Origin of the sequence: Xanthomonas sp. LMG 12461, assembly GCF_009192935.1 — a bacterium.
Taxonomy (GTDB): domain Bacteria; phylum Pseudomonadota; class Gammaproteobacteria; order Xanthomonadales; family Xanthomonadaceae; genus Xanthomonas_A; species Xanthomonas_A sontii.
The window spans coordinates 57,672-100,643 of sequence record NZ_NQYT01000049.1 but is presented as its reverse complement, the minus strand read 5'-3'; the positions used below and the strand labels follow the sequence as shown (position 1 = coordinate 100,643).

At 68.7% G+C, this 42,972-nt stretch carries 32 protein-coding genes (1 of these 32 cut by a window edge); 19 read left to right on the top strand and 13 right to left on the bottom strand.

Annotated elements, in window-relative coordinates; translation table 11 throughout:
- The first annotated feature begins 319 nt into the window (after positions 1–319).
- Positions 320–976: a rhomboid family intramembrane serine protease gene (locus CEK68_RS13625; RefSeq protein WP_152239696.1), complete on the top strand. Its 657-nt coding sequence runs from the start codon at positions 320–322 to the stop codon at positions 974–976.
- 138 nt (positions 977–1,114) lie between these two features.
- On the opposite strand, the gene CEK68_RS13620 is transcribed toward CEK68_RS13625, so the two are convergent.
- Together CEK68_RS13620 and CEK68_RS13615 are read right to left on the bottom strand one after the other, a co-directional pair.
- Positions 1,115–3,127 (bottom strand): M13 family metallopeptidase, encoded by a 2,013-nt coding sequence (locus CEK68_RS13620; RefSeq protein ID WP_152236101.1) that lies wholly within the window; start codon positions 3,125–3,127, stop codon positions 1,115–1,117.
- A gap of 237 nt (positions 3,128–3,364) precedes the next feature.
- The gene (locus CEK68_RS13615) at positions 3,365–5,464 is read right to left on the bottom strand and encodes a M13-type metalloendopeptidase (protein WP_193313877.1); all 2,100 of its coding nucleotides are present in this window, start codon (positions 5,462–5,464) and stop codon (positions 3,365–3,367) included.
- 201 nt (positions 5,465–5,665) lie between these two features.
- Here CEK68_RS13615 and CEK68_RS13610 point away from each other — a divergent pair, with 201 nt between their 5' ends.
- The gene (locus CEK68_RS13610; protein ID WP_152239694.1) at positions 5,666–7,258 is read left to right on the top strand and encodes an NAD(P)/FAD-dependent oxidoreductase; all 1,593 of its coding nucleotides are present in this window, start codon (positions 5,666–5,668) and stop codon (positions 7,256–7,258) included.
- Positions 7,259–7,693: 435 nt separating this feature from the next.
- Here the strand turns inward: CEK68_RS13610 and CEK68_RS13605 are convergent, their stop codons facing one another.
- Together CEK68_RS13605 and CEK68_RS13600 are read right to left on the bottom strand one after the other, a co-directional pair.
- Entirely contained in the window at positions 7,694–10,585 is a 2,892-nt protein-coding gene (locus CEK68_RS13605; RefSeq protein ID WP_152239693.1) for a TonB-dependent receptor, read from the bottom strand.
- 673 nt (positions 10,586–11,258) lie between these two features.
- Entirely contained in the window at positions 11,259–13,295 is a 2,037-nt protein-coding gene (locus CEK68_RS13600; protein ID WP_152239692.1) for a prolyl oligopeptidase family serine peptidase, read from the bottom strand.
- Between the two features lie 356 nt (positions 13,296–13,651).
- On the opposite strand from CEK68_RS13600, the gene apbC reads away from it, so the two are divergent.
- From apbC to CEK68_RS13585, 3 genes are all read left to right on the top strand, one after another.
- Positions 13,652–14,503 carry an iron-sulfur cluster carrier protein ApbC gene (apbC, locus tag CEK68_RS13595; protein ID WP_152239691.1) on the top strand — a complete coding sequence of 284 codons (852 nt, stop codon included), beginning with the start codon at positions 13,652–13,654 and terminating at the stop codon, positions 14,501–14,503.
- A 130-nt stretch (positions 14,504–14,633) separates the two neighbouring features.
- Positions 14,634–15,206: a dCTP deaminase gene (dcd, locus tag CEK68_RS13590; protein WP_010340509.1), complete on the top strand. Its 573-nt coding sequence runs from the start codon at positions 14,634–14,636 to the stop codon at positions 15,204–15,206.
- Positions 15,207–15,246: 40 nt separating this feature from the next.
- Positions 15,247–15,774, top strand: coding sequence for an RDD family protein (locus tag CEK68_RS13585; RefSeq protein WP_017915198.1), 528 nt, complete (start codon positions 15,247–15,249; stop codon positions 15,772–15,774).
- Positions 15,775–15,853: 79 nt separating this feature from the next.
- Here CEK68_RS13585 and CEK68_RS13580 read toward each other — a convergent pair whose 3' ends face one another.
- Genes CEK68_RS13580 through CEK68_RS13570 form a run of 3 tightly spaced genes read right to left on the bottom strand, consistent with a single transcriptional unit; the run spans position 15,854 to position 17,128 of the window.
- Complete coding sequence (locus tag CEK68_RS13580; protein ID WP_003467495.1) at positions 15,854–16,021, bottom strand: DUF5668 domain-containing protein; 168 nt, start codon at positions 16,019–16,021, stop codon at positions 15,854–15,856.
- 28 nt (positions 16,022–16,049) lie between these two features.
- Complete coding sequence (locus CEK68_RS13575; protein WP_152239690.1) at positions 16,050–16,457, bottom strand: HIT family protein; 408 nt, start codon at positions 16,455–16,457, stop codon at positions 16,050–16,052.
- A gap of 8 nt (positions 16,458–16,465) precedes the next feature.
- Positions 16,466–17,128 carry a dienelactone hydrolase family protein gene (locus tag CEK68_RS13570; protein ID WP_152239689.1) on the bottom strand — a complete coding sequence of 221 codons (663 nt, stop codon included), beginning with the start codon at positions 17,126–17,128 and terminating at the stop codon, positions 16,466–16,468.
- 155 nt (positions 17,129–17,283) lie between these two features.
- On the opposite strand from CEK68_RS13570, the gene rimO reads away from it, so the two are divergent.
- On the top strand, positions 17,284–18,675 hold the full coding sequence (gene rimO / locus CEK68_RS13565) for a 30S ribosomal protein S12 methylthiotransferase RimO (RefSeq protein WP_152239688.1): 1,392 nt from the start codon (positions 17,284–17,286) through the stop codon (positions 18,673–18,675).
- A 42-nt stretch (positions 18,676–18,717) separates the two neighbouring features.
- Here the strand turns inward: rimO and greB are convergent, their stop codons facing one another.
- On the bottom strand, positions 18,718–19,224 hold the full coding sequence (gene greB / locus CEK68_RS13560; RefSeq protein ID WP_152239687.1) for a transcription elongation factor GreB: 507 nt from the start codon (positions 19,222–19,224) through the stop codon (positions 18,718–18,720).
- Between the two features lie 108 nt (positions 19,225–19,332).
- Between greB and CEK68_RS13555 the strand changes: the two genes are divergently transcribed.
- On the top strand, positions 19,333–20,772 hold the full coding sequence (locus tag CEK68_RS13555; RefSeq protein WP_152239686.1) for a rhomboid family intramembrane serine protease: 1,440 nt from the start codon (positions 19,333–19,335) through the stop codon (positions 20,770–20,772).
- Between the two features lie 61 nt (positions 20,773–20,833).
- On the opposite strand, the gene CEK68_RS13550 is transcribed toward CEK68_RS13555, so the two are convergent.
- Positions 20,834–22,114: a hypothetical protein gene (locus CEK68_RS13550; protein WP_152239685.1), complete on the bottom strand. Its 1,281-nt coding sequence runs from the start codon at positions 22,112–22,114 to the stop codon at positions 20,834–20,836.
- 261 nt (positions 22,115–22,375) lie between these two features.
- On the opposite strand from CEK68_RS13550, the gene nudK reads away from it, so the two are divergent.
- Entirely contained in the window at positions 22,376–22,978 is a 603-nt protein-coding gene (nudK, locus tag CEK68_RS13545) for a GDP-mannose pyrophosphatase NudK (RefSeq protein ID WP_152239684.1), read from the top strand.
- A 129-nt stretch (positions 22,979–23,107) separates the two neighbouring features.
- Here the strand turns inward: nudK and CEK68_RS13540 are convergent, their stop codons facing one another.
- Entirely contained in the window at positions 23,108–23,560 is a 453-nt protein-coding gene (locus tag CEK68_RS13540) for a GFA family protein (protein WP_152239683.1), read from the bottom strand.
- Positions 23,561–23,618: 58 nt separating this feature from the next.
- A complete protein-coding gene (locus CEK68_RS13535; protein WP_152239682.1) occupies positions 23,619–25,124 on the bottom strand; it encodes a helicase HerA-like domain-containing protein in 1,506 nt (501 codons plus the stop codon).
- Positions 25,125–25,459: 335 nt separating this feature from the next.
- Here CEK68_RS13535 and CEK68_RS13530 point away from each other — a divergent pair, with 335 nt between their 5' ends.
- Positions 25,460–27,058, top strand: coding sequence for a transglycosylase SLT domain-containing protein (locus tag CEK68_RS13530; protein WP_017915164.1), 1,599 nt, complete (start codon positions 25,460–25,462; stop codon positions 27,056–27,058).
- Between the two features lie 431 nt (positions 27,059–27,489).
- Here the strand turns inward: CEK68_RS13530 and asd are convergent, their stop codons facing one another.
- Positions 27,490–28,335, bottom strand: a complete 846-nt coding sequence (asd, locus tag CEK68_RS13525) for an archaetidylserine decarboxylase (protein ID WP_152239681.1) — start codon at positions 28,333–28,335, stop codon at positions 27,490–27,492.
- The gene (locus tag CEK68_RS13520) at positions 28,332–28,982 is read right to left on the bottom strand and encodes an SCO family protein (RefSeq protein WP_152239680.1); all 651 of its coding nucleotides are present in this window, start codon (positions 28,980–28,982) and stop codon (positions 28,332–28,334) included. The genes asd and CEK68_RS13520 overlap by 4 nt, the downstream gene beginning before the upstream one ends.
- 79 nt (positions 28,983–29,061) lie before the next feature.
- Here CEK68_RS13520 and prmB point away from each other — a divergent pair, with 79 nt between their 5' ends.
- The 10 genes from prmB to CEK68_RS13470 form a co-directional block, all read left to right on the top strand.
- A complete protein-coding gene (gene prmB, locus CEK68_RS13515; RefSeq protein ID WP_148827806.1) occupies positions 29,062–29,988 on the top strand; it encodes a 50S ribosomal protein L3 N(5)-glutamine methyltransferase in 927 nt (308 codons plus the stop codon).
- A 10-nt stretch (positions 29,989–29,998) separates the two neighbouring features.
- Positions 29,999–31,102, top strand: coding sequence for a chorismate synthase (aroC, locus tag CEK68_RS13510; protein ID WP_017911319.1), 1,104 nt, complete (start codon positions 29,999–30,001; stop codon positions 31,100–31,102).
- Complete coding sequence (locus CEK68_RS13505; RefSeq protein WP_152239679.1) at positions 31,095–32,129, top strand: D-glycerate dehydrogenase; 1,035 nt, start codon at positions 31,095–31,097, stop codon at positions 32,127–32,129. The genes aroC and CEK68_RS13505 overlap by 8 nt, the downstream gene beginning before the upstream one ends.
- A 100-nt stretch (positions 32,130–32,229) precedes the next feature.
- Positions 32,230–33,255: an aspartate-semialdehyde dehydrogenase gene (locus CEK68_RS13500; RefSeq protein WP_152239678.1), complete on the top strand. Its 1,026-nt coding sequence runs from the start codon at positions 32,230–32,232 to the stop codon at positions 33,253–33,255.
- 579 nt (positions 33,256–33,834) lie between these two features.
- A complete protein-coding gene (locus CEK68_RS13495) occupies positions 33,835–35,838 on the top strand; it encodes a FimV/HubP family polar landmark protein (protein ID WP_226977877.1) in 2,004 nt (667 codons plus the stop codon).
- A gap of 217 nt (positions 35,839–36,055) precedes the next feature.
- Complete coding sequence (truA, locus tag CEK68_RS13490; RefSeq protein ID WP_152239676.1) at positions 36,056–36,829, top strand: tRNA pseudouridine(38-40) synthase TruA; 774 nt, start codon at positions 36,056–36,058, stop codon at positions 36,827–36,829.
- Positions 36,826–37,488: a phosphoribosylanthranilate isomerase gene (locus tag CEK68_RS13485; protein WP_010342993.1), complete on the top strand. Its 663-nt coding sequence runs from the start codon at positions 36,826–36,828 to the stop codon at positions 37,486–37,488. The genes truA and CEK68_RS13485 overlap by 4 nt, the downstream gene beginning before the upstream one ends.
- A 233-nt stretch (positions 37,489–37,721) precedes the next feature.
- Positions 37,722–38,402, top strand: coding sequence for a DUF1449 family protein (locus CEK68_RS13480; protein ID WP_017910723.1), 681 nt, complete (start codon positions 37,722–37,724; stop codon positions 38,400–38,402).
- Complete coding sequence (locus CEK68_RS13475) at positions 38,399–40,399, top strand: hypothetical protein (protein WP_026143208.1); 2,001 nt, start codon at positions 38,399–38,401, stop codon at positions 40,397–40,399. The genes CEK68_RS13480 and CEK68_RS13475 overlap by 4 nt, the downstream gene beginning before the upstream one ends.
- 122 nt (positions 40,400–40,521) lie before the next feature.
- Positions 40,522–42,972: the 5' portion of a DNA repair ATPase gene (locus CEK68_RS13470; protein WP_152239675.1), read on the top strand. It continues 2,898 nt past the right edge of the window; only the first 2,451 of its 5,349 coding nucleotides appear in the window; it begins with the start codon at positions 40,522–40,524; the stop codon falls past the right edge of the window.

The following is a 42,972-nucleotide window of genomic DNA, read 5'->3' as shown; positions in this document are numbered from 1 at the left end:
CGCTGACTGCGCGGTCTACCGGCGCAGTCGGCCTCCCCCCTTCCCCCCACCCCCCCCGGCGGGCCCCTTCTCCCGGGGGAGAAGGAGGTACAAGCCCCTCTCCCTGCGGGAGAGGGGTTGGGGGTGAGGGTACGGACGCGAAGCGCATGCTGCATGTTGACTGCGCGAGGCTTCGCCCGCGCCCTCGGCTGTCTCTTCGGCGCGCCGCGCTCGCAATACCTCTTGGAAGAGCGTCGTTGGTCATGGCATGCCGCTGCACTGGTTGGGGTGCATGCTCTGACGAGCGGCTATGATGGGGACAGTTGCCACGGACCCGACCATGTTCCCCAGACTTCCGCCCGTCACCCAAGCGCTGCTGATCGGCAACGTCGTGGTATTCCTGCTGCAGATGCTGTTCGGCATGGACACCTTCTCGCCCTTCATGTTGTGGCCGATCGGTGCCTTCGATGCGTTCTCGCCCGGGCAGAACTTCCAGCTCTGGCAGTTGCTGACCTACGGTTTCCTGCACGGCGACTTCATGCATCTGCTGTTCAACATGCTGGCGCTGTACATGTTCGGCGGGCCGCTGGAGCAGACCTGGGGCAACAAGCGCTTCCTGACCTACTACCTGGTCTGCGTGGTCGGTGCCGGCCTGTGCCAGTTGCTGGTCGGCTGGTGGATGCTCAGCAACGGCAACGAGCCGTATCCGACCCTGGGCGCCTCCGGTGGCATCTTCGGCCTGCTGCTGGCGTTCGGCATGCTGTTCCCGAACCAGCGGGTGATGCTGCTGTTCCCGCCGATCCCGATGAAGGCGCGCACCTTCGTGATCGTGTTCGGCGCGCTGGAACTGCTGATGGGCTTCACCGGCTGGCAGCCGGGCGTGGCGCATTTCGCGCATCTGGGCGGCATGTTGTTCGGCTGGCTGATGATCCGCTACTGGCGCGGCCAGCCGCCGTTCGGCAAGCGCAAGCCGCCGCGTCCGCGCATCGTGCGCTGAGCGAAAACGCCTGCCGTTGCTGCGCTCCGCAAGCGCCGGCGCGGCGGCACGTTTTCCCGACCCCTGAACGCAAGACGGCGCGGTTGCCCGCGCCGTCTTGCTGTGTGTGCCTGGCCGGCGGCTAGCGCCGGCACCGGCTCACGGCCACAGGTGGATCTGTTCGGCCTCGCTGCGCACCATCGGCTGGCCGGGCTTGCAGGTGAAGGTCGCGGCGAAGGCGGGCAGGTTGGCCAGCGCGCCGTTGGTGCGCCAGCGGCCGGGCGCGTGCACGTCGGCGGTGACCCGCTGCACGGCTTCGTTCGGCGACAGCTGCTGCGCCCACAGGCCGGCCCAGGCCTTGTAGAACGCCTGCTTGCTTGCCTCGTTGGCGGTCGGTTGCGCAGCGCTGTAGGCCTGCCAGGCCAGTTCGACGCTGCCGATGTCGGTCAGGTCCTCGTCCTGGGTCAGCGGGCCGTTGACCTTGGCGCCCTTCACCCCCGGGAAGTCGTAGGCGCCGTACTGCGCGGCGGTACGGGCGGCCAGCGCGTTCCAGGCGCTCTTGTCTTCCGGGGTCCACCAGTTGCGCAACTGGCCCTGCGCGTCGACCTGGCTGCCCTTGCTGTCGATGGCGCCGATCAGCTCGTGCGCGACCATCGCGCCGTAGGCGCCGTACAGCGTCGCGGCGTCGCCGCCGGCCGCGTACACCGGCGGCTGCAGCACCGCGGCGGTGACGATCAGGCGGTTCTGGGCGATGTCGTAGGTCAGCGCCGGCTGCTGCGGCAGCACGTCCCAGCGGCGGTCGGCGTTGCCCTTGCCGATGCGCTTCATCTCCTCGCGGTGACGCCAGGTGGAGGCGATCAGCATGTTGCCGCCGAAGCTGCCGCGGCCCATCGGCTGCAGGGTGTAGTCGAGGTCGCGGCGCGGCGCGCCGACCTCGATCTTCAGCGCGGCCAGCTTGGCCTGCGCCTCGGTGCGCGCCGGCTCGCTCAGCCAGGTGCTGCGCTTGACCGCGGCGATCTGCGCGTCGCGCACCTGGTCGGCGATGGTTTCGGCCTGGCGGCGGGTGTCGGCCGACAGGTAGCGGGCCACGTACTCGCGGCCCAGCATCGGGCCGGCGGCGACGTTGATCGCGTCCAGCACCTGCGCCCAGCGCGGCGGCGGCGCGACCTGGCCCTGCAGCACGCGGCCGCGGAACTCGAAGCTGGCGTCGCGGAAGCTCTTGGACAGGTACGGCGCCATCGCATCGCCCACGCGCCAGCGCAGGTAGGCCTTCCACTGCTCGGGCTTGATGCTGACGATCATGCCGTCGAGCTGCTTGAACATGTCCGGGTCGGCCATCGACACCAGGTCGTCGTTGACGCCCTGCGCCTTGAGGAAGGCGTCGAGCTGCAGGTTGCGGTACTGCTTGTTCAATTCCTTGGTCGAGATCGGCGCGTAGTTGTTGAACGGGTTGTTGATGCCGGCCAACGACTTGGCGCTGCGCGCCAGCGCGGTCTCGATCTGCAGCACCGACTGCGCGTCGGCCTCGAGGCGGTCGGCCGGGGTGCCGGTCAGGGTCAGAATCTGCTTGACGTAGGTGCGGTAGCGGCCCATCAGCGCCATGGTGTCGGCGTCGGTGCGGGTGTAGAACGCCGGGTCGGGCAGGCCCATGCCGCCCTGCATGAAGTAGCCGATGTGGCGGTCCAGCGCCTTCAGGTCGACGTCGGCGCCGAAGTTGAACGCGACCGGGATGCCGATCTGGTGCAGCGCGGCGATCGAGGCCGGCACGTCCTTGGCCTTCTTGATCGCATCGATGCGGCCGAGCAGCGGCGCGATCGGGTTGGAGCCGTCCTTCTCCACCGCGGCCTCGTCCAGGCCGCTGGCCCAGAAATCGCCCAGCGCCTTCTGCACCGCGTTCTGCGGCGACTGCATGGAGGCGTCGAGCAGGTCGCGCTGCTGTTGCTGGGTGCGCTCGGCCAGCTGGCCCAGCGCGGTGACCGCGCCGGTCTGCGGCACCGGGTTCTGCTTCAGCCAGTCGGCGTTGGCGTCGTCGTAGAAGTCGCTGCAGGCGGCGCTGATCGGCGGGGCCTTGGGCGCGGCGGCGCGCTTCTTCTTGGGCGCGGCATCGGCGGCGGAAGCGAGGGCGATCAGGCCGAGGGCGACGGCGAGGGCAAGCGGACGGGCATTGGGCATCGGGAACGCATCCGGTCAGGATTAAAGTCGGCGGAGTTTAACAAGCCGCGGTGTGCAACTGTGGCGATGATGCGCGTCCACGTCCCCATCGGATTCAGCGAGGGACGCCGGCAGGCACGGGCGCCGGTGGCCGGGCAGGGCGGTCGGCATCGCCACCGCCGTCGCAGGCCGACGCCCACGCAAAGAAAAGGCCCGGACAAGCCGGGCCTTTTCGCGGGACGGCGGTGACGCCGTCGCTTACCAGATCACCACGCGCTTGTCGCCGCTGCGCACCATCGGCGCGCCCGGCTTGCACTGGAACGCGGTGGCGAAGGCCTCCAGGTTCGACGGCGCGCCGATCGCGCGGAACTGCGCCGGGGCGTGCGGGTCGGTGGTCAGGCGCACCATCGCGTTCTGCGGGGTGTACTTGGTACGCCACACGGTGGCCCAGTTGATGAAGAAGTTCTGGTCGCGGCTCATGCCGCCGACCTTCGGGTCGTCCTTGCCCTCGGTGGCCTTCTTCATGGCGTCGTAGGCGGTGGTGATGCCGCCCAGGTCGGCGATGTTCTCGCCCAGGGTCAGCTTGCCGTTGACGTGCTTGCCGTCGACCTCGTAGCCGTCGAACTGCTGCACCAGCTTGCCGGTGAGCGCGGAGAACTTCTTGGCGTCGGCCGGGGTCCACCAGTTCTCGAAGTTGCCGGTCGGCCCGAAGCGCGCGCCCTGGTCGTCGTAACCGTGGGTCATCTCGTGGCCGATCACCGCGCCGATGCCGCCGTAGTTGAACGCGTCGTCGGCCTTGGGGTCGAAGAACGGCGGCTGCAGGATCGCCGCCGGGAACACGATCTCGTTCTGCAGCGGGTTGTAGTAGGCGTTGACCGTCTGCGGGGTCATGCCCCACTCGGTCTTGTCCACCGGCTTGCCGATCTTGCTGAGGTTGTACTTGTAGTTGAACGCGGTGGCGGCGCGCACGTTGTCCAGGTAGCTGTCGCGCTGGGTGCTCAGGCTGGCATAGTCGCGCCACTTGTCCGGGTAGCCGATCTTCGGGGTGAAGGTCTTCCACTTGTCCAGGGCCTTGGCCTTGGTCTCGTCGCTCATCCAGGTCAGCTTCTCCAGGCGCGCCTTCAGCGCCTGACTCAGGTTCTCGACCAGTTGCTGCATCTTGGCCTTGTCGTCCGCCGAGAAGGCGACCTTGACGTACATCTGGCCCATCGCCTCGCCGGCGCCTTCGTTGATGCTGCCGAGCACGCGCTTCCAGCGCGGCTTCATCTCGGCCTGGCCGTTGAGTTCCTTGCCGTAGAAGGCGAAGTTTTCCTGCGCGAAGGCGTCGCTCAGGTACGGCGAGGCGCTGTCCACGGTGTGGAAGCGCAGGTAGGCGCGCCACACCGACGGGTCGGTGTCGCCCAGCGCCTTGCTCACTTCCTGGTGGAAGGCCGGGATCGCCAGCGAGAACTTCTCCGGCACGGCCACGCCCTGCGACTCGAAGAACTTGGTCCAGGGGAAGTTCGGGGTCAGCTTGTCGGCGTCGGCCGGGGTGACCGGGTTGTAGGACAGCTCGGCGTCGCGCGAGAGCTGCTCGCTGGACTTGGACACCTTGGCCAGGCGCGTTTCCAGCGCCACCACGTCCTGCGCCTGCTTGGCCGCGTCGGCCGCCGGCACGCCGGCCAGCTCCAGCACCTTGGCCACGTGCGCCTGGTAGGCCTTGAGCTTGTCCTGCTTGTCGGCGTCGAAGTAGTAGCTGCGGTCGGGCAGGCCGAGGCCGCCCTGCATGGCGTAGGCCATGTTCATCGCCGAATTCTTGAAGTCCGCCTCGGCGCCGAAGCCGAACAGGCCGTTCTCGCCCTTGGCCGCGCTCTGGCGCAGGTACTCGGCCACTGCCGGGCCGTCCTTGAGGCCGTCGATCGCGGCCAGGTCGGCCTTCAGCGGCGCGATGCCCTGGGCGTTGATCTTGGCTTCGTCCATGCCCGAGGACCAGAAGTCGCCGACGATCTTCTCCACGCCCTGCGGGTTGGCCGCGGCGGCGGCCTGTTCGGCCAGCTGGTGCTGCGCCGCGACCGAGCGCTCGTCCAGGATCGAGAACGCGCCCCAGCTGCTGCGGTCCTTGGGGATCTCGTTGGCGGCCAGCCACTTGCCGTTGACGTAGCCGTTGAAGTCGTCGCAGGCGTTCTTGCTGGCGTCCAGGTCGTCGACGTTGAAGGCGTTGTAGGCCGGCAGCTTGCTGGTGTCGAGCTTGAGGTCGGTCGACGCCGCGGCCGGGGCGGCGGCCGGCGCGGACTTGGCGGCGTCGGCGGCGGGCGCGGCGCTCTCGGGCTTGTTGCAGCCGGTCAGCGCGGCGCTCACGGCCAGGGTCAACAGCAGCATCTTGGGATTGCGAAGGGTCACAGGCAGGCTCCAGGCCGACGTGGATAAAGGAATGGCCCGCACGGGCCGTGGCGAGACTCTACGCCGCCACTGCAGGTTTCAGGGGTGTCGAAGGTCATGGGTGGCCCTGGCCATTGGGCCGCAGGACGGCGTTGCCGCCTGCCATCGGCAGGCCCGCCGGCGCTGGCTTACCATGCGGTCATGACCCGCGAACCGCCATGCGATGCCCTGATCGTCGGCGCCGGCCACAACGGCCTGGTCTGCGCCGCCTACCTGGCGCGGGCCGGCTGGAAGGTGACGGTGCTGGAACGGCGCGGCGTGGTCGGCGGCGCCGCGGTGACCGAGGAGTTCCACCCCGGGTTCCGCAACTCGGTGGCGTCCTACACGGTGTCGCTGCTGCAGCCCAAGGTGATCGACGATCTCGACCTGGCCGGGCACGGCCTGCGCATCGTGCCGCGCCGGCGCAACAACTTCCTGCCGTTGCCGGATGGACGTTATCTGCTGACCGGCGCCGGCCACACCCAGGCCGAACTGGCCAAGTTCTCCGCGCGCGACGCCGCGCGCCTGCCGGCCTACGAGGCGCGGCTGGAGGGCATCGCCGACGTGCTGCGCGCGCTGGCGTTGCAGCCGGCCCCCAACGTCACCGATGGCGGCTGGCTGCAGGCACTGCCCGAGCTGCTGCGCGCCGGCCGCCTCGGGCGCCGCCTGCATGCGCTGGACGCGGAACTGCGCCAGGACCTGCTGGACCTGTTCACCATCTCCGCCGCCGAGTATCTGCAGCGCTGGTTCGAGAGCGACGCGGCGCAGGCGCTGTTCGGTTTCGACGGCATCGTCGGCAACTACGCCAGCCCGTACACGCCGGGATCGGCCTATGTGCTGCTGCACCACGTGTTCGGCGAGAGCAACGGGGTGAAAGGCGCCTGGGGCCATGCGCTGGGCGGCATGGGCGCGATCACCCAGGCCATGGCCCGCGCGGCCACTGCGGCCGGCGCGCGCATCCGCACCGATGCGGGCGTGCGCGAGATCCTGGTCGAGGGCGGACGTGCGGTCGGCGTGGTCACCGAGCAGGGCGAGCGCCTGCGGGCGCGGCACGTGGTCGCCAACGTCAATCCCAAGCTGCTGTACGAACGCCTGCTCGATCCGGCGCACGTGCCGGCCGCCACCCGCGAGCGCATGGCGCACTGGCGCTGCGGTTCCGGCACGTTCCGCATGAACGTGGCGCTGTCGCGGCTGCCCAGTTTCAGCGCGCTGCCGGGGCCGGGCGACCATCTCACCGCCGGCATCGTGCTGGCGCCTAGCCTGGACTACATGGACCGCGCCTACCACGACGCGCGCCGGCACGGCTGGTCGCGCGAACCGATCGTCGAACTGCTGATTCCCAGCACCCTGGACGATGGCCTGGCGCCGCCCGGCCAGCACGTGGCCAGCCTGTTCTGCCAGCACGTCGCGCCGCTGTTGCCGGACGGGCGCAGCTGGGACGCGCACCGCGAGGAGGTCGCCGACCTGATGATCGCCACCGTCGAGCGCTACGCGCCGGGCTTCGCCGCCTCGGTGCTGGGCCGGCAGGTGCTGAGCCCGCTGGACCTGGAGCGCACCTTCGGGCTGATCGGCGGCGACATCTTCCACGGCGCGCTGAGCCTCAACCAGTTGTTCAGTGCCCGGCCGATGCTTGGCCAGGCGGCGTATCGCGGTGCGATTCCCGGTCTGTTCCTGTGCGGCTCCGGCACCCACCCCGGCGGCGGCGTGACCGGCGCGCCCGGCCACAATGCGGCGATGGCGCTGTTGCGGCGTTAGGGTCGGTCGAGGCGCCAAGCTGGCTACTGGCGGATAGATATTCGTGCGGGGCGTAGGCCGGGCAGGGGGCAGCGGTGAGCCTGATGGCCGCTGATCGTTGGATCGGCAGGCGCCGCATGCGCGCACGGCCGGCGCGATGACCTGATCTGCCGACGCTTGCCGTGGTCCTGGTTTTCTTCACGAAGGCGGTCTATGCCACGGGAGTCGGTCGAGCACGTCGGCTACATCGTGATCTTTTTCGATCGCGGCTTGGCCGGCGCCTGAACAACAACCTGTTTCCGTCAGTGCTGGACGAAGCCTTCAGAACTACATCGTCCGTCGATTCACGACGACAACACCATGCGCGGATGCACTTTCCTGTCTCTTGACCACGCTGTTTCAAACAAAAAAGGGGCGGCCAATGGCCGCCCCTTCGATTGCTGCAAAAACGACTGTTTAGAACTTGTACTGCACGCGGGCGAAGACCGTGCGGCCGTACCAGTCGTACTGCGATGCGTACAGCGGCGTGTTGCCGTAGCGCGTGCCGGCGCCGGTGGAAATCAGGTCCGGCGCCTTGTCGAACAGGTTACGCACGCCGACCATGATGCCCCAGTCGCCCTGTTCGTATGCAACGGACGCATTGTGCAGGACCTGCCAGCCGGCCTCGATGTCGCGTGTTGCGTTCTGATACCCCTGATACGTGAAAGTGGGATCCAGGTCCCGATTGCGTGTGGTGCTGACGTAGCTGGCTTGATAGCTGAAGGTCCAGTCACCGCGCTTCAGATCCGCCGACATCAGGCCCACGGTCTTCGGGCGGCCGATGTAGCCGACCTGGTTGCTCGAGGTGAGTCCGCTTTCCGCAGCGCTGTCGAACAACTGCAGCACGTCTTCCATCGTGTACGTGACCTGTGCCTCCAGCGACAGCTTGCCGAAGGAGAAGTCGTTGTCGTAATTCATCTGCAAGTCGTAGCCGCGGGTACGCTCGCGGTTGATGTTGATGTACTTGTTGTAGATGGTGGTGATGGTGTTCGGCGAGGCGGGATCGGTCGGGCTGTTACGGACGAACTGATTGCAGAACGCGTTCGGATACACCGCCGACCCATAGCAGCCATTGATGATGTCGAACTCGTTGAGCTGCGAGATCTCGCCCCGGATGTCGTAGTCGAAATAGTCGACTGCCACGCTCAGATTGGCGAACTCGGGCGTCCATACCATGCCAAGCGTCTTGGCCTTTGACGTCTCCGGCTTCAGCGTGCCCTGACCACCACGGCCATACACGGTCGCCGATGCGCCGCCACCTGCGTAGTCGGAGGGGATGCCGGCCGCCGCGCAATTCTTCTGAATGAAAGTATTGTTGCTTTCACCCCACAGGATGCAGGGGTCGATTGTCGTCTGCGATTGATACCCCGTCTGATCGCCCAGGTACAACTCGTACAGGCCCGGCGCCCGATACGAAGTACCGATGCTGCCACGCACGCGCAGGGATGGAATGATCTGCCAATTAAGGCCGGCCTTCCAAACCTCATCCGAATCGGCGACGGAGTTGTACTTGAACGCCCGGCCGGATAGGTTGACTGAGAGCGATTCGATGCCCGGCTTGTTCTTGAGCAGTGGGACGTCGAATTCCACGAAGGCTTCACGGACATTGTCCGTGCCCTTGGTCTCCTTCGCTGAGCTGTAGCCCCAGATATCGCCCGATGTGGTTAGCGCATCGGGTTGGTCATCGATCTTGGTGTGCCGGTATTCGACACCGAACGCGGCGCCGACATCGCCCGCGGGAAGCGCAAACAGGTTGCCGGTGACAACTGCATTGACGATGGCTTGATCGTAGACGGTGTTGCCCTTGGTGTTGACGCCGATGGCGTTCTCCAGCTCACGCATGCGTTCGCCACTGAGAAAGCCAGGATCGAAGTAGTTCACCGGCGCGTCGCCATCCACATAGGCCAGATCGCCAGTGCGCGACGTCTGGATGTCGTTGTGCCGGTAGTCACCGTCCGACCGCGAGTAGCTCGCATTGACCTCCCAGCTCCAGCTATCGCTTCCCTTGAAGGCGCCATCGAACTTGGTGCTGCCGTAGAAGTAATCGACGGTGATCTTCTGATCATCGCGGTACGGCATGATCGGCTGGTAAAAGTTGCCATCCGTTTCGTTGGCGACGACGGGGAAGAACTGTCTGTAGCTGTGCGTCGTAGTCTCGCGACGGTTGTACAGCCATTGCGTCTTCCAGTTGAAGCTATCGAACCCGAAATCGCTGGCGCCATACAGGCTGATGCGTTCGCGCTGGTTGATGGCTTGCGTTGTGTTGTAGAACGGGAAGTTCAACACATCCTGATAGTAGGCCTGCGGCGAGTTGGCGTAGGTCCTAGAGGGGCGGGGACGTGGCCGGTAGCCGGGGAACGGCCCTACCGTGCTGCCGTCGGGTGACGGCACATAGCGAATGGCCGAGTTGAAGTAATTGATGATCGTGTTGGCGTAGAGGTTGCCCGACGAGCACCCACCCAGGTTGGTGCCGCCGATGATCGAACGGTCCTGACGGTCGATGCGCTTGCCGTCTGTGCCCCAGATGCGGTCTTGGGCGCAGCGCAGGAAGTCGCGATCACCGAACTCCAGCGCGTTCAGCCGATCCCATTGCACGGCACCGACGATGCTGCCGTCGCTGAAGCTTTTGCCGGCAGCGAACGAAGCGGAGAACTGCTCGCCTCCGCCATGCTGTGGCACGCTCATGGTGTAGTCCATGATCGGCTTGTCGATGCTCTTGCGGGTGATCAGATTGACCACGCCGGCGACTGCATCGGAGCCATAGATGGACGATGAGCCGTCCTTGACGATTTCGATGCGCTGAAGGATGACCTTGGGGATAACGTTCAGGTCGAATGAGCCGACCTGTCCTCGCGTTCCCGCCGGACCGGGGCGCTGACCATCGAGCAGGATCAGTGTGCGGTTCGCGCCGAGGCCGCGTAGCGACACGGTCTGCACGCCGGTGCCGCCTTCGACGACGAATCCGCCAAACTGGTTGTTGATCTGTGTGGAACTGGCAGCGGCAGCCGAGGTCTGCAGGAAGTCGGCAACGTCGAACTTGCCGGCTGAAATGCTCTTGTCGATCGAGATCACCTGGACCGGCGAAGCGGTTTCGTACTCGGGGCGCTTGAGCAGCGATCCTGTCACAGAAACAGCATCGAGATCCTTGGTCTTGGCTGCCTCCTTGGAAGTGGCCTTTGCCTGGTCGTCGGATCCAGCCTGACCATTGGCCAGAGTGTCCTGCGCAAAGGCGGGCGCGGCTTGCAGCGCCGCGATCACGGCAATTGCCAGCGGCAGCCGCCGCAACCCGTCGGACGAAGTTCTGAACATTCCTTTCTTACTCCCCTAGTTAAATAAGAAGTGAAGCAGTTGTTACGGTGTGGTTAACCGAATGTAATGCTCCCGAGGCGAATGTGCAACAACCGCTGAACAAGCAAATTTATGTCATATGGTCGTGACATCGTTGCTGTAGTGGCGAGCAATACGTTTCGTGTTTAAGTTATTGATTTTGATGATCTCCCGGCATGTTCGCTGCGGGCAAGGTTCCGCGTTGCACCTCGATCGGCAGGGGGACTAGCCCCACGCGCATGCGATCTTCTCCGAGTGCTGTGCTTGGAGTGCGCCATGCGCCCACGGGTGTGTGGCGCGAACCAGGGCATGTCTTTAAACGCATTCATGAAGTTGTCCGTTGGTCTGCAAGAGGCGCGAACAACGAGGGCTTGCATGTATGAGGCAAGGCCAAAGAAGGCTGACCGCTGGAGTCTTCCTCGTTCGGCGATCACAGGGTTCACGCGCGTACCTGGGCGAAGGTGGCGCGGCGCTGTCGGGTTTTGATGACGTCGCCGGTCAGGCGACGCGCAACGACGTTGCGCGGTGGTTTCATGTCACAGCAGGTCGGCTTCACCAGGGCTGTCTGGCGCACGACCCTCGGCGCATGCGCACTTGGGCTGGCCGTAGAGGCCGCTCAGGGCGCGATGTCCCTGGCGGCGTCGTACTTCATGGGTCAGAGACCGCCAGGGCCGCAGTCGCTCTTCAGGAAGTCCTGGATTAGGCCAAGGGTCTGTCGTTGTTGGCGTGGATACCAGGGCAGGCTGTGCGGCTGGTCCGGGATCAGCGCGAACTTGGCCGGAACGATGTCCTTGACCGCCTCGTAAAAGTCCTTGGCATGGAACGATGGCGTACGCACATCGCGGTCGCCGACGAACAACAGCACAGGGATCGTGGCGTTGGCGGTGTTCTGCATCGGGTCCATGCCCTTCAGGGTCTTGCCCTGCAGGATGCGTTGCAGGCGGTTATCGCTCCAGGAGGTGCTCAACTTCCCGAGGTTGGTGACCGGTGCGCCGGCGATGGCGCACTGGTAGGGCGATGGCTTGCGCACGGTGGCCGCAGCCGCGGCGAAACCGCCGTAGGAATAGCCGAAGATCGCGATTCGGTCCTTGGATGCATAACCTTCCGAGACCAGCCATGCGGCGCCGTCGTCGTTGTCGTCGGACATTTTCTGGCCCCACTCGCGGTCGCCGGCGACCCACAGGTCACGCCCCAGGCCCTGGCTGCCGCGGTACTGCGGACGCAGTACCGCGTAACCGCGCGAGGTCAGCAGCGGCACCCAGCCGGACATGTCCCAGCCCATGTAGTCGCGCGCCCACGGGCCGCCGTGCGGATTGATGACCGCCGGACCGGCCGGGTCGCCCTGCTTCCAGCCGGCCGGCAGGTCGAGGATGGCCGGGATCTTGCGGCCGTCGCGCGCGGTATAGGTCACCCAGCGTTCTTCCACGGAAAAGCCGTTTTTGCCGATCCAGGGTCTGGAGCTTCCCAGCGGCGTGACGGTCTGCTTGTCGGTCAGCAGGTAATAGCTGGGCGGCTGGTCGGCGCTCTGCGCGGTGAAGAACACCTTGGACAGGTCGTCGGTGTAGGAACCCAGCGTGATGCTTTGCCCCGGCAAGGCCTTCTTCAGGCTGTCCTGGATCGACTTCAACGCGGGGTCAACGTAAATAGACTCGCGGGAGGGGCCGTCCACGGTGAAGCCGACAACCTTGTTGAAGTTGCTAGGCTGCGTGCCAAAGATCAGGCCGGCGATGGAGAAGTTCTGGTCGGCGACTACCGGGTCGGGGTCATACTTGCGCAGCGCCGGATCGTAAAGGCGCACCTGGGCCTTGTCTGAGAACTGATCGGTCAGGATATAGTATTTGCCGGTCGCGTCATCGAGGCCCAGCACGTCCACCACGTTGCGTGCCGAGATCTTGGTAGTCAGCGGCGCATGCACGGAGAATTGCCCGGATTTCGGGTCTAGCAGCAGAACCTGCTGTTCATAGTCGCCGCCGGCCCCGTCGATTTGCTGTTTGGCCAGCACTTTGCCGTTGCGATGGTCGAACAGCGACGGCACCGCGCGCGAGTCGCCGCGGAACAGCAGTTCGGTCTGCCCGGTCTTCAGGTTGTACAGGTAATAGTTGGACGACAGGCTGACTTCGCTCAACTGCTGGATGACTACCCGATCAGGGTCAAGGGGAAGCATGTCCACGAGCGATGCGGTGCCGCTCAGTTCCAGGCACAGCTGCGTATCAGCGCTGACGCCGATCTTCCGCGCATTGTCCGCGAACGCCTCCTTGAAGTCCTTCTGGTCGTCGCCAGTCAGATAAGTCTTGGAGACGAAGGTACGGGTGGAACCAGAGGAGTTTCCTTCGCCGCAACCGCCGAGACGTCCGGTCCACTCTTGCCGGGCCACGGTCAGGATCTTGTCCGACTTCAGCGCGAACGCGGAAATGAACTTCATCTTGTCGCCGGATGGGGTGACCACGGTGGGTCCCTTGGACAGCGCCGACGTGTCCCATGTGGCCAGGGCGGTCTCATCCGGATTCTGCGGCGACGGAATGAGGCCCACGATATGTTTTCCGTCGGGGCTCATCGTGACTGACTGAAGCGCGGGCAGGCGTGCTAGGTCCTCGATCGGAATCGGTTGGATAGCGTGCGCCGCTGTACTCGCCAGCAACGCGGAAACCCCCAAGGCAAGGCTCCAATGCCACGTCGAGTGAATTCTTGTCATGCAACATTCCCCAGTAATGAGCGAACTAAACAACTGTCGCAGGTAAGTAAAAATGAATGATACGTGAATATAGCAGAACTTGACCCGCCCGCACTCTACGTGCGAGTGCAAGCGCACGTGGAGTGCCGTTCGTCCTGCCTTGCGGTCGACAATGCTGAGCACGCCGCTGTGGCGCGTCGATGTGACCCATAACCGGTCGGACTTCAGGAGGACGCACATTCCGGCAAAGCGGCGACCGGCCACTCGGCCCGCCCTTGTATAGTCGTAGGATAAAAAACCCCTGGGCATCGCGCTCTGCTTGCCGTCGTGCAATGCACTGCGCAGATGTTCGCCCATTCCCTTTGACAAGTTTTCCGATGACCGATCGCCCGCGTCTCCCCGCCCACGCCGTCCAGCCCAAGCTCGCCCCGCACCCGCGCATCCGCAACGTCGTCGCCGTCGGCTCCGGCAAGGGCGGGGTGGGCAAATCCACCACTGCCGTGAACCTGGCCCTGGCCCTGCAGCGCCAGGGCGCGCGCGTCGGCGTACTGGATGCCGACGTCTACGGCCCCAGTGTGCCGGCCATGCTCGGCCTGAGCGGACGCCCGGACAGCCCGGACGACAAGAGCATCGAGCCGATGCGCGCCTTCGGCATCGAGGCGATGTCGATCGGGCTGCTGGTGGACCAGGACACGCCGATGATCTGGCGCGGCCCGATGGCGACCTCGGCGCTGACCCAACTGTTCGCCGACACCCTGTGGGACGACCTGGACTACCTGCTGATCGACCTGCCGCCCGGCACCGGCGACATCCAGCTGACCCTGGCGCAGAAGATCCCGGTGGCCGGTGCGGTGATCGTCACCACCCCGCAGGACATCGCCACGCTGGACGCGAAGAAGGCGCTGAAGATGTTCGAGAAGGTCGAGGTGCCGGTGCTGGGCATCGTCGAGAACATGGCGGTGCACACCTGCAGCCAGTGCGGCCATGTCGAGCACCTGTTCGGCGAGGGCGGCGGCCAGCGCATGGCGCAGCAGTACGGCGTGCCGCTGCTGGGGTCGCTGCCGCTGGCGATCGCGATCCGCGAGCAGGGCGACGCCGGCACCCCGGTTGTGGCCGCGGCACCGGACTCGGCCGCGGCGCAGGCCTACCTGGCCACCGCGCAGCGCCTGACCGAGGAACTGCGCAAGCGCCCGCGCGCGGCCATCCCGATCTCCGCGGCGTTGGGCTGAGCGGCGCGCGGCGCCTGCCGCGAACGCCCCGCGACCGGCTAGAATCGCCGGTCATTGCGGCCGGCCCCATCGGTCGGCCGCGCTCCCGGCGCGCAGGCTGCGGCCGCCGCCACCGGCATCAGGAACCCCCATGAGCATCAAGAGCGACCGCTGGATCCGCCGCATGTCCGAACAGCACGGCATGATCGCGCCCTACGAGCCGGGCCAGGTCAAGCAGGTCGACGGCCAGCGCATCGTCAGCTACGGCACCTCCAGCTACGGCTACGACGTGCGCTGCTCGCGCGAGTTCAAGGTGTTCACCAACATCAACTCGACCATCGTCGACCCCAAGCACTTCGACCCCAAGAGCTTCGTCGACATCGAGGCCGACGAGTGCATCATCCCGCCCAACAGCTTCGCGCTGGCGCGCACGGTGGAATTCTTCCGCATCCCGCGCGACACCCTGGTGGTGTGCCTGGGCAAGAGCACTTATGCGCGCTGCGGCATCATCGTCAACGTCACCCCGCTGGAGCCGGAGTGGGAAGGCCACGTGACCCTGGAGTTCAGCAACACCACGCCGTTGCCGGCGCGCATCTACGCCAACGAAGGCGTGGCGCAGATGCTGTTCTTCCAGTCCGATGCCGACGACGTCTGCGAGACCAGCTACAAGGACCGCGGCGGCAAGTACCAGGGCCAGACCGGCGTGACCCTGCCCAAGACCTGATCTCCCACTCCCTTCTTTCCGACAGCACAAGGAGCGCGCAATGAACGACCCCAATCCCTACCAGGCCCCCGACGCGGCGTTGCCGCCCGCGCTGCCGGGCATCGCCGACGGTGAGACCCTGGCCGGACGCGGCGAGCGCCTCGGCGCGGCGCTGATCGACGGCGTGATCTCGCTGGCGACGTTCCTGCCGGTGGCGGCGCTGACCGGCTATTTCGGCAAGGTCATGGAGGCCGCGCGCAGCGGCGTGCAGGTGCCGTTCCTGACCACCCTCGGCTACGGCGTGCTGGGCATGGTGATCTTCCTGCTGGTGCAGGGCTACCCGCTGGCCAAGACCGGCCAGACCTGGGGCAAGAAGCTGCTGTGGATCCGCATCGCCGACCTGGACGGTGGGCAGCCGCCGTTCTGGCGCCTGATCGTGCTGCGCTATCTGTCGACCCAGGCGATCTCGCTGGTGCCGATCGTGGGCGGCATCTACGCCCTGGTGGACGCGCTGTTCATCTTCCGCCAGGACAAGCGCTGCCTGCACGACCTGATCGCCGGCACCCGCGTGGTCAACGTCCGCCGCTGAGCCAGCGGTCGCGACGCAGTAGCGGGGTGGGGATCGCCCAGGCGAATCCCCACTCCCAAATCCCCAATCCCGGCTCCACCTACTTGCCGCGGCCGAACAGCATGCCGACGCCGACCGCGACCAGGATCGCCGGCCACCAAGTGGCGATCAGCCTGCCCAGGCTCAAGTTGGTCCAGCCCAGGTTGTTGGCCAGGAACACCAGGCCGATCACGATCAGCACGATGGCGGCGATCACATTGGATTTCATGGAGGCGCGGCTTCCGTAAAAAGGGCGCCTATCGTAGCCGCTGGCGCCACGCCGCAACACGCGCCTGCAACTCCTCGGCCGGCAGCCGCTGTGCGGCGCCATTGCCCCACACCGGGCCGGGCCACGCGGCATCGCCCGGATGCCGGCCCAGCACGTGCACGTGCAGTTGCCGCACTACGTTGCCGAGTGCGCCGATGTTGAGCTTGTGCACGCCCGGCTCCTGCCGCAGCAGCTGCGATAGCTGGTTGATCTCGGCCAGCAGCAGGCGCTGCTGGCCACCGTCCAGGTCGATCCATTCGCTGGCCTCGGCCACCCGTGGCACCAGCAACAGCCACGGGAAGCGCGCGTCGTCCATCAGCCGCACCTGCGACAGCGGCCCGTCGGCGACGAACGCGCTGTCGGCCTGCAGCCGCGGGTCGAGGACGAAGTCGGCCACGCCGCGGCTCAGCCCAGGTGCTCGGCGAGGAACGCCAGGCTGCGTTCGCGGGCGAGCTCGGCGCTGTCGGCGTCGTAGTGGTTCGGGTCCACGTGGCGGTCGAAGCCGTGCCCGGCCGGGTACACGAAGGTCTGCATCTGCGGCAGCTTCTCGCGGTGCTGCTGGATCGACTCGGCCGGGATGCTGCCGTCCTGCGCGCCGAAGTGGAACAGCACCGGCGCCTTCGGCGTCTCGTCCAGGAACTGGGTGTTGCGGCCGCCGTAGTAGCTCACCGAGGGCAGGCCCAGGCGCAGCGCCGACAGCAGCGCGACGCTGCCGCCCCAGCAGTAGCCCAGGGTGCCGACCTTGCCGGCCGGCGCCAGCACCTGCGCGGCCGCCTGCACGATGTCCAGGGCGCGGTCGAAGCCCAGCGCACCGACCAGCTCCAGGCCCTTGCGCACGCCGTCCTGGTCGTAGGCCAGCTGCGCGTCCTTCTCGACCGGATCGAACAGTGCCGGCGCCAGCACCTCATAGCCGTGGGCGGCGTAGCGGTCGGCGACCTCGCGGATGTAGTCGGTCACCCCGAAGATTTCCTGGATGACGACCAGGCCGCCGCGCGGCGTGCCCTCGGGCAGGGCGTGCCAGGCGGAAACCTGGCCGTGAGCGGTGTCGAGCGTGGTCCAGTGGCCCATGCGGGGAATCCTGTGGAGTGGGGGAGCGGCGGATTATCCATGGCCCAGGCTAAGCCGGGGTGAGCGGGCGTACACCGGGCCGGGCCACGTCGGCGGCCCCGGCCCGGTATACTTCGCGCGCTGTTTTTCTCCCAGGCCCCCGGACCCCGGCCCCAATGTCTCTCGCGACCCCCAAAGTCGGCTTCGTCAGCCTCGGCTGCCCGAAGGCCCTTGTCGATTCCGAACGCATCCTCACCCAACTGCGCGTGGAGGGCTATGCGATCGTGCCCAGCTACGACGCCGCCGATGTGGTGGTGGTCAACACCTGCGGCTTCATCGATTCGGCGGTGGCCGAGTCGATGGAGGCGATCGGCGAGGCCATGGCCGAGAACGGCAAGGTCATCGTCACCGGCTGCCTGGGCAAGCGTTCGGAGCAGATCCGCGCGGCCTATCCGGACGTGCTGGCGGTGTCCGGCCCGCAGGACTACCAGAGCGTGATGGAAGCGGTGCATGCGGCGCTGCCGCCGCGCCACGATCCGTTCGTGGACCTGCTGCCGCGCGGTCGTGGCAGCAACGAGGACGACATCGGCGTCAAGCTGACCCCGCGCCACTACGCCTATCTGAAGATCTCCGAAGGCTGTAATCACCGCTGCAGCTTCTGCATCATTCCGTCGATGCGCGGCGACCTGGTGTCGCGGCCGGTCGACGAGGTGTTGCGCGAGGCCGAACGCCTGGTCAAGGGCGGGGTGCGCGAGTTGCTGGTGGTGTCGCAGGACACCTCGGCCTATGGCGTGGACCTGAAGTACGCCGAGCGCGAGTGGCGCGGCCGCAGCTACCAGACGCGGATGAAGGCGCTGTGCGAGGGCCTGTCGGAACTGGGCGTGTGGGCGCGCCTGCATTACGTGTATCCGTACCCGCACGTGGACGACGTGATCCCGCTGATGGCCGAGGGCAAGCTGCTGCCGTACCTGGACATCCCGTTCCAGCACGCCAGCCCGCGCATCCTCAAGCTGATGAAGCGGCCGGGCGCGGTGGAGCGCACCCTGGAGCGCGTGCAGCGCTGGCGCGCGCTGTGCCCGGAAATCACCCTGCGTTCGACCTTCATCGTCGGCTTCCCCGGCGAGACCGACGCCGAGTTCGAGCAGTTGCTGGAGTTTCTCGACGCCGCGCAGCTGGACCGCGTCGGTGCTTTCGCCTATTCGCCGGTGGACGGCGCCAGCGCCAATGCGCTGCCGGATCCGGTGCCGGAGGAACTCAAGCAGGAGCGGCTGGCGCGCTTCATGGAGCGGCAGGCGGCGATTTCCGCCGCGCGCCTGGAAGCCAAGATCGGCACGGTGCAGGAGTGCCTGGTCGATCTGCTGGAGGACGGCATCGCGGTGGCGCGCTCCAAGGCCGATGCGCCGGAGATCGACGGCCTGGTGCATATCCAGAACGGCGGCGAGCTTGGGCTGAAGCCGGGCGATCTGGTGCAGGTGGAGATCACCGACAGCGACGAGCATGACCTGTTCGGCGATGCGCTGCCGGCGCAGGCGTCGTCGGCAACGCCGCTGGATCTGCGGCTGCTCTGACGCTGCAGGCGGCGGCATGCGTGGCGCCACGGCGCCGCGCGCTCACGGCGCGGCGTAGTCCACCGCCACCACCACGAAGCTGTGGCGGCCGCCGGGCAGCTGCGCTTCCACTTCGTCGTCGACGCGCTTCTTCAGCAGCGCACGCGCCAGCGGCGAATCGATGCTGATCCAGCCGCGCGCCGCGTCGGTCTCGTCCGGGCCGACGATGCGGTAGCGGCGCAGTTCGCCGCTGTCGGCATCCTCCAGTTCGATGTGCGCGCCGAAGAACACCGCCTGCGGGTCGGACGGCGCCTCGGCGACCACGCGCAGCGCTTCCAGGCGCTTGCTCAGGTAGCGCACGCGGCGGTCGATCTCGCCCAGTTGCTTCTTGCGGTAGGTGTACTCGGCGTTCTCCGAGCGATCGCCCTCGGCCGCCGCCGCGGCCAGCGCCTTGACCACCTCAGGCCGGCGCACCCGCCACAGTTCCTCCAGCTCGGTCTTGAGCCGTGCATGGCCTTCCGGGGTGATCAGGGCGGTGCTTTTTTCAGCAGGGGGACGCCAGCGGCTCATCGGTGCGACTGCGGTGGAGCGGGGTGGCGATGCTAGCGCGTGCCTGCGGCTTGCGCAGCCGCAGGCGATGGCCGAAGCTGGCGCCGCCCCGCACATGGACGTTCTTCGATGTTGATCCTGCCGCTGCACAAGCCGCTGTCGCGGGCCAATTTTCCGTTGGTCACGCTGCTGCTGATCCTGCTCAACATCGCGGTGTACGCGGGCTGGCAGCGCCACGACGCGGCGCCGCTGCGGCAGGCGCAGCGCTACTACCTGGACTCCGGTCTCGGTGCGCTGGAAGCGCCGGCCTACGCGCGCCATCTGGAACGCAGCGGTCAGCGCGAGGCGTTGGCGCAACTGCAGCAGGTACCGGCGGCGGAGCGGCCGGCCTTCGTCGGCGCCGCCACCGTGCACGACGTGCGCTTCGTGCAGGCCATGCGCGACGGCAGCGCCTTCGCCGATGCCGATGCACAGCAGGCGTGGACGCCGCTGCGCGCGCGTTACGACGCGCTGCTGCAGCGCGTGTTCACCCTGCGCCATGTGCAGCGCAGCTCGGAATGGGCGCCGGCGCGCATGCTCAGCGCCGCGTTCCTGCACGCCGACGCCATGCATCTGATCGGCAACATGCTGTTCCTGCTGGCGCTGGGCACGCTGCTGGAAGGCGCGATCGGCGGCTGGCGGTTCCTGGCGGTGTACCTGCTCGGCGCGTTCGGCTCCAGCGCGGCCAGCCTGTGCTGGCGTTGGGGCGAGGCCGGGGCCGGTCTCGGCGCGTCCGGCGCCATCGCCGCGCTGATGGGCGCGTTCTGCGTGGTCTGGGGGCGGCGTCCGGTGCGCTTCTTCTACTGGGCGGCGGTGCTGTTCGACTATGTACGTGCGCCGGCCATCGTGCTGCTGCCGCTGTGGCTGGGCTGGGAGTTGTACAACCTGCTGCTCAACGGCGATGCCGGCATCGGCTTCGACGCGCATGCCGGCGGGCTGGTGGTCGGCGCGCTGCTCGGTGCCGTGCTGGTGGCAACCGGACAGACGCGCGAGGCCTTCCTGCGCGACGATGACGGGATGCCGGCCGACGACCGCTGGGAGCGTGCGCAGGCGCATCTGGGTCGGATGGAACACGTCCAGGCCGGCGCGCTGCTGGAGGCGCTGGCGGCGGAGGCGCCGCAGCGCTTCGATGTGGCGCTGGCGCGCTACCGCGTGGCCGCCAACGCCGGCCAAGCCGCGACGGCGCGGCTGCGTGCGTTGGATGTGCTGCGCCTGGTGGCGCCGACCGTGCAGGAGGCGCAGCAGCAGGCGGCAGTGCTTGCCGCGGCCGGCGATCTGGATGCACCGATGCGTGCGGCGTTGTTCGCGCGTTGGATGGCGCTGGGAATGCTGGCCGAGGCCGAGACGCTGCTGGCGCAGGATGCGGCCTCGCCGCGCGAGCAGCAGGCACAGGCCTGGTTCCGGCTCGCGCTGGGCCATGGCGAACGCCAGGCCACGGCGGAGTGGCGACGCGTGCTGCAGGCGCTGGTCGAGCGCTACCCGGACCTGCCGCAGGCGGACAAAGCGCGGTTCCTGCTCGCCAACGCGTGAGGGCGCGGCCCGGTACCGAAGCGGGGCATGTTGGCGCGCCCCGCACCGTGCGCGACGCGCGCTAGACCGGCGCGATCGTCACCGCGCGCAACGCCGCCTGCAGCTTGCCGCGCTGCACCTCGTCGTCGCAGCGGCTCAGCGCGTGTTCCAGCAGGCCGCGCGCCTGCGCGTCCTCGCCGAAGCGTTCGGCCAGCAGCAGGGCGGCCTGCAGCGACCAGATGCTGTGTTCCGGTGCCTTCGGCCAGGCACGCAGTGCGGCCTGCAGGCCGTCGGCGGCGAGCCGGAACTGGCCGGCCAGCTGCGCGCGTTCGGCCAGCAGCGTGGCCTGTTCCGGCAGCAGCGGCACGAAGTCGGGATCGGCATCCAGCGCCTCGCGCTGCAGGGCCAGTGCCCGCCGTTCCTGCTTCTCCTGCAGCAGCCGGTGGATGTACTGGCGGGTGTGCTCGCGGCGTTCGTCCTGGCGCGCACTGCCGCGCAGCAGGCGCTGGTACAGCTCGTGCACGCCCAGGCTCACCGCGCGGGTGCGCACTTCGCTGCGCAGCACCTGCAGCGCGTCGTCGGTATGGCCGTCGCGCACCAGCTGTTCTGCCTCGTCGAGTACGCGCTGGTCCGGGTCGTGGCGGGTGAAGCCGCTCGCGGCGTCGGCGGCAGGTTCGTAGCCCAGCACGGCGTGATACTGGTAGACCAGATAGCCCATCAGGTGGAAGGCGGCGAACAGGCCCCAGATCGTCACCACGGTGACCGCCAGGTCGGCGACCAGCGGCGGCAGGACGCGCTGCAGCCAGGCGGCGGCGCCCAGCGCGCTGGCCTGGATCACGAACAGCAGGCCGAACGCGGCCAGGTACGGCCAGCCGATGCGCAGCGCCAGGCCGATCGACACCGCCGGGTTCAGCGCGCGGCGCAGGCTGCCGTCCATCGCCAGGGAAATCAGGATGCCCGGCTGCAGCAGCACCACCGCCAGCAGCATCAGCAGGCCGCCGACCGGGCCGGTCAGCAGCAGCGCGGCGAACACCGCCACGCCGAGCAGGATCATCATCGCCAGCAGCCGCAGTACCACGCCGTCGCCGATGTCGAAGCCGCGTTCCGGCGCGTCCAGGTAGCCGTCGGCGGTGTGCCGCAGGATCTCGAAGGCGTATTTGTAGATGGCCAGGGTGGTGACGATGCCCAGGATCCAGCCGATGCCGGGCAGCATGCCCAGCAGGCTGCACAGGGTCAGCGCGATCAGCGCGTACAGCGCGCCGCCGCGCAGCGGATACAGCGCGATGGCGCGGGTGCGCGCCCAGAACGGTTCGGGTGTGCTGCGGTGTACGCGGCTCGCGCCCGCGCGACGACGGTCTTCCATGACGCCCCCTGTCTACGAAGTGTGACGATTGTGCGGGTCGGCTGCGGCGCACGCAATCGGGAGGCTGGCTGGGGCGGCGGCGCGATGCGGACGGCGGCACCGAGGGAGTGTGGTCGGTTGCGCAAAGCGCACCCCGTGCCGACGCGCAGGTGTGCGTGCTGGCTACACTGCCCGGTCGAACGGCGGCAGAGGTGTGGCGGGTGCCGCGCCTGCGGCCTGCCGTGCCCCTTGTCCCTTGTCCCTTGTCCCTTGGAGTTTCGCTTGGACTCTTCGTTCGTTTCCGCCAACCCGCGCGTGCGCGTCACCAACATCGAGGTGCTGTCGGACAACTGGTACGTGCTGCGCAAGGTCAGCTTCGATTTCCAGCGTCACGACGGCAGCTGGCAGGCGCTCACGCGCGAGGCCTACGACCGCGGCAACGGCGCGACCATCCTGCTATACAGCCGCGCCAAGCGCACGGTGATGCTGACCCGCCAGTTCCGTCTGCCGACCCTGCTCAACGGCAACCCCGACGGCATGCTGATCGAGGCCTGCGCCGGCCTGCTCGATCGCCACGATCCGGAGACCTGCATCCGCAAGGAGACCGAGGAGGAGACTGGCTACCGGATCGAGAACGTGCGCAAGGTGTTCGAGGCGTTCATGAGCCCCGGCTCGGTGACCGAGCGGCTGTACTTCTTCGTGGGCGAATACGTCGACCGCGACAAGGTCGGTGCCGGCGGTGGCGTGGCCGCCGAGGGCGAAGAGATCGAAGTGCTGGAGCTGGCGCTCGATGCGGCGCTGGCGATGATCGACACCGGCGAGATCGCCGACGCCAAGACCATCATGCTGCTGCAGTACGCCAAGCTGCACGGTTTGCTGGCCTAGCGTCGCTTTATCGGTTCTTGTCTCTGCGGGTGGTATCGCCAGGATCGAAGGCCGCGCCCAACCGCGCATCCAGCGTTCTGAACGCTGCGCCTGTCGATCGCCGGTGACGACGGTGTGCGGCAGGCATGCTCAGGTGTCAGCGATGACCCATTGCACGTCCGGCACCCACGCCTGCCGCCATCGGGCCATTTTTGCCTCGGCGTCCAGCCATTGCGGGGACACCGGTGCTGCGGCCCCCAACGCCGGCGTCTTGTTCAGACAGCCGGCATTGACGGCACCGTAAAGCCGCCCCTGATGCTCGAACGTGACCGCGACCAGCACCCCGCACTGGCGGCACAGCTGGAATTGCGCGGCCTCTGCACCCTGGCGATAACAATGCACGGCCTCGGCATGCGTGGCCGTCAGTCGCAGCGTGCCGGCGGGATCGGAAACGTATGCCGCACCATGCTTCTGGCAGAAGCTGCAGTCGCAGGCGCGCGGACGGAGGTCCTCGGATGGTTGATCCATCGAGAACGCGACGGTCAGGCAGCCGCAGTGGCAGCTTCCCTGGAGCGTTGTCGGCTTGTCTTGCCGCGACATCATCGAAAGGCGCTCATCGCGTTCCTGTGCATGCTGGAGCTTCCTTTGGCGTCGGGCGCGCTCAGCGCTTGCCGCCGAAGATACTGCCGAAGATGCCGCGCACGATCTGCTGGCCGATGCGGTTGCCGATGGTGCGCGAGGTCTGCTTGGCCATTGCCTCGAGCATGCCCTGGCGGCGCTTGGTGCCGAACACCGCGTCCTTGACCGCCTGGCCGAAGCCGCTGTCCTGCGCTTCGTCCTGTTCGCGGGTGCGTGCCGGCGGCGCGGCGCTGTGGTCGACGCTCTGCTCGACCCGGCGCGCCAGCAGTTCCGCCGCCGATTCGCGATTGACCGGCGTGTCGTAGCGGCCGCCGACCGGGCTGCCGGCGCGCACCTGCGCGCGCTCGGCGTCGGTGATCGCGCCCATGCGGCAGCGCGGCGGGGCGATCAGGGTCTGCTGCACCGGTGCCGGCACGCCCTTGTCCTGCAGCGTGGACACCAGCGCCTCGCCGGTGCCGAGCTGGGAGATGGCCTTGGCCACGTCCAGCTTGGGATTGGCCACGAAGGTTTCGGCGGCGGTGCGCACCGCCTTCTGGTCGCGCGGCGTGTAGGCGCGCAGCGCGTGCTGCACGCGGTTGCCGAGCTGGCCGAGGATGCTGTCGGGCACGTCGTCCGGGAACTGCGAGCAGAAGTACACGCCCACGCCCTTGGAGCGGATCAGCCGCACCACCTGCTCGATGCGCTGCACCAGCGCCGGCGGCGCATCGTCGAACAGCAGGTGCGCCTCGTCGAACACGAACACCAGTTTCGGCTTGTCCAGGTCGCCCACTTCCGGCAGCCGCTCGAACAGTTCCGACAGCAGCCACAGCAGGAAGGTCGAGTACAGGCGCGGCTTGAGCACCAGTTGCGCGGCGGCGAGGATGCCGATCACGCCGCGACCGTCGTGGTCGACCCGCATCAGCTCGGCCAGGTCCAGCGCCGGTTCGCCGAAGAAGCCTTCGCCGCCGTCCTGGGCCAGGCGCAGCAGCGCACGCTGGATCGCGGCGACCGACTGCGCGCTGACCAGGCCGTACTCGGTGGAGATGTCCTTGCGCTCTTCTACGACGAGCCCCAGCAGCGCACGCAGGTCGTCCAGGTCGAGCAGCAGCAGGCCGCGGTCGTCGGCCAGCTTGAACACGATGTCGAGCACGCCGGCCTGGGTGTCGTTGAGTTCCAGCACGCGCGCCAGCAGGGTGGGGCCCATCTCGCTGACGGTAGTGCGCACCGGATGGCCGAGCTGGCCGTACAGATCCCAGAACAGCACCGGGTTGGCCGCAGGGGCGTACTCGGCCACGCCGATCTCCCGGGCGCGCTGCAGCACCTTCTCGTTGCCGTCGCCGGGCATTGCCAGGCCGGCCACGTCGCCCTTGACGTCGGCCAGGAATACCGGCACGCCGATGCGCGAAAAGCCTTCGGCCAGCGTCATCAGGGTCACGGTCTTGCCGGTGCCGGTGGCGCCGGCGACCAGGCCGTGGCGGTTGCCCAGGCGCGGTTGCAGCAGCACTGCGATGTCGTCGGTCACGCCTTTGCCTAGCAGGATCGGGTCCATATCGGGGTCCGCAATGAGATGCCCGGATTCTAGAACGTACGCGGCGTGGCCGAACGCGTGCGAGCCACCTTGGGCGCGCTGTGCCGGCCTGCAACTGCCGGCACTCCCGGCCAGCCGCGGTCTTTGCGATGCGTGGTCGTTCGCGGGTGCGGCACCGGCATGGTGGACGACATCGGTGGCACGGGAGCCAGCGCGCGCGGTACTTGTGTTGCGGTGCGGGATGGCCGCCGGCGATGAACCCTGGCCCCGCCGCGGGCCGGACCCTGGCCGCCGCGACCTTGCCGCGATGCGACGGCGGGGGCTACCCTGCGGCCTTTCCGTCGCCGCGTCCCACCATGCCCCTTCCGTTCCGCTTCACCCACGCGTGGCCCGTCGCGGCTGCCGTGGCGCTGACCTGCACCGCTCCTGCCGCCCAAGCCCGCGTGTCCGCCCGCGACCAGGCCGCCATCGCCGTCCTCGACCAGCGCCTGGCCGCCGCCGAGAAGCGCTACAACGACGCCCTGGTGCTGGTCGGCAACAGTGACCCCAAGGGCACCCAGGAAAGCGACGCCGCGCTGGAGGACATCGAGGACGTGATCCAGGCCTGCATCAAGCAGCGCGGCTGCGAGGTGGGCACCTATCTTGGCGCGTACAAGCGCCTGCTGAAAGCCAAGGCCGACGCGCAGGGCCAGGCCAGCGACACCGATGCCGCCGACGACGACTCGGCGCCGCTGCAGGCCGACCCCGACCACATCAGCCCGCTCGCCGCCGACGTGCCGGAAGCCGCGCGCGCGGCGCGCCTGCTCAACGACAAGCGCCACGCCTTCGATTCGATGGTGGAGTACAACCCGGCGGTGCAGGCCGGCATCCGCCGCTGGCTCACCGACATGCGGCCGGCACTGATGAGCAGCTACGAGAACTACCAGAACCTGCGCGCGATCATGTGGCCGGAATGGGAGAAGCGCGGCCTGCCGGAAGCGCTGCTGTTCGGCATCATCGCCAAGGAGTCCAACGGCCGCGTGCACGCCAATTCGCGGGTGGGCGCGGCCGGGCTGATGCAGTTCATGCCGGCCACCGGTCGCCGCTTCGGCCTGGGCCCGGACGGTACCGGCTTCGACACCCGCTACGACGCGCGCAGCGCCGCCGAGGCCAGCGCGGTCTACATCAACGAGCGCATGGCCGAGCTCAATCGCAGCGTCGAACTGGCGCTGGCCGGCTACAACGGCGGCGAAGGCCGCGCCGCGCGCGTGTTCAACCAGATGCCCGGCCGCAGTTTCTGGGACGCGTCGGTGTACAACCAGTTCCCGGCCGAGACCAAGGACTACGTGCCGATGGTGATCGCCGCGGCGTGGATCTTCCTGCACCCGCAGCAGTACGGCGTGGCCTTCCCCAAGATCAATGCGCAGCCGGCCACGCTGCGCCTGGCCAAGTCCACCACCATCTACGAACTGACCATCTGCCTGGGCAGCGACGGTACCCGCGACGGCTACATGCGCGCGCTGCGCAACCTCAACCCGCGCTACGAGCCGGACGGCTGGATCCCGGCCGGGGTGACCATCAACGCCACCACCAAGATCGTCGGCCTGTACAACCGCTACTGCGTCAGCGGCCCGCGCGCCGACCTGGCGCGCGCGCTGATCACCGCCGACGTCACCTCCGCCGTGCGCAGCGGCAGCCCGGCGCCGGCCGCCGACCTCACCGGCAATGTCGCGGTGGGCGACGTCAGCCCGGTCGCCGGCGTGCCGACCACGGTGGCCACCGGCCGTCCCGCGCCGGCCAAGCCCAAGCAGAAGCAGGTGCGCAACTACCGCGTGGCCAAGGGCGACACCCTGGGCCGGATTTCCGATCGCCACGACTGCGACCTGAAGGAGCTGGCCAAGGCCAACGGCCTGCGCGCCCCGGGCTATGCGCTGAAGCCGGGCCAGTCGCTGAAGCTGGTGGGCTGCGAGAAGTAGGGCACTGTCGCTCCCTTCTCCCGCCGGGACCATGGCCCCTTTTTCGGGGGAAGGTGGCGCGCAGCGCCGGATGAGGGTGCGGCTGCCGCGGTGTTGGGTATGTGGGTTTCAGTCATCCATTGCGAGTTGGAGGTCTGTCACCGTCCATGCGTCGGGACTGAAGTCCCTCCCACAGTGGGGGCCGTTCTATCTCGCGGGTCGCTGGTTGAAGCTCGGACCGCGAGACCCAAGCGCGATCCCATCCCTTCTCCCCCCGGGAGAAGGTGGCGCGCAGCGCCGGATGATGGTGCGGCTGCCGCAGTGTCGGGCGCGTGGCTTTTCAGTCGTCCATTGCGAGCAGGCGGTCTTTCACCATCCAGGCATCGGGACTGAAATCCCTCCCACAAAGGCGCTCATCAAAAGAAAGGGCCGCAGCGCGGCCCTCTCACACCTCAGCGCCCCAGCCGCGCCAGCGCCTGTCCCAGCCGCACCGGCGATTCCGCCTTCAGCGCCGGATCGAACGCGGCCACGCCGGGCGGCAGCAGCACGATCACCGTGGAGCCGTAGTTGAAGCGCGCCATTTCCTCGAACCGCTGCAGGGTGATGCCCTTGCCACGCCAGTCCTTGCGGGTGATGCGGTCGGCGTAGCGCGGGATCTCCACGCCGCTCCACACCGTTTCCACGCCGGACACCAGCAGCGCGCCGACCATCACCGAGACCATCGGGCCGAAGTCGGTGTCGAAGTGGCAGACCAGGCGCTCGTTGCGCGCGAACAGGCGCGGCACGTTGCGCACCGCATCGGTGCCGACGCTGAACAGCCGCCCCGGCACGTGCACGGTTTCGCGCAGGGTGCCGGTCCAGGGCATGTGCACGCGGTGGTAGTCGCGCGGCGACAGGTACACGGTGGCATACAGGCCATTGGCGAACGGGGCCGCAGCCGCGTCGTCGCCGAGCAGTTCGGCGGCGGTGAAGGACTGCCCCTTGGCCTGGAAGATGCGCCCATCCTCGATCCGGCCGAGCTGGCTGATGCGGCCGTCGGCCGGCATCAGCAGCGCCTGCGGATCGGGATCGGCGACGCGCGCGCCCGGCTTCAGCGCACGGGTGAAGAAGGCATTGAAGGTCGGATAGGCGCGCGCATCCGGCTGCGCGGCCTCGCTCAGGTCCACGCCGAAGCGGCGCACCACCGTGTCGATCAGCCACTGCTTCAGCCCGGGCCGCGCCGAGTAGGCCAGGCGCCGCGCCAGCGAGGACAGCAGCCGGTGCGGCAGCACGTAGGTCAAACGGGTGGTCAGGCTCATGGGGCGGTGGCCTTGGTCAGGGCCTGCAGGTCGGCGGCGATCGCGGCGGCATCGAACGGCGGGCGGATCAGCCCGGCTTGTTGACCCTGCGGGTCGAGCACCGCGATCGCGGCGGAGTGGTCCATGCTGTAGTCGTTCGGGTTCTCGGCGTAGTGCTTGCCCGGCACCTTCTGGAACACGAAGCCCAGCGCGGTGGCGAAGCGCTCCAGCTCGGGCACGTCGGCGGTGGCGGCGATGGTGTCCTTGTGGAAGGCGTGGGCGTACTCGCCCAGCCGCGGCAGGGTGTCGCGCTGCGGGTCGACCGAGACGAACAGCACGCGCGGGCGCAGCGTGTCCGGCAAGGTCTCCCATTGCTTCTGCGCGCGCGCCAGGTCGGCCAGGGTGGTCGGGCACACGTCCGGGCAGGCGGTGAAGCCCAGGAACACCAGGGTCCAGTGGCCCTTGAGCTCGCCCGGCACCAGCGGCGTGCCGTCGGTCTGGCGCAGGTGGAAGTCGGGCAGGGGGCGCGGCTGCGGGTACATGCGCACCGTGCGGGTCTCCGGCCAGGCCGGGGTGGCGCTGCCGCCGAAGTACTTCTGGGCCAGCAGCAGCCCCAGGCCGGCGGCCAGGGCAACCACCAGGACGATGCCGAAGGTGCGGTTGAACATACTGATTTCCCATGCAACGAACGCTCATCATAGCGGCCGGGCCTCTATAATCGGGGGCCGAATTGCCTTGCCTGTTGCCATGACTGCCGACGCGGCCGCCGAACTCCACACGATCATCGACCTGATCCGCTACGGCACCAGCCGTTTCAACGCCGCCGGGCTGAGCTTCGGCCACAGCTACGACAACGCCCTGGACGAGGCCACGCAACTGGTGCTGCACGCGCTGCACCTGCCGCACGACCTCGGCCCGGCTTACGGCAGCGCGCGGGTCACCACGCCGGAGAAGGCGCAGGTGCTGGCGCTGTTCGAGCGCCGCATCGCCGAGCGCATCCCCGCCGCCTACCTCACCGGCGAGGCCTGGTTCGCCGGGCTCAGCTTCAAGAGCGATGCGCGCGCGCTAGTGCCGCGCTCGCCGATCGCCGAACTGATCGAGGCCGGCTTCGAGCCGTGGCTGGCCGGACGCCCGGTGGAGCGCGCGCTGGACCTGTGCACCGGCTCGGGCTGCATCGCCATCGCCATGGCCCACTACAACCCGAACTGGCAGGTGGACGCGGTCGACATCAGCGACGACGCGCTGAGCCTGGCCGCCGAGAACAAGGAGCGGCTGCTGGCCGACAACGTCGAACTGGTCAAGTCCGACCTGTTCGCCGGGCTGGGCGGGCGCCGCTACGAACTGATCGTCACCAATCCGCCCTACGTCACCCACGCCGAGACCGACGCGCTGCCGCCGGAATACGCGCACGAGCCGGAGCTGGGCCTGCGCGCGGGCGACGACGGGCTGGACCTGGCGCTGAAGATCCTGCGCGACGCGCCGGCGCACCTGAGCGAGGACGGGCTGCTGATCTGCGAAGTCGGCGAGTCCGAACGCGCGCTGGCGCAGTTGCTGCCGGAAGTGGACTTCGCCTGGGTCGAGTTCAAGGTCGGGCAGATGGGCATCTTCGCGGTGGAGCGCAGCGAATTGATCGCCCACCACGCGCGCATCGCCGCGCTGGCCGCGGACCGGTGACGCAAGCGACATGAGCGCGAACAGTTTCGGCAAGCTGCTGACCGTCACCACCTTCGGCGAATCGCACGGGCCGGCGATCGGCTGCGTGGTCGATGGCTGCCCCCCGGGGCTGGAACTGGACGCCAGCGAATTCGCCCACGACCTGCAGCGCCGCGCCACCGGCAAGAGCCGGCACACCTCGGCGCGACGCGAAGCCGATGCTATCGAGATCCTGTCCGGGGTCTACGAGGGCCGCACCACCGGCACTCCGATCGGCCTGCTGATCCGCAATACCGACCAGCGCAGCAAGGACTACACCGACATTGCCCGGCAGTTCCGTCCGGGCCATGCCGACTACAGCTACTGGCAGAAGTACGGCATCCGCGATCCGCGCGGCGGCGGCCGCTCCTCCGCGCGCGAGACCACCATGCGCGTGGCCGCCGGCGTGATCGCCAAGAAGTGGCTGGCGCAGCGCTACGGCGTGCGTGTGCGCGGCTACCTGTCGCAGCTCGGGCCGCTGCTGCCGCAGGGCTTCGCCTGGGACGCGGTGGAGGACAACGCGTTCTTCTGGCCGCATGCGCCGCAGGTGCCGGAGCTGGAGGCGTACATGGATGCGCTGCGCAAGTCCGGCGATTCGATCGGCGCGCGCGTCACCGTGGTCGCCGACGGCGTGCCGGCGGGCTGGGGCGAGCCGATCTACGGCAAGCTCGACGGCGAACTGGCCGCGGCGATGATGAGCATCAACGCGGTCAAGGGCGTGGAGGTCGGCGACGGCTTCGCCGCGGTGACCCAGAAGGGCACCGAGCACCGCGACCTGATCGCGCCGGACGGCTTCCAGTCCAACCACGCCGGCGGCGTGCTCGGCGGCATCGCCACCGGCCAGCCGGTCGTCGTCTCGGTGGCGTTCAAGCCCACCTCCAGCCTGCGCCTGCCCGGCGCCACGGTGGATGTGGACGGGCAGGCGGTGGACGTGATCACCACCGGCCGCCACGACCCCTGCGTCGGCATCCGCGCCACCCCGATCGCCGAGGCGATGATGGCGCTGGTGCTGATGGACCAGGCGCTGCGCCACCGCGCGCAATGCGGCGACGTCGGCACGGTGACCCCGCGCATCCCCGGCGGTGGCGATGGCTGAGTCGCGGCCGCGGGTGTGGGTCAGCCAGCCGCTGTTCGACGATGTCGTCGCACGGCTGGGCGAGTATTGCGCGCTGACCACCACCGCGGACGTGACCAGGTATTCGCCGCAGGACCTGGCGCAGGCGCTGGCGCCGCTGGACGGCGCCCTGGTCACCCTCAACGAACGCATCGGCGCCGCCGAAATCGCTGGCGCGCCGCGGCTGCGCGCCATCGCCAACGTCGGCGTCGGCTACAACAATCTGGACCTGGACGCGCTCAGCGCGGCCGGCATCGTCGCCACCAACACCCCCGACGTGCTCACCGAGACCACCGCCGATCTCGGCTTCGCGCTGCTGATGGCCGCCGCGCGCCGCGTCGGCGAGGCCGAGCGCTGGCTGCGTGCGGGGCAGTGGCAGCAGTGGTCGTTCCAGACCATGCTCGGCGCCGATGTCCACGGCAGCACCCTCGGCATCCTCGGCATGGGCCGCATCGGCCAGGCCATCGCGCGCCGCGCCGCCGGCTTCTCGATGCGTGTGCTGTACCACAACCGCAGCCGCCTGCCGGCCGAGGTGGAGCGCGCGCATCGCGCCGAGTACGTCGGCTTCGACGACCTGCTGGCGCGCGCCGACCACCTGTTGCTGGTGCTGCCGTACAGCGCGCAGTCGCACCACATCGTCGACGCCGCCGCACTGGCCAAGATGCGGCCGACCGCGACGCTGGTGAACATCGCTCGCGGCGGCCTGGTCGATGAAGTCGCACTGGCTGACGCGCTGGCCAACGGGCGTCTGGCCGCGGCCGGGCTCGACGTGTTCGAAGGCGAGCCGGCGATCCGTCCGGAGCTGCTGGCGCTGCGCAACGTGGTGCTGACCCCGCATATCGGCAGCGCCAGCGTGGCCACGCGCCGCGCGATGGTGTCGCTGGCGGTGGACAACCTGCTCGCCGCGCTGGGCACCGGCGCCGACGCCGGGCGCCCGCCCAACGCGCTGAACCTGGACGCGATTGCCGCGGCCGGCGGTGCGCGGGCGATCGCGGACAAAAAACGATAGGGAGCCTGCGGCGCCGCGCGCGACGCGCACGGCAGGTTCCCCGAATCCACCTGGCAGTGCGGCTGTTCCTCCCCTTCTTTTTCTGCGGATTGAATCTTCCATGAGCAATGCAACCCGTCGTTTCAACGTCGCCGTCGTCGGCGCCACCGGTGCCGTCGGCGAAACCATGCTGAGCATCCTCGCCGAGCGCGATTTCCCCGTCGCCACGCTGTACCCGCTGGCCTCAGAGCGCTCGGCTGGCGGCCAGGTCGAATTCAAGGGCCACAAGGTCACCGTGCTCGACCTGGCCACGTTCGACCCGAGCGGCGTGGACATCGCGCTGTTTTCGGCCGGCGGCGGCATCTCCAAGGAATACGCACCGAAGTTCGCCGCGGCCGGCGCGGTGGTGATCGACAACTCCTCGACCTTCCGCTACGACGACGACGTGCCGCTGGTGGTGTCGGAGGTCAATCCGCACGCGCTGAAGCACCGTCCGCGCGGCATCGTCGCCAACCCCAACTGCTCGACCATGCAGCTGATGCCGGTGCTGGCGCCGATCCACAAGGAATACGGCATCGAGCGCATCAACGTGGCCACCTACCAGTCGGTGTCCGGCGCCGGCCGCTCGGGCATGGAGGAGCTGGGCAAGCAGACCGCGCAGTTGCTGGCGTTCCAGGACATCGAGCCGCAGAAGTTCCAGGCGCAGATCGCCTTCAACCTGATCCCGCACATCGACGACTTCCAGCCCAACGGCTACACCAAGGAAGAGATGAAGCTGGTGTGGGAGACGCAGAAGATCCTCGAGGACAGCAGCATCCTGGTGAACCCCACCGCGGTGCGCGTGCCGGTGTTCTTCGGCCATTCCGAAGCGGTCAACATCGAGACCAAGCGCAAGATCACCGTCGAGCAGGCGCGCGCGCTGCTGGGTCAGGCGCCGGGCGTGGAAGTGGTCGACGAGCACAAGGCCGGCGGCTATCCGACCCCGGTGACCCATGCCTCCGGCAAGGACCCGGTGTTCGTCGGCCGCATCCGCGAGGACTTCTCGCACCCGCGCGGCCTCAACCTGTGGGTGGTGGCCGACAACATCCGCAAGGGCGCCGCGCTCAATGCGGTGCAGTTGGCCGAGCTGGTTGCCCTGGAGGGCTGAAAGCCGGGACCCGGGTCCCGCGGGTTCATGGCGTGGCGGCGTGGCTGGCCGCGCGGCCTGATCGTGTGGCGGAGTGGAGCGAAGGCCGGGGCGCGAGCCCTGGCTTTTTGTTTGGAAAATGGAAGTCGCAGGTATCCGCGCTCGCCACGTTGTGGGAGGGGCTTCAGTCCCGACGCGAGATCCCGCACACCGCGTTATGAAGCGCGGTCCCTGTCTCGGATTTCCGAGTCCCCAGCCTCCCCACGGGGGCTTTTCCGGGCCCGGATTTTTTGGGAACTTCGGTCCCGACAGCGGCCGCACCTCGCCTCGGGACTGAAGTCCCTCCCACAGTGGCGTGCCTGGGCTTTCCTGCTGCAGGGTGTTCTTGCGTCGTGGATTTCAGCGGTGCACCAGCAACGCGGTCCCTGTCTCGGCTTTTCCGGACCCCGGGTCCCCGGTCCCGGCTTCCTATATATTGCACGCATGATTCCAAGGGGCAGGGGCGGGATGCGCCTACAACCACGTTTGTTCCGTCGCCATCGCGGCGATGCGGTGTCCGCCGTGCGCGGGCTGCGCCATGTCTGTCGCGCTGCCACGGCGCTGTTGCTGCTGGCCTGCAGCCAGGCCGCGCTGGCCCTGGGCCTGGGCGATATCCGCGTGCTGTCCAAGCCGGGCGAGCCGTTCCTGGCCGAGATCCCGGTGATCTCCAACGAGCCGGGCGAACTGGAGCGGGCGCGGGTGGCGCTGGCCTCGCCGGCGACCTTCGCGCGGGTCGGGCTGGAGCGCCCGCAGGGCCTGGTCAGCGATCTGCAGTTCCGCTTCAGCCAGACCCGCAAGGGCCGCGCGGTGATCCAGGTCAGCAGCCGCATGCCGGTCGATGTGCCGTCGCTGAGCTTCCTGATCGAGGTCGATTGGGGCCAGGGGCGGCTGATCCGCGAATACTCCGCGCTGATCGATGCGCCCAACACCGCCGCCGCGATCGATGCACCGGCGATCGATGCGCCGGCCGCGGCGCAGCCGTCCGACCGCATCGCCCGCGAAACGTCCACCGCGGCGCCAGCGCCTGCAGCCGCCGCCACGCCGGCGACGCCAAGCGCCAGGCCGGGCGCCACGCCGCGTCCGGCGCCGGCCCCCGCGGCCGCGCCCGGCGATGCGCTGGCGCCGGTGCGCGCCGGGCAGACCCTGTCGCAGATCGCCGGGCAACTGGCGCGCGGCAACGGTCATTCGCTGGACCAGACCATGGTCGCGCTGCTGCGCGCCAATCCGGACGCCTTCATCCGCGGCAATCTCAACCTGCTCAAGCAGGGCGCGGTGTTGCGCACCCCGCGCGAGGAGGATCTGGCGAGCCTGGATGCCGCCGCCGCCGAGGCGGTGGTGCGCGAGCAGGCGGCGCAATGGCGCCAGGCGCGTGCGCCGGTGCCGCAGCCGGCACAGGCGCAGCAGGATGCGGCGACGGCGCAGACCGCGCCCAAGCCGGCCGCAGCGGCGCCGACCGCCGCCGCTGGCGCACGCCTGGAAATCGCGCCGGCGGTGCCGGCGACGCGCCGCGAGGCGGGAACCAAGTCCGGCACCGGTGCCGGCGACGAAGGAGACATGGTGGCAGCCCAACAATTGCAGCAGGCGCGCGAAGACCTGGCGGCACGCGATGCCGAGGTCCAGGAACTGCGTTCGCGGGTGGAGCAGCTCGAAAAGCTCAAGTCCCAGCAGCAGCAACTGATCGCGTTGAAGGACAGCGACCTGGCTGCGGCGCAGAAGCGCCTGGCCCAGGCCGGGCAGGCGGCGCCAGCGGCCGCGCCCGCGCAAGCGCCGGCCAATGACGGGTTCCCGCTGTGGCTGTGGGGCGGGCTGAGCCTGCTGGTGCTGGGCCTCGGTGCCTGGCTGCTGTCGCGCCGGCGCAAGCCCTCGCCGCTGCCGCCGTTGCCGCGCGACGACGATGCCGCGCTGGCGGCGAGCGCCGCGGTGCCGGTGGTCGCGCACCGCGATGTCGATGCGCCGGAACTGCCGCCGCTGGAACCGGCCGAGCCGCTGGCCGAGGAGGAGGCGGTCGCCCGCGACCACGAGGCGTTGGAAGAGTGGGAGCGCGCCGACCATCTCGACCACGCTGCCGCCGATCACTCAGATCACGCCGATCACCACACCGCACTCGACGACGACGCCTTCGAGCGGGTGCTGGCGCAGCAGTCGCTGCGGCAGGCGCCGGCCGATGCGCCGCTGTCCGCGGACAACGACGACGACCATTCCGCTGGCGTGTCCGATGCCCATCCGGAGGCCGCACCGGCCGCCGAGCCGGTTGCCGAGGCGCCGTGGCGGCAGCCGTCGCCGGTGGTCGCAGTGCCGGGCGGCGACGCCCATGCCGACAAGGACGCCGGCGGCGGCCGGCAGGAGCCGACCTGGCATCAGCCTGCCGCGCCGGCCCTGGCCCCGGCCCCGGCCGAAGCACCGTCGCCGTATCCACCGGCGGGCCGCGAGCGGCTGGAACTGGCGGTGGCGTACATGGATCTGGGCGACAACGAGACGGCACGTACCCTGCTGACCGAGGTCGCGGCCAGTGGCGATCCGGCCGCACGCGCCGAGGCGCTGCAATTGCTGGGACGGCTGGACTGATGGCAGCAGGCGGCGCGCGGCGCGCTCGCCGCGGCCGGCCGGCCTGGAGCGGGACGGCCCTGCGGCAGCGTGTCCCTGGGCGGCGGGCGCACGCCGAAGGCGCGTTCCGGGACTGGCAGATGCAGTGCTGCGGCGTTGCAGGCGCCCCGCGCTGGCCCATGCACGCGTCGGCCGCAGCGCGCGCCGGCGCCGATGCCGCACTGCAGTGGAGGTCGCCATGCGCTACGCGCTAGGCGTGGAGTACGACGGCAGCGAATTCCAGGGTTGGCAGCAACTCGGCGAGAGTGGCGGCCCCAGCGTGCAGGCGACGCTGCAGGCGGCGCTGTCGTCGGTGGCCGACGCCCCGGTGAGCGTGGTCTGCGCCGGCCGCACCGATGCCGGTGTGCACGGCGAGTGCCAGGTGGTGCATTTCGATTGCGGCGCGCCGCGCCCGCCGCGCGGCTGGATGCTGGGCGCCACCGCGCGGTTGCCGCCCTCGGTGTGCGTGCGCTGGTGCGTGCCGGTGGCCGACGACTTCCACGCGCGCTTCTCCGCCCGCGCGCGCCGCTATCGCTACCGCCTGCTCAACCGCCAGGTGCGCCCGGCGCTGTACCGGCAGACCCTGAGCTGGGAGCGGCGGCCGCTGCAGGCCGACGCCATGCACGCGGCGGCGCAGGCGCTGCTGGGCGAGCAGGACTTCAGTGCTTTCCGCAGCGTGCAGTGCCAGGCCCTGCACGCGCGCCGCGAGCTGCAGTCGATCGCGGTGAGCCGCAGCGGCGAGCTGGTCGAGATCCAGGTCCAGGCCAATGCATTCCTTCATCACATGGTGCGCAATATCGTTGGTTCCCTTGTCATGGTGGGAACGGGCGAAAAGCCGGTGTCCTGGATTGGCGAACTGCTCGCGGGACGCGACCGCCGCGTCGCTGGTCCGACGGCACCGCCGCAGGGCCTGGTGTTCGTCGGTCCCCTCTATCCCGCCCACTGGACGCTTCCGGACGAGGTCACGCTATGAATCGCACGCTGTATCGCACCCGCATCAAGTTCTGCGGCATGACCCGCGCCGGCGACATCCGCCTGGCAGGCGAGTTGGGCGTGGATTCGATCGGGTTCGTGTTCGCCCATGGCAGCCCGCGGCGAGTGGCGCCGGCCGAGGCGCGGGCCATGCGCCAGGCCGCCGCGCCGATGGTGGACGTGGTGGCGCTGTTCCGCGACAACCCCAAGGACGAGGTGCGCGAGGTGCTGCGTACGGTGCGTCCGACCCTGCTGCAGTTCCATGGCGACGAGGACGACGGCTTCTGTCGCAGCTTCAACCTGCCGTACCTGAAGGCGGTGCCGATGGGCGGCGGCGAGGTGAATGCGCGCACCCTGCAGCTGCAGTATCCGAACGCGGCCGGCTTCCTGTTCGACAGCCACGCGCCCGGCGAAAGCGGCGGTTCGGGCAAGACCTTCGACTGGTCGCGGCTGCCGACCGGCCTGCACCGGCCGTTCCTGCTCGCCGGCGGCATCAATGGCGACAACGTGTTCGACGCGATCATCGGCACCCTGCCGTGGGGCGTGGACGTGTCCAGCGGCATCGAGAGCCAGCCCGGGATCAAGGACGGCCACAAGATGCGCAAGTTCGTCGAGGAAGTGCGCCGCGCCGACTGCCACGAGTTGAACACCAACTGCTGAGCTCTGCCGGCTGGCACGCGCCGCCGGGAGCAGCCCGCTGCCGGGTCCGGGCCCGCGCCGGCCGCCGCAGGTGCCGCCGCATCGGCCCGCGCCGCGGGCCAACCGCCGCGACTTTCACGTATCATCCGGCTCTAGAACCTGCCGGCGGTCCGCCGCGCGCCGTGCGCGCAGGCCGGCGGGATGACGCGTGCCCATGATGGGGCGCGCCGTCACGGCACAGCAAGGATGAGGGGATGGCCGAGTTCCTGAACGTCGCACTGGGATTTCCCACGTTGCCGTACAGCATCCTGTTGGCATTTTCCGCGCTCTACTGGGCGCTGGCCGCCTTCGGCATCGGCGACCATGCCGCGCCCGACGGGCATCTGCATGTCGACGGCGCCGACCATGGCCTGCACGGCGTGTCCGCCGTCTTCGCGCGGCTGGGCCTGGGCGGTGCGCCGGTGATGCTGGTGGTGGCGCTGCTGTCGTTCTGGGGCTGGCTCGGCACCTATTTCGTCCATCTGTTCCTGCTGCAGTCCCTGCCGGCCGGCCTGCGCTGGGGCATCGGCAGCGGCGTGGCGCTGTTGGCCCTGCTGCCTGCGCTGCCGCTGACCTCCTGGATGCTGCGGCCGCTGCGCCGGCTGTTGCTGCGGCTGCGGCCGGTGGCGCAGACGTCGTTGCTCGGCAAGGTCGGCGTCGTCGCCTCGCCGCGTGCCGACGCGGACTCCGGCTACGCCGCCGTCGACGATGGCGGCGCCGGCCTGGTCCTGCAGGTGCGTGCCCAGGCCGGCCAGGTCTATCCGCGCGGCGAGCGCGTGGTGCTGGTCGACTACGTGCAGGCGCACAACCACTATCTGATCGCCCGCGAGCAGGATCTGCCGGGTTTGCCGTTTCCACACAGCCTGATTGCGGGCGATAAGGAGATCCACCGATGAGTTTTGCGACGATGGCGCCGTTTCTGATCGGCGTCGGCATCCTGCTGGTGCTGCTGCTGGGGCTGGCCGGCCTGTTCCGCGCGTTCTACCGCAAGGTGGATCAGGGCGTAGCGCTGATCGTCAACGACATGAGCGCCACGCCCAAGGTGCACTTCACCGGCGCGTTGATCGTGCCGGTGCTGTACCGCGCCGAGTTGATGCGGATCAGCCTGATCACCCTTCAGGTCGACCGCCGCGGCAAGGAAGGGCTGATCTGCCGCGACAACATGCGCGCCGACATCGCCGTGGCGTTCTACCTGCGGGTCAACGAGACCCAGGCCGACGTGCTGCGCGTGGCCAAGGCGATCGGCGCCGACCGCGCCTCGGACAAGGACGCGGTCGACGAACTGTTCAACGCCAAGTTCTCCGAGGCGCTCAAGACGGTGGGCAAGAAGTTCGAGTTCACCGAGCTGTTCGAGAAGCGTCAGGAGTTCCGCGACGAGATCATCGCGGTGATCGGCAACGACCTCAACGGCTACGTGCTCGAGGACGTGGCGATCGATTACCTGGAGCAGACGCCCAAGGCGCTGCTGGATCCGCACAACATCCTCGACGCCGAGGGCATCCGCAAGATCACCGAGCTCACCGGCACCCAGAACGTGGTCACCAACGAGCTGGAGCAGAACGCGAAGCTGGCGATCACCAAGAAGAACGTGGAGGCGCGCGAGGCGATGCTGGCGCTGGAGCGGCAGCAGGCCGAGGCCGAGGCGCGGCAGAAGCGCGAGGTCGACACGATCCGCGCGCGCGAGCAGGCCGAGACGCTGAAGGTGCAGGAGGAGCAGCGCCAGTTGGCGGAGAACGCGCGCATCGAGGCGCAGCAGCTGATCGACATCCGCGAGCAGAACCGCCTGCGCGAGGTCGAGGTGGCCGAACAGAACCGCCAGCGCGCGGTGGCCATCGAGGTCGAGCGGGTCGCGCGTGCGCGCCAGCTGGAGCAGGTCACCACCGATCGCGAGGTGCAGCTGCAGGGCGTGGAGCGCGACAAGGTGGTCGAGAACGGCAAGATGGACGTGGCCAACATCACCCGCGAGCGCATCGCCATCGACAAGACCGTGGCGCAGGAAGAGGAGCGGATCAAGGAAGTGCGTCAGGTCGCCGAGGCCGACCGGCTCAAGCAGGTCACGATCCTGGAAGCGGAGGCCAAGGCGCAGGAACTGCTGGTGCGCCAGGTCAAGGACGCGCAGGCGCGCGAGACCGCGGCCAAGCACCGCGCGGTCGAACTGACCACCCTGGCGCAGGCCGAACACGAGGCCGCCGGCAAGCAGGCCGAAGCCAAGAAGCTGCTCGCCGACGGCATCCGCGCCGAGAAGGCCGCGCCCGGTCTGGCCGACGCGCAGGTCAAGGAAGCCTCGGCGCTGGCGATCGAGAAGGTCGGTATCGCCGAGGCGCGGGTGATCGAGGCCAAGGCCGATGCCAGCCTCAAGCAGGGCAGCAACGAGGCGCGCGTGCTGGCCGAGACGCTGCAGGCCAAGGCGCAGGGCGAAGAGCAGATGGGCAAGGCCAAGGCCAGCGCCGCCGAGTCGATCGGCATGGCCGAGGCGGTGGTGGTGGAGAAGCGCCTGTTGGCCGAGGCCGACGGCCTGACCCGCAAGTTCGAGGCGATCGGCGCGCTCAGCGACAGCGCGCGCGGCCACGAGGAATTCCGGATGCTGCTCGACAACAGCCTCAAGCAGGCGCTGGCGTCGATCGAGGCCGGCAAGGAAGTGTCCAAGGAGAACGCCGAGGTCATCGCCAGCGCCCTGCGCAATGCCGACATCGACCTGGTCGGCGGCGACGGCGGCATGTTCGACAACCTCATCAAGGCGGTCTCGCTCGGCAAGTCGATCGAAGGCCTGGCCGACAAGAGCCCGATCGTGCAGGACCTGATGCAGCGCTATCTCGGCGTGCAGCGCGGCGCGGCGGCGCCGTCGCGGCTGGCGCCGGACGCGGCTGGCCAACTGCCCGTCGCCGAGCCTTGAGCGCGGCACTGGACTGAGTGCGCAGGCGGCGCGCGGCCGGCGACGGTGGCGCGTCGCCGCAACCCGTGGCGGGCGCGCGGCGCGATGCGCCGATCCCCCGCAAGCCGGCAGGAGCCGCGACGATGGCAACACCTCCCCAACCCCAGACCGATCCCCAGCCCGAGGGCGACGCGCCCAGCCAGGTCGACCAGGCGGTCGCCCAGGGCGGCGCCTACGACGTGCTGCGCAAGCGCTTGGTCGAGCAGGGCGCGCGGCTGCAGGACGCGGTCGAGGCGCTCAACCGGCAGCGCCTGCAGGAGTTCGGCGACAGCCGTCTCGAGGTGGACGGCCGCTTCCGCATCCGCACCGAGCACAATTGCGTCGGCCGCGACATCGTGCAGGTCGGGCCGGACCTGCTGCTGTTCGGCTACAACGTGTTCCTCGGGCTCAAGAACCAGACCCGCGTGCAGGACGTGTTCGGGCTGTACCGGCTGGTCGAGGGCGCTGACGGCTACGACGTCAGCCCGATCGACCTGGCCGGCAGCTTCCTCGGCCAGGCCGGCTTCGTGCACGACTTCGGCGAGCTGTACGCCTACTACAAGCACGCGCGGCTGCTGCAACTGATCGTCATCGGCGGCAAGCTGCTGGCGGCGTTCCAGATCGGCGAGCGCAGCAGCGACGTGCGCGTATTCCGCTGGGCGCAGGACAGCGACGGCGCGCTCACCTACATCGATGCGCGCGGCGAACGCGACATCGCGCTGCCGCCGCCGTTCGACTTCGAATGGACCCGCGCCACCCGCGAGATGGCGGTGAACGGGCGCCATTCGCATCTGAACATCCTCGATACCCTGTTCGTGGAGACCATCGGCGGCGATCTGACCATCAAGGTCGAGAACAACACCGAGACCGGACAGGGCATCTACAGCGAGCCGGTGGAGGACAAGACCCAGTCGCTGGACGATGCGCAGTTCGATTTCGCGCGGGTCGGCAGCCTGGTCCTGCTCAAGGTGCTGCCGTATCGCGAGACGCAGTGGCGCGGGCTGATCTACAACACGCTCAGCGGCCGCATCGTGCGCAACGACGCCATCGTGCAGGCCTGCGTGCAGCTGCCCGAGGACCACGGCATCATTTTTCCCGGCGGCTATTACCTGCAGAACGGCGATCACAAGGCGTTCGACGCGGCGATGGACGGGATGCAGTTCAAGCGCGCGATCCGCTCGCCCAACGGCGAGGACGTGCTGTACATCTTCTACGAGCGCGAGGGCGGCAAGTCCGCGCTGTTCGTCTACAACACCATCCGCCGCGCGCTGCAGAACCCGGTGTTCGGCCATGGTTACGCGTTGCTGCAGGACGGGCGCATGGTGCTGTTCCATGCCGAGGGCAGCGAGCCGACCCGGATCCATCCGATGCAGGTCTGGCAGACTCCCTTCAGCAGCGACGAGTTCGCCGCCAGGCGCCCGCCGAGCAATACCTTCCTCGGCCGCATCGGCAATGCCGAATTGGTGCGCGGCATCTCCAGCCTGTTCGGGCTGGCGCGCGCGATCGACCGCGACGAGGTGTCGGTGCAGCGCTACCAGTTGCTGGTGGAGGACGCGCGGCGCCTGTTCGACGCGCACCATTGGCTGGAGGACGCGCACTGCGGCGACCTGGCCGGCGTGCTGCGCGGCATCAGCGCCACCGGCGAGGCGGTGCTGGACGAATACGAAAAGGTGCTGTCGATCCGCCAGCAGTCCGACCAGGCGATGGCCGAGGCCACGGCCGCGCACAAGGCGCTGCTGGCGCGGTTGCAGCCGGAGAACTGGAGCAGCATCCAGGAGTTCGTCGAACCGCTCAACGCCATCGCCGCGCAGCGCGGCCATCTGCTGACCATCCGCGAGTACCGCTACATCGACACCGATGCGATCGATGCGATGGGCGCGACGCTGCAGCAGGCCCACGACACGGTCGGCGCCGCCACCGGGCGTTTCCTCGGCAGCGAAAGCGCGCTGGCGCCGTTGCACGCGCGCCTGGCCGAGCTGGACGCGGCGGCGCAGGCGGCGGCGACCGCGCGCGGGCTGTCCGAGCAGGTGCAGGCGATGCAGGCGATGTCGGCCGATCTGGACCTGCTGTCGGAATTGATGGCCGGGCTCAAGGTCGACGACGCCACCGAGCGCACCCGCGTGGTCGAGGCCCTGTCCGAAGTCTACGCGCGGCTCAACCAGGCGCGCGCGCGTGCCGAGCAGCGCCGCAAGAGCCTGGGTTCGGCCGAGACCGTGGCCCAGTTCGGTGCGCAGTTCGCGCTGTTCGGCCAGGCGATCACCAGCGCGCTGGCGCTGTCCTCCGATCCCGAGCGCGCCGACGAGCAACTGTCGCGGCTGATGGTGCAACTGGAGGAACTGGAGAGCCAGTTCGGCGAGCACGAGCAGTTCCTCGGCGACATCCTCAGCAAGCGCGAGGAACTGGTCGAGGCGTTCGAGACGCACAAGCAGGCCTTGCTCGACGACCGCCAGCGCAAGGCGCGCTCCTTGCTGGACGCGGCCTCGCGCATCCTCGACGGCCTGCCGCGGCGCACCGAGCGCTTCGCCAACGCCGACGAACTCAACGCCTTCTTCGCC

Bases quoted from the DNA above. Each gene is read 5' to 3' on its own strand.
- CEK68_RS13625 (WP_152239696.1), top strand. From the start codon at position 320: ATGTTCCCCAGACTTCCGCCCGTCACCCAAGCGCTGCTGATCGGCAAC.
- CEK68_RS13620 (WP_152236101.1), bottom strand. From the start codon at position 3,127: ATGCCCAATGCCCGTCCGCTTGCCCTCGCCGTCGCCCTCGGCCTGATC.
- CEK68_RS13615 (WP_193313877.1), bottom strand. From the start codon at position 5,464: ATGCTGCTGTTGACCCTGGCCGTGAGCGCCGCGCTGACCGGCTGCAAC.
- CEK68_RS13610 (WP_152239694.1), top strand. From the start codon at position 5,666: ATGACCCGCGAACCGCCATGCGATGCCCTGATCGTCGGCGCCGGCCAC.
- CEK68_RS13605 (WP_152239693.1), bottom strand. From the start codon at position 10,585: ATGTTCAGAACTTCGTCCGACGGGTTGCGGCGGCTGCCGCTGGCAATT.
- CEK68_RS13600 (WP_152239692.1), bottom strand. From the start codon at position 13,295: ATGACAAGAATTCACTCGACGTGGCATTGGAGCCTTGCCTTGGGGGTT.
- apbC (WP_152239691.1), top strand. From the start codon at position 13,652: ATGACCGATCGCCCGCGTCTCCCCGCCCACGCCGTCCAGCCCAAGCTC.
- dcd (WP_010340509.1), top strand. From the start codon at position 14,634: ATGAGCATCAAGAGCGACCGCTGGATCCGCCGCATGTCCGAACAGCAC.
- CEK68_RS13585 (WP_017915198.1), top strand. From the start codon at position 15,247: ATGAACGACCCCAATCCCTACCAGGCCCCCGACGCGGCGTTGCCGCCC.
- CEK68_RS13580 (WP_003467495.1), bottom strand. From the start codon at position 16,021: ATGAAATCCAATGTGATCGCCGCCATCGTGCTGATCGTGATCGGCCTG.
- CEK68_RS13570 (WP_152239689.1), bottom strand. From the start codon at position 17,128: ATGGGCCACTGGACCACGCTCGACACCGCTCACGGCCAGGTTTCCGCC.
- rimO (WP_152239688.1), top strand. From the start codon at position 17,284: ATGTCTCTCGCGACCCCCAAAGTCGGCTTCGTCAGCCTCGGCTGCCCG.
- greB (WP_152239687.1), bottom strand. From the start codon at position 19,224: ATGAGCCGCTGGCGTCCCCCTGCTGAAAAAAGCACCGCCCTGATCACC.
- CEK68_RS13555 (WP_152239686.1), top strand. From the start codon at position 19,333: ATGTTGATCCTGCCGCTGCACAAGCCGCTGTCGCGGGCCAATTTTCCG.
- CEK68_RS13550 (WP_152239685.1), bottom strand. From the start codon at position 22,114: ATGGAAGACCGTCGTCGCGCGGGCGCGAGCCGCGTACACCGCAGCACA.
- CEK68_RS13540 (WP_152239683.1), bottom strand. From the start codon at position 23,560: ATGATGTCGCGGCAAGACAAGCCGACAACGCTCCAGGGAAGCTGCCAC.
- CEK68_RS13535 (WP_152239682.1), bottom strand. From the start codon at position 25,124: ATGGACCCGATCCTGCTAGGCAAAGGCGTGACCGACGACATCGCAGTG.
- CEK68_RS13530 (WP_017915164.1), top strand. From the start codon at position 25,460: ATGCCCCTTCCGTTCCGCTTCACCCACGCGTGGCCCGTCGCGGCTGCC.
- asd (WP_152239681.1), bottom strand. From the start codon at position 28,335: ATGAGCCTGACCACCCGTTTGACCTACGTGCTGCCGCACCGGCTGCTG.
- CEK68_RS13520 (WP_152239680.1), bottom strand. From the start codon at position 28,982: ATGTTCAACCGCACCTTCGGCATCGTCCTGGTGGTTGCCCTGGCCGCC.
- prmB (WP_148827806.1), top strand. From the start codon at position 29,062: ATGACTGCCGACGCGGCCGCCGAACTCCACACGATCATCGACCTGATC.
- aroC (WP_017911319.1), top strand. From the start codon at position 29,999: ATGAGCGCGAACAGTTTCGGCAAGCTGCTGACCGTCACCACCTTCGGC.
- CEK68_RS13505 (WP_152239679.1), top strand. From the start codon at position 31,095: ATGGCTGAGTCGCGGCCGCGGGTGTGGGTCAGCCAGCCGCTGTTCGAC.
- CEK68_RS13500 (WP_152239678.1), top strand. From the start codon at position 32,230: ATGAGCAATGCAACCCGTCGTTTCAACGTCGCCGTCGTCGGCGCCACC.
- truA (WP_152239676.1), top strand. From the start codon at position 36,056: ATGCGCTACGCGCTAGGCGTGGAGTACGACGGCAGCGAATTCCAGGGT.
- CEK68_RS13485 (WP_010342993.1), top strand. From the start codon at position 36,826: ATGAATCGCACGCTGTATCGCACCCGCATCAAGTTCTGCGGCATGACC.
- CEK68_RS13480 (WP_017910723.1), top strand. From the start codon at position 37,722: ATGGCCGAGTTCCTGAACGTCGCACTGGGATTTCCCACGTTGCCGTAC.
- CEK68_RS13475 (WP_026143208.1), top strand. From the start codon at position 38,399: ATGAGTTTTGCGACGATGGCGCCGTTTCTGATCGGCGTCGGCATCCTG.